Source organism: Croceicoccus sp. BE223, from assembly GCF_031457155.1.
Classification (GTDB): Bacteria; Pseudomonadota; Alphaproteobacteria; order Sphingomonadales; family Sphingomonadaceae; genus Croceicoccus.
The window spans coordinates 1-54,763 of the sequence record NZ_JAVDWB010000008.1 but is presented as its reverse complement, the minus strand read 5'-3'; the positions used below and the strand labels follow the sequence as shown (position 1 = coordinate 54,763).

Annotated in this window: 58 protein-coding genes, 1 tRNA gene and 2 pseudogenes (1 of these 61 cut by a window edge); 28 read left to right on the top strand and 33 right to left on the bottom strand. The window is 65.3% G+C overall.

The annotated features are described in order from the left end of the window. Window positions 1-1,141, bottom strand: partial view of a TonB-dependent receptor gene (locus J2X37_RS14765; protein ID WP_310022732.1) — the beginning only. The gene continues 1,322 nt to the left of window position 1, outside the view; the window shows 1,141 of its 2,463 coding nt (coding positions 1-1,141); the start codon lies at window positions 1,139-1,141; its stop codon lies beyond the left edge, outside the window. Between the two features lie 362 nt (window positions 1,142-1,503). Here J2X37_RS14765 and J2X37_RS14760 point away from each other — a divergent pair, with 362 nt between their 5' ends. Continuing rightward, window positions 1,504-2,910, top strand: a complete 1,407-nt coding sequence (locus J2X37_RS14760; protein ID WP_310022729.1) for an FAD-dependent oxidoreductase — start codon at window positions 1,504-1,506, stop codon at window positions 2,908-2,910. Next, window positions 2,907-4,607 carry an FAD-dependent oxidoreductase gene (locus J2X37_RS14755; RefSeq protein WP_310022726.1) on the top strand — a complete coding sequence of 567 codons (1,701 nt, stop codon included), beginning with the start codon at window positions 2,907-2,909 and terminating at the stop codon, window positions 4,605-4,607. The genes J2X37_RS14760 and J2X37_RS14755 overlap by 4 nt, the downstream gene beginning before the upstream one ends. A gap of 15 nt (window positions 4,608-4,622) precedes the next feature. Here the strand turns inward: J2X37_RS14755 and J2X37_RS14750 are convergent, their stop codons facing one another. The 3 genes from J2X37_RS14750 to J2X37_RS14740 are packed head-to-tail and all read right to left on the bottom strand — an operon-like array spanning window position 4,623 to window position 6,920. Then, window positions 4,623-6,113 carry an AMP-binding protein gene (locus J2X37_RS14750; RefSeq protein WP_310022723.1) on the bottom strand — a complete coding sequence of 497 codons (1,491 nt, stop codon included), beginning with the start codon at window positions 6,111-6,113 and terminating at the stop codon, window positions 4,623-4,625. Next, window positions 6,085-6,486, bottom strand: coding sequence for a MaoC family dehydratase (locus J2X37_RS14745; RefSeq protein WP_310022719.1), 402 nt, complete (start codon window positions 6,484-6,486; stop codon window positions 6,085-6,087). Before J2X37_RS14745 ends, J2X37_RS14750 begins: the two co-directional genes overlap by 29 nt. Next, window positions 6,483-6,920, bottom strand: a complete 438-nt coding sequence (locus J2X37_RS14740; RefSeq protein WP_310022716.1) for a hypothetical protein — start codon at window positions 6,918-6,920, stop codon at window positions 6,483-6,485. The genes J2X37_RS14745 and J2X37_RS14740 overlap by 4 nt, the downstream gene beginning before the upstream one ends. A gap of 117 nt (window positions 6,921-7,037) precedes the next feature. On the opposite strand from J2X37_RS14740, the gene J2X37_RS14735 reads away from it, so the two are divergent. Beyond that, the gene (locus J2X37_RS14735) at window positions 7,038-7,772 is read left to right on the top strand and encodes a TetR/AcrR family transcriptional regulator (protein WP_310022713.1); all 735 of its coding nucleotides are present in this window, start codon (window positions 7,038-7,040) and stop codon (window positions 7,770-7,772) included. 36 nt (window positions 7,773-7,808) lie between these two features. Here the strand turns inward: J2X37_RS14735 and dinB are convergent, their stop codons facing one another. Further along, entirely contained in the window at window positions 7,809-8,930 is a 1,122-nt protein-coding gene (gene dinB, locus J2X37_RS14730; RefSeq protein ID WP_310022710.1) for a DNA polymerase IV, read from the bottom strand. Window positions 8,931-9,037: 107 nt separating this feature from the next. Between dinB and J2X37_RS14725 the strand changes: the two genes are divergently transcribed. Further along, window positions 9,038-10,282, top strand: coding sequence for a multidrug effflux MFS transporter (locus tag J2X37_RS14725; RefSeq protein ID WP_310022707.1), 1,245 nt, complete (start codon window positions 9,038-9,040; stop codon window positions 10,280-10,282). Window positions 10,283-10,297: 15 nt separating this feature from the next. On the opposite strand, the gene J2X37_RS14720 is transcribed toward J2X37_RS14725, so the two are convergent. Continuing rightward, on the bottom strand, window positions 10,298-11,707 hold the full coding sequence (locus tag J2X37_RS14720) for a short-chain fatty acyl-CoA regulator family protein (protein ID WP_310022704.1): 1,410 nt from the start codon (window positions 11,705-11,707) through the stop codon (window positions 10,298-10,300). 182 nt (window positions 11,708-11,889) lie between these two features. On the opposite strand from J2X37_RS14720, the gene J2X37_RS14715 reads away from it, so the two are divergent. Together J2X37_RS14715 and J2X37_RS14710 are read left to right on the top strand one after the other, a co-directional pair. After that, entirely contained in the window at window positions 11,890-13,488 is a 1,599-nt protein-coding gene (locus tag J2X37_RS14715; protein ID WP_310022701.1) for an isocitrate lyase, read from the top strand. A gap of 56 nt (window positions 13,489-13,544) precedes the next feature. Then, a complete protein-coding gene (locus J2X37_RS14710; protein WP_310022699.1) occupies window positions 13,545-13,724 on the top strand; it encodes a hypothetical protein in 180 nt (59 codons plus the stop codon). Between the two features lie 110 nt (window positions 13,725-13,834). Here J2X37_RS14710 and J2X37_RS14705 read toward each other — a convergent pair whose 3' ends face one another. The 9 genes from J2X37_RS14705 to leuC all read right to left on the bottom strand — a co-directional run bounded on the left by J2X37_RS14705 (window position 13,835) and on the right by leuC (window position 19,054). Next, window positions 13,835-14,617: an NUDIX domain-containing protein gene (locus J2X37_RS14705; RefSeq protein ID WP_310022697.1), complete on the bottom strand. Its 783-nt coding sequence runs from the start codon at window positions 14,615-14,617 to the stop codon at window positions 13,835-13,837. A 215-nt stretch (window positions 14,618-14,832) separates the two neighbouring features. Beyond that, window positions 14,833-15,165, bottom strand: coding sequence for a Grx4 family monothiol glutaredoxin (grxD, locus tag J2X37_RS14700; protein ID WP_310022695.1), 333 nt, complete (start codon window positions 15,163-15,165; stop codon window positions 14,833-14,835). A gap of 33 nt (window positions 15,166-15,198) precedes the next feature. Continuing rightward, window positions 15,199-15,432 (bottom strand): BolA family transcriptional regulator, encoded by a 234-nt coding sequence (locus J2X37_RS14695; protein WP_310022693.1) that lies wholly within the window; start codon window positions 15,430-15,432, stop codon window positions 15,199-15,201. An 85-nt stretch (window positions 15,433-15,517) separates the two neighbouring features. Then, window positions 15,518-15,835, bottom strand: a complete 318-nt coding sequence (locus J2X37_RS14690) for a DUF1476 domain-containing protein (protein WP_310022690.1) — start codon at window positions 15,833-15,835, stop codon at window positions 15,518-15,520. A 29-nt stretch (window positions 15,836-15,864) separates the two neighbouring features. Beyond that, window positions 15,865-16,461 (bottom strand): 3-isopropylmalate dehydratase small subunit, encoded by a 597-nt coding sequence (gene leuD, locus J2X37_RS14685; RefSeq protein ID WP_310022688.1) that lies wholly within the window; start codon window positions 16,459-16,461, stop codon window positions 15,865-15,867. A gap of 77 nt (window positions 16,462-16,538) precedes the next feature. Continuing rightward, window positions 16,539-16,694, bottom strand: coding sequence for an LPXTG cell wall anchor domain-containing protein (locus J2X37_RS14680; protein ID WP_310022685.1), 156 nt, complete (start codon window positions 16,692-16,694; stop codon window positions 16,539-16,541). A 5-nt stretch (window positions 16,695-16,699) separates the two neighbouring features. Continuing rightward, window positions 16,700-17,221 (bottom strand): DNA-deoxyinosine glycosylase, encoded by a 522-nt coding sequence (locus J2X37_RS14675; protein ID WP_310022875.1) that lies wholly within the window; start codon window positions 17,219-17,221, stop codon window positions 16,700-16,702. Beyond that, complete coding sequence (locus tag J2X37_RS14670; protein WP_310022683.1) at window positions 17,218-17,625, bottom strand: GFA family protein; 408 nt, start codon at window positions 17,623-17,625, stop codon at window positions 17,218-17,220. The genes J2X37_RS14675 and J2X37_RS14670 overlap by 4 nt, the downstream gene beginning before the upstream one ends. Before the next feature lies 1 nt (window position 17,626). Then, window positions 17,627-19,054, bottom strand: a complete 1,428-nt coding sequence (gene leuC, locus J2X37_RS14665) for a 3-isopropylmalate dehydratase large subunit (protein ID WP_310022681.1) — start codon at window positions 19,052-19,054, stop codon at window positions 17,627-17,629. A 126-nt stretch (window positions 19,055-19,180) separates the two neighbouring features. Here leuC and J2X37_RS14660 point away from each other — a divergent pair, with 126 nt between their 5' ends. Next, window positions 19,181-19,729 carry a sterol desaturase family protein gene (locus J2X37_RS14660; RefSeq protein ID WP_310022679.1) on the top strand — a complete coding sequence of 183 codons (549 nt, stop codon included), beginning with the start codon at window positions 19,181-19,183 and terminating at the stop codon, window positions 19,727-19,729. Between the two features lie 42 nt (window positions 19,730-19,771). On the opposite strand, the gene J2X37_RS14655 is transcribed toward J2X37_RS14660, so the two are convergent. From J2X37_RS14655 to J2X37_RS14615, 9 genes are all read right to left on the bottom strand, one after another. Then, a complete protein-coding gene (locus J2X37_RS14655; RefSeq protein ID WP_310022677.1) occupies window positions 19,772-19,993 on the bottom strand; it encodes a hypothetical protein in 222 nt (73 codons plus the stop codon). 217 nt (window positions 19,994-20,210) lie between these two features. Continuing rightward, window positions 20,211-20,633: a SufE family protein gene (locus J2X37_RS14650; protein WP_310022675.1), complete on the bottom strand. Its 423-nt coding sequence runs from the start codon at window positions 20,631-20,633 to the stop codon at window positions 20,211-20,213. Between the two features lie 57 nt (window positions 20,634-20,690). Further along, a complete protein-coding gene (locus J2X37_RS14645; protein WP_310022673.1) occupies window positions 20,691-20,948 on the bottom strand; it encodes a hypothetical protein in 258 nt (85 codons plus the stop codon). Between the two features lie 41 nt (window positions 20,949-20,989). After that, window positions 20,990-21,250, bottom strand: a complete 261-nt coding sequence (locus J2X37_RS14640; protein WP_310022671.1) for a hypothetical protein — start codon at window positions 21,248-21,250, stop codon at window positions 20,990-20,992. 11 nt (window positions 21,251-21,261) lie between these two features. Next, on the bottom strand, window positions 21,262-21,576 hold the full coding sequence (locus tag J2X37_RS14635; protein ID WP_310022669.1) for a hypothetical protein: 315 nt from the start codon (window positions 21,574-21,576) through the stop codon (window positions 21,262-21,264). 28 nt (window positions 21,577-21,604) lie between these two features. Next, window positions 21,605-21,979, bottom strand: coding sequence for an envelope stress response membrane protein PspC (gene pspC / locus J2X37_RS14630; RefSeq protein ID WP_310022667.1), 375 nt, complete (start codon window positions 21,977-21,979; stop codon window positions 21,605-21,607). Then, window positions 21,976-22,266: an envelope stress response membrane protein PspB gene (pspB, locus tag J2X37_RS14625; protein ID WP_310022665.1), complete on the bottom strand. Its 291-nt coding sequence runs from the start codon at window positions 22,264-22,266 to the stop codon at window positions 21,976-21,978. The genes pspC and pspB overlap by 4 nt, the downstream gene beginning before the upstream one ends. 3 nt (window positions 22,267-22,269) lie before the next feature. Then, window positions 22,270-23,199: a phage shock protein PspA gene (pspA, locus tag J2X37_RS14620; RefSeq protein WP_310022663.1), complete on the bottom strand. Its 930-nt coding sequence runs from the start codon at window positions 23,197-23,199 to the stop codon at window positions 22,270-22,272. Next, window positions 23,196-23,354, bottom strand: coding sequence for a hypothetical protein (locus J2X37_RS14615; protein WP_310022662.1), 159 nt, complete (start codon window positions 23,352-23,354; stop codon window positions 23,196-23,198). The genes pspA and J2X37_RS14615 overlap by 4 nt, the downstream gene beginning before the upstream one ends. Before the next feature lie 151 nt (window positions 23,355-23,505). Here J2X37_RS14615 and pspF point away from each other — a divergent pair, with 151 nt between their 5' ends. From pspF to J2X37_RS14585, 6 genes are all read left to right on the top strand, one after another. Next, window positions 23,506-24,531: a phage shock protein operon transcriptional activator gene (gene pspF / locus J2X37_RS14610; RefSeq protein WP_310022660.1), complete on the top strand. Its 1,026-nt coding sequence runs from the start codon at window positions 23,506-23,508 to the stop codon at window positions 24,529-24,531. 155 nt (window positions 24,532-24,686) lie between these two features. After that, entirely contained in the window at window positions 24,687-25,262 is a 576-nt protein-coding gene (gene rimP / locus J2X37_RS14605; protein WP_310022659.1) for a ribosome maturation protein RimP, read from the top strand. 2 nt (window positions 25,263-25,264) lie between these two features. Continuing rightward, entirely contained in the window at window positions 25,265-26,941 is a 1,677-nt protein-coding gene (gene nusA / locus J2X37_RS14600) for a transcription termination factor NusA (RefSeq protein WP_310022655.1), read from the top strand. After that, entirely contained in the window at window positions 26,922-27,701 is a 780-nt protein-coding gene (locus tag J2X37_RS14595; RefSeq protein ID WP_310022652.1) for a DUF448 domain-containing protein, read from the top strand. The genes nusA and J2X37_RS14595 overlap by 20 nt, the downstream gene beginning before the upstream one ends. A 100-nt stretch (window positions 27,702-27,801) precedes the next feature. Further along, complete coding sequence (infB, locus tag J2X37_RS14590; protein WP_310022649.1) at window positions 27,802-30,411, top strand: translation initiation factor IF-2; 2,610 nt, start codon at window positions 27,802-27,804, stop codon at window positions 30,409-30,411. 90 nt (window positions 30,412-30,501) lie between these two features. Next, on the top strand, window positions 30,502-31,038 hold the full coding sequence (locus J2X37_RS14585; protein WP_310022646.1) for a DUF1697 domain-containing protein: 537 nt from the start codon (window positions 30,502-30,504) through the stop codon (window positions 31,036-31,038). Window positions 31,039-31,078: 40 nt separating this feature from the next. Here the strand turns inward: J2X37_RS14585 and J2X37_RS14580 are convergent, their stop codons facing one another. Next, window positions 31,079-31,480 (bottom strand): RcnB family protein, encoded by a 402-nt coding sequence (locus J2X37_RS14580; protein ID WP_310022644.1) that lies wholly within the window; start codon window positions 31,478-31,480, stop codon window positions 31,079-31,081. A gap of 319 nt (window positions 31,481-31,799) precedes the next feature. Here J2X37_RS14580 and rbfA point away from each other — a divergent pair, with 319 nt between their 5' ends. From rbfA to J2X37_RS14550, 6 genes are all read left to right on the top strand, one after another. Beyond that, a complete protein-coding gene (gene rbfA / locus J2X37_RS14575) occupies window positions 31,800-32,204 on the top strand; it encodes a 30S ribosome-binding factor RbfA (RefSeq protein ID WP_310022642.1) in 405 nt (134 codons plus the stop codon). 65 nt (window positions 32,205-32,269) lie between these two features. Continuing rightward, window positions 32,270-32,953, top strand: a complete 684-nt coding sequence (locus J2X37_RS14570; protein WP_310022640.1) for a site-2 protease family protein — start codon at window positions 32,270-32,272, stop codon at window positions 32,951-32,953. A 5-nt stretch (window positions 32,954-32,958) separates the two neighbouring features. Next, window positions 32,959-33,843 carry a tRNA pseudouridine(55) synthase TruB gene (gene truB, locus J2X37_RS14565; protein ID WP_310022638.1) on the top strand — a complete coding sequence of 295 codons (885 nt, stop codon included), beginning with the start codon at window positions 32,959-32,961 and terminating at the stop codon, window positions 33,841-33,843. Window positions 33,844-33,867: 24 nt separating this feature from the next. Beyond that, window positions 33,868-34,137, top strand: coding sequence for a 30S ribosomal protein S15 (gene rpsO, locus J2X37_RS14560; protein WP_310022635.1), 270 nt, complete (start codon window positions 33,868-33,870; stop codon window positions 34,135-34,137). Window positions 34,138-34,347: 210 nt separating this feature from the next. After that, a complete protein-coding gene (gene pnp, locus J2X37_RS14555) occupies window positions 34,348-36,660 on the top strand; it encodes a polyribonucleotide nucleotidyltransferase (RefSeq protein ID WP_310022633.1) in 2,313 nt (770 codons plus the stop codon). Between the two features lie 238 nt (window positions 36,661-36,898). Then, window positions 36,899-37,930 carry a DUF4118 domain-containing protein gene (locus tag J2X37_RS14550; RefSeq protein ID WP_310022631.1) on the top strand — a complete coding sequence of 344 codons (1,032 nt, stop codon included), beginning with the start codon at window positions 36,899-36,901 and terminating at the stop codon, window positions 37,928-37,930. Window positions 37,931-37,998: 68 nt separating this feature from the next. On the opposite strand, the gene J2X37_RS14545 is transcribed toward J2X37_RS14550, so the two are convergent. After that, a complete protein-coding gene (locus tag J2X37_RS14545; protein ID WP_310022629.1) occupies window positions 37,999-38,688 on the bottom strand; it encodes a GcrA family cell cycle regulator in 690 nt (229 codons plus the stop codon). A gap of 110 nt (window positions 38,689-38,798) precedes the next feature. On the opposite strand from J2X37_RS14545, the gene J2X37_RS14540 reads away from it, so the two are divergent. After that, window positions 38,799-39,653, top strand: coding sequence for an ABC transporter permease (locus J2X37_RS14540; protein WP_310022627.1), 855 nt, complete (start codon window positions 38,799-38,801; stop codon window positions 39,651-39,653). 34 nt (window positions 39,654-39,687) lie between these two features. Here the strand turns inward: J2X37_RS14540 and hspQ are convergent, their stop codons facing one another. Further along, on the bottom strand, window positions 39,688-40,116 hold the full coding sequence (hspQ, locus tag J2X37_RS14535; protein WP_310022625.1) for a heat shock protein HspQ: 429 nt from the start codon (window positions 40,114-40,116) through the stop codon (window positions 39,688-39,690). Between the two features lie 168 nt (window positions 40,117-40,284). On the opposite strand from hspQ, the gene J2X37_RS14530 reads away from it, so the two are divergent. From J2X37_RS14530 to J2X37_RS14515, 5 genes and pseudogenes are all read left to right on the top strand, one after another. Continuing rightward, window positions 40,285-40,374, top strand: a tRNA-Ser gene (locus tag J2X37_RS14530). Window positions 40,375-40,452: 78 nt separating this feature from the next. Next, window positions 40,453-41,676: a phage integrase central domain-containing protein gene (locus J2X37_RS14525; RefSeq protein WP_310022623.1), complete on the top strand. Its 1,224-nt coding sequence runs from the start codon at window positions 40,453-40,455 to the stop codon at window positions 41,674-41,676. Window positions 41,677-41,841: 165 nt separating this feature from the next. Next, complete coding sequence (locus J2X37_RS16565; RefSeq protein WP_404979633.1) at window positions 41,842-42,024, top strand: helix-turn-helix domain-containing protein; 183 nt, start codon at window positions 41,842-41,844, stop codon at window positions 42,022-42,024. Window positions 42,025-42,209: 185 nt separating this feature from the next. Continuing rightward, window positions 42,210-42,408 (top strand): annotated as a pseudogene (locus J2X37_RS14520) (integrase core domain-containing protein); the annotation flags it as partial. Window positions 42,409-42,540: 132 nt separating this feature from the next. Next, window positions 42,541-43,455: a formylglycine-generating enzyme family protein gene (locus tag J2X37_RS14515; protein WP_310022873.1), complete on the top strand. Its 915-nt coding sequence runs from the start codon at window positions 42,541-42,543 to the stop codon at window positions 43,453-43,455. 351 nt (window positions 43,456-43,806) lie between these two features. On the opposite strand, the gene J2X37_RS14510 is transcribed toward J2X37_RS14515, so the two are convergent. The 4 genes from J2X37_RS14510 to J2X37_RS14495 all read right to left on the bottom strand — a co-directional run bounded on the left by J2X37_RS14510 (window position 43,807) and on the right by J2X37_RS14495 (window position 49,817). Next, on the bottom strand, window positions 43,807-46,248 hold the full coding sequence (locus J2X37_RS14510) for a TonB-dependent receptor domain-containing protein (RefSeq protein WP_310022621.1): 2,442 nt from the start codon (window positions 46,246-46,248) through the stop codon (window positions 43,807-43,809). Between the two features lie 50 nt (window positions 46,249-46,298). Then, window positions 46,299-47,960, bottom strand: coding sequence for a GMC family oxidoreductase N-terminal domain-containing protein (locus J2X37_RS14505; protein ID WP_310022619.1), 1,662 nt, complete (start codon window positions 47,958-47,960; stop codon window positions 46,299-46,301). 9 nt (window positions 47,961-47,969) lie between these two features. Beyond that, the gene (locus J2X37_RS14500; protein WP_310022617.1) at window positions 47,970-48,920 is read right to left on the bottom strand and encodes a cyclase family protein; all 951 of its coding nucleotides are present in this window, start codon (window positions 48,918-48,920) and stop codon (window positions 47,970-47,972) included. 288 nt (window positions 48,921-49,208) lie between these two features. Further along, a complete protein-coding gene (locus J2X37_RS14495; RefSeq protein ID WP_310022616.1) occupies window positions 49,209-49,817 on the bottom strand; it encodes a TetR family transcriptional regulator in 609 nt (202 codons plus the stop codon). A 243-nt stretch (window positions 49,818-50,060) separates the two neighbouring features. Between J2X37_RS14495 and J2X37_RS14490 the strand changes: the two genes are divergently transcribed. Then, on the top strand, window positions 50,061-51,287 hold the full coding sequence (locus tag J2X37_RS14490) for a cytochrome P450 (protein WP_310022613.1): 1,227 nt from the start codon (window positions 50,061-50,063) through the stop codon (window positions 51,285-51,287). An 80-nt stretch (window positions 51,288-51,367) separates the two neighbouring features. Beyond that, window positions 51,368-52,819, top strand: a complete 1,452-nt coding sequence (locus J2X37_RS14485) for an aldehyde dehydrogenase (RefSeq protein WP_310022611.1) — start codon at window positions 51,368-51,370, stop codon at window positions 52,817-52,819. A 55-nt stretch (window positions 52,820-52,874) separates the two neighbouring features. Here J2X37_RS14485 and J2X37_RS14480 read toward each other — a convergent pair whose 3' ends face one another. Continuing rightward, on the bottom strand, window positions 52,875-53,537 hold the full coding sequence (locus J2X37_RS14480) for an SDR family oxidoreductase (protein WP_310022871.1): 663 nt from the start codon (window positions 53,535-53,537) through the stop codon (window positions 52,875-52,877). Window positions 53,538-53,578: 41 nt separating this feature from the next. Continuing rightward, a complete protein-coding gene (locus J2X37_RS14475; RefSeq protein WP_310022609.1) occupies window positions 53,579-54,439 on the bottom strand; it encodes a CoA ester lyase in 861 nt (286 codons plus the stop codon). A 229-nt stretch (window positions 54,440-54,668) separates the two neighbouring features. Between J2X37_RS14475 and J2X37_RS14470 the strand changes: the two are divergent. Beyond that, window positions 54,669-54,763: pseudogene (locus J2X37_RS14470) on the top strand (electron transfer flavoprotein subunit beta/FixA family protein); the annotation flags it as partial.

Sequence of the window (54,763 nt, the reverse complement as noted above, 5' to 3'; positions counted from 1 at the left end):
GCTGGTTCTGGTAGTTGAGCACCGCGGTCAGCACCACGTCGCCAAGGTCGTAGTTGGTGTTGTTGGTCACCTGGAACGACTTGTAGGTCGCGCCGACCTTGCCGCCTTCGTAGGCGTAGGGGAACACCTCGCCGACTTCGGGCGGAGCGTCGTTGTGATAGACCTTCCATTTACGCTCGCACGGAACGCCCGGCATCAACGTCGAAAATCCGGTGGCGCAGGAAAAGACGATGTTGTTCCAGCCGGGATCGTTGGCGCGGTTGTAGCTCACCGATGCTTTGGTCACGCTGTTGAAATCGGAGCTCGGCTCGAACTTCAACGAGGCGCGTCCCGTGAATTCCTTTTCCTGAGGTGACTTGCGCGCGGAGGCCGGACCGACGGTGTCGAAAGTGTCGCCGGTGTCGAGATCGGTGAAGGTCAGCGGCTGGTCGGTCGCATAGTTGGTGGCGTAGCCGCCCCACATCTTCGCACCGCGAACGGCCAGGCGCGCCGACAGCGTATCGGTCAGCGGACCAGAGATGATCTGTTCGATGAAGGCCCGCTTGCCGCGGAATTCGTAACCGGCGCGGGTCGATCCCTCGAACTGGTCGGTCGGGTCGGCGGTGGTGATGGAGATCACGCCCGCCGTGGCGTTCTTGCCGAAGAACAGGGCCTGCGGCCCCTTCAGCACTTCGATCCGGGCGAGGTCGAAGAACCCTTCGTTGAGGATGCGGCCGTTGCCGTAGTAGACGCCGTCGACGATGATCGCGGTGGAGCTTTCGATGCCCAGCGCCGATGCCGGGGTGCCGATGCCGCGCAGCGTGATCTGCGCGCCCGAACCGGTGGTCGCCTTGCCGACCTGCAGGTTGGGGGTGGAAGCGGCGATCCGCTCGATGCTGGAGATGTCGTAGCGCTGGATCTGTTCCGGCGCGAAGGCGGTGACCGCGACCGGAATGTCCTGCGCCGATTCGGCCTTCTTGCGCGCGGTGACGATGATTTCGCTGAGGCCGCCTTCGCGCTGCGTCGGCGCGGAGTTGGTCGTGCTGTCCGTCTGCACCGCGGTCGGGTCCGTTTGCGCCATGGCGGGCGCGGCGAACGCGATCGCGGAGATTGACGCCGCGAGCGCGGCGCGATGCAAGACGGTTCTCTGATGGCGATTCATGTCCCTCTCCCTCAACCCGATATCGGCGTTATGTCGCCAATTTATAAGTCACTCTCACTTTTACCAGGTAGGATGAAGCGAGCGTCCTCACGGCACTTGGGCTGTCGGGCATGGATGCATCGACGCAGCCTGTGCCCTACCCCCAAGGCCGCTTCATTTCTGACTCTTTCACCAGTCCGATGCAAGCAAAACATGCACGCCTGACTTTTATTTTCTGGTGGCCTCGCTTATGAAGGGGCGAACCGTAAGGCAAACTATGTGGCGGCGCAGGTCTTTTGCTGCTGGAAAATGAGCAAAATTCATTAGTTTCGCGGATGGGTTGAGGACAGGCGGCGTCGACGCCGCGGGAAGGCCGGTGGCGGGTGAGCGATTACGATGCCGTGGTGATAGGCGCGGGTGGCGCAGGTCTCGCCGCGGCGCTGACCCTGACCGAATCGGGTGGGCGCGTCCTGCTGGTGGAGGCTGCCGAGAAGGTCGGCGGATCGACCGCGCTGTCGGGCGGTGTCTTCTATGCTGCGGGTACGTCCGTTCAGCGCGAGGCGGGGATCGAGGGCGACACGCCCGATGACATGTACCGCTACTACATGACCTTGAACCAGTACAAGCCCGAGCCCGCGCTGGTGCATCGCCTCTGCCACGAAGCCGCGCCTGCGTTCGAATGGCTGCGCGAGCTGGGCGTGACCTTTCGCACCGAAGATCTCTATGCGTCGGGCGTCGACAAGATCCGGCGCGGCCACCGGGCGGCGGGACACGGGGCCGAGATCGTCGAGGTGCTCGAGGGCCATCTTTCCACGCGGGGCGCGGATGTCGCGGTGTCGACGCGGGTCGATGGCTTCTTGATGGCGGATGGCGCATGCCGCGGCATCGTCGTCGGCGGCGATCCGGTCACTGCGGACGCCGTCATCGTCGCCACCGGCGGGTTTGGGGCCGATCCGGATATGCTGGCAGAGCTTTATCCCGATGCCGTGCTGCACGGCGACCGGCACTGGTACATCGGGTCACCGCATTGCCGGGGCGACGGGTTGACCCTCGCGCTCGACGCCGGCGGCGAACTGACGCCCCGCAATCGCGGCTTGCTGCTGCTGACGCCGGGCTTCGCGCGCGATCTGGAAAGCTACCTGCCGGGCTGGCTGATGATGGTGAACCGGCAAGGGCATCGCTTCGTCGACGAAACGATCGAATACTCGGTTCTCGCCACCGTGCTGCGCGAGCAGGACGGGCGCGAGTGCTGGGCGATCCTCGACGAGGATGCGCGGCTCGCCTCCGCCAGCACGGATTACCGGCCCGCACCCAACTGGCACGGCGACCGCTTGCTCGACCATGTCGCGGCGGGCACGCTTCTCACCGGCGCGACGCTAGAAGAACTGGCCGCTCGCTGCGCGCTGCCCGCCGATGCGGTGGTGACCGCTGCCGCACGCTATTCCGCGATGGCCGACGCGGGCGAAGACCGGGACTATTTCAAACCCGCGGCCATGCTGCACCCGGTTCGGCGAGGGCCTTTCTACGCGGCGAAGGTCAATGCCGCGATCGTCTGCTGGACCGGAGTGGGCATCCGCATCGATGCCGAAGCGCGCGTGCTGGCGCGCGACGGCAGGCCGATCCCAGGCCTGTTCGCGGCCGGGGAAACCACCGGCGGCATGCACGGGGATTGTTACGCCGCGGGCGGCGCCTCCATTGCCAACGCCATCGTCTTCGGCCGCATCGCGGGGCGCAATGCCGCCCTATCCGCTAGGCAGCGTGCCGGCCAGCCGGGAGAGATCGCACCATGAAAACGATCACCGTCGACCTTCTCGTCGCGGGCAGCGGCGCTGCCGGGCTGACCGCCGCCGTCACCGCGCGGCTGGCCGGGCTGGATGTCCTGGTGGTCGAAAAGGAAGCTGTCTTCGGCGGCACCACCGCCACGTCAGGCGGGGTTCTGTGGGTGCCGGGCAACCATCATTCGCCGGCGGTGCAGCAAACGACCGGGATTGCCGATTCGATCGACGATGCCCGCGCCTACCTGATCGAGGAGACGGGCAACCATATCGAGCGCGAGCGGGTCGAGACGTACCTCGACGTCGCGCCGCGCATGGTCCGCTTCCTCGAGGACGAAACCGAGGTGAAGTTCTACGGGATGGACTATCCCGATTACCATTCGGAAAGCGCGTACAGTTCCACCGTGCGTTCGATCGGCACCGTCGATTACGAGGCGCGGCGGATGGGCAAGGATCTCGCGCGGCTCAAGAATCAGCTGCCGCAGACGCTGTTCATGGGATTTGCCGTCGGTTCGGGGGTCGAGATGATCGCCTTCATGAAGGCGGGGCGGTCGATCAGGGCGGCCGGGTTCGTCGCCAAGAAGCTGGGCAAGCACTTCCTCGACATCGCGCGGTACGGCGAAGGGCAGCAGGTTGTGCGCGGGCGGGCGCTCGTCGCCCGGCTGGCACGCTCGCTGTTCGATCTCGGCACTCCGCTGTGGACGCAAAGTCCGTTGAGACACCTCGTCAGCCAAGACGGCCGGATCGTGGCGGCCGACGTCGAGACCGCCGACGGCCCTGTCCGCGTCGAAGTGCGCAGGGGCGTCGTTCTCGCCTGCGGCGGCTTTCCGCAGGATCCCGAACGCCGGGCGCAGGCCTTTCCCGCCCCGGCAGGCCATCGCGACCACCGCAACCCCGCCGCCCCGGGAAACACCGGCGACGGGACGCGGCTGGCCGAAAGCGTAGGCGGGACTTTCAGCAACGAGGTGTCCCACCCCGCGGCGTGGATGCCGGTCTCCGTCCTGCCCGAAAGCGAGGATTTCACCGGCGTCTGGCCGCACCTCGTCGATCGCCAGAAGCCCGGCTTCATCTCGGTCACCGCCGACGGCAAGCGGTTCTGCGACGAGAGCAGCGCCTATCACGATTATGTGCCCGAATTGATCAAGGCCTGCGCCGGCAAGGACAAGGCCGAGGCGTGGCTGGTCGGCGACGCCGCGGCGGTCAGAAAGTGGGGCATCGGTCTCGCCCGGCCATTTCCGATTCCCCATGGCAATCTCGTTCGCAGCGGTTATTTGAAGCGGGCCGAAAGCCTGCGCGAACTGGCCACAGCATGCGGCATCGACCCTGCCGGGCTGGAGGCGACGGTCGCCCGCTTCAATGCCGGAGCGCGGGCGGGCGTCGATCCGGAATTCGGACGCGGCGACCGCGTCTACGACCGCTACCAGGGCGATCCCGAGCATGGCCCCAATCCCTGCCTCGGCCCGCTCGAGCAGGCGCCGTTCTACGCAGTGCGGATCGAAGCCGGGATCATCGGGACGTTCGCCGGCCTGATGACCGATAGCAACGCACAAGTCCTCCGGGCCGACGGGACACCAATCGAGGGCCTTTATGCGGTGGGCAACGATCAGAAGAGCGTCTTTGCCGGGGCCTATCCGGGGGCCGGGGCGACGCTCGGCCCGGCGATGACCTTCGGCTACATCGCCGGTCGCCACGCCGCGGGCCTGCCGGCCTGATCGGGGCGGGGCCGGTCAGGCGACCATGGCCTCCACCGCCTCGCGCATGATCTTGCCACTGGCGCTGCGCGGAAATTCGGCGTCGTTGACGAAGCGCACGCCGCGCGGCTGCTTGTAGCCGGCCAGGTTCGCACGGCACATCGCGATGACCGCCGCTTCGTCCAGCGTGTCGCAATTGCGGGCGATCACCGCGACCGGCACTTCGCCCCATTTGGCGTCGGGCCGGCGCACGACGATGGCGTCGATGACCCGCGGGTCCGCCAGCAGCACCCGCTCGATCTCGGCGGGGTAGATGTTCTCTCCACCCGACTTGATCAGGTACTTGGCCCGGCCGACGAAGTGGAAGCCGTCGTCCTCCTCGCGGAACAGATCGCCCATACGGTACCATCCGTCGCGGAAGGCATCGACGTTGGCCTCGGGATTGTTCCAGTAGCCGCTGAACAGCGTCGGGCTGCGCAGCCATGCCTCGCCCGGCTGGCCGCGCTCGACATCGTGCCCCTCGGCATCGCAGAGACGCAGGTCAGTCAGCATCGACAGATTCTTGGGATAGCGGCCCGGGGCGGTCCCCGGCGCGATCAGGTTGGCGGACAGGGGCGGCATCCCGGTTTCGGTCGCGCCGAAGCTGTCGAGATAGCTCGCGTCCAGCCTCGTGGTGATCGCCGCGATCGTCGCGGCAGGGACGAGATCGGGCATGCAGCCGACGACCTTCACGCCCCGGATCACGGGCGCGCGGCGCTCCAGTTCCTCCAGCACCGGCTCGATCGTGGCGGGGATCAGCAGCAGCCAGCCGATCCGGAACTCCTCCAGCGCGTCGACAATGGCGGCGGGGCTGAAGCTGGTGGTGACGATGACCGGGCCGCCGCCCATCAGCGTCGCGAGGCTGTGCTCGGTGCCGCCCATGTGGAACATCGGCGCCCAGGCGACATATCCGTCGCTGCCGTCCAGCCCCACGTCGATGCGCAGCACGCAGGCTCGCCACACTTCGGCGCGCTGGCCGATCAGCGCCGCCTTCGGGAGGCCGGTCGTGCCGCTGGTATAGATGATGAGCAGGCCGTCGTCGCCGGTCCCGACATGGGGCGAGGGGCCGGCGGCGGGCACCTCCTCGATCGCGCAGACCGGCACGGCCCCGGCGGCGGCATCGGCCATCGCGCGGTGCTGATCGCTGGCGACGACCAGGCGCGGAGAGACGAGTCGGATGCAGTGCTGCAATTCGGGCAGAGCCAGCCGCCAGTTCTGGCAGGCGGCGATGGCCCCGATCCGCGCGCAGGCAAGGTGGAGGGCGAGATATTCCCAGCGGTTCTCCGACAGGATGGCCACCCGATCGCCGCGCTTCACGCCGCGGGCATGAAGCCCCGCGGCAAACCGGTCGACCTTGTCCAGCAGCTCGGCATAGCGCAGCCGCAACGCGCCTTGGGCAATGGCCAGCGCATCGGGCGCGACCCGCGCGCGGACGGCGAAAAGGTCGTAGACGGCGGGCTCACCCGGCGTCGGCAGCGCTCCGGTCATCGTCTCGCATCCTCAGTTCCACTTCGGCCATCAGCACGCTTCTGCCGGGCCCATTGTCCTCTTGCGCGACGCGCAGGTCCAGCCGCGCGGTTTCGCCCTCTATCTCCACCGTCGCGATTGCCGTGTCGCCGGACATGACGTTGCCCAGGAATGCGGCGTCGAGCGAAGCCGGGGTTGCGCCGGGTGCCGCGTCTTCGAGCGCGGTCAGCAGGTAGGCAAGGTTGGCAGGGCCGGGGTTGACCGTGCGCGGCCCGAAGCCCAGCGCCTCCGCCGTGGCGGGGTCGAGATGGATCGGGTTGTCATCACCGAGGATCGCGCACCATTCGCGCATGGCGGCGGTGTCGATGCCGGCGAAGCTGCGGCTGGTGCTCATGCCGGCACCGGCACGATCGTCGTTGTCTCGACCCGCGCGCAGCATCCGGCATCGTCGCTGATCGCGAAGGCGAGAATGAGGTGATCCGCCGCGCCGAACCGTCGGCTGCGTTTTCGGGCCAATCCGGCAAGGCTCGCCTCGATCGCATAGGTTCGGCCGATCGCCAGCGGGCGGTCCCATTCCACCCGGCAGCGGCCCAGCACCGGTCCGGTCTCGAAACCGAGCCCGCACGCCTCGAACAGGGCGCGCACCGGCACGCCCGCCCCGCCGAGCGCGACGGCGAGGGCAAATCCGGCGTGCGCCTCGCCCCCTTTTGCCGGGCCCGCCCCGGCGAGGCGGCGCAGCCGCGCGTCGGCGGCGGCGTCGATCAGGTAGCGGCCGCGGGACAGGACCGTTCCGATCGCGGGAGGAGATCTGTCGGGGAAGGGGTTCAATTCACCGTCCGTTGCGCTAGCTTGCCGCTATCCGGTGCAATGTCTCGCGCCGCAGGTCAACAAAATAAGTGGCGCTCGTTTATTTCGCGCCAGCCGTGAAGCCGCGATGGAGGGGCCATGCCCGAAGCAGTCAATACCGAGGATGGTGAAACCGGCCAGCCGCGCGTCGCTTGGCGACGGCGCAAGAGCGCGCGGCCGCAGGAAATCGTCGATGCCGCGACACGGCTGCTCGAGGAGGAGGGAACCGCCAACCTCTCGATGGCGCAGATCGCGCGCCGGGCCGGCGTTTCCGAAGCGACGCTCTACAAGTACTACGACAGCAAGCAGGCGCTGCTCGGCGAGGTGTTCGTGCAGTGGGCCCGGCCCTTCGTCAGCCGCCTGGCCGAGGAACTGCCCTCGATCACCGGTCTTCATTCCCAGCTTTCGCTGGTCGCCCTGCGTTTCCTCAAGGGCATGGAAGACACGCCGCGGCTGCACCTCATCTACTACCGCGAGATCCGCTGGACCGATTATCGAGGCTCCTCGCTGCACCGGCTCAATCACGATTTCGCGCGCGCTATCGTCGACGCGGTGGAGGCGGCGATCGCGCGGGGCGAGGTCCGGGCCGATGTCGTTCCAGCCATGGTGCGCGACGCGATCTTCGGCGGGCTGGAGCATATCGCGATGCGCACGATCTTTGCCGGGCGGACCATCGACGCGGCGGGCGAAGTGTCGCGCTACATCGATTTCGTCATGCACGGCATCGCCGCCCCTACAGTCGAGGGCGGCCAGGATGCGGCGGGAGAGGCGGCGCGGCTTAAGGCGCAGATCGACCGGCTCGAAGGGTTGCTGGGCGGGATGGGCAAGCCCTAATCAGTCGTCCTTACCCCGGCTCTCGGGGCGGCTGGGCTAGAGCAGGGGCAACTCGCCCGCTTCTTCGCGCCGAGGCGAGGCTCCGCCGTCGAGCTTCGAGAGCGTCAGCCCCATCAGCCGGATCGGGCGCGACAGCGGCAGCACGTCCTCGAGCAGGGCATGGCCAAGCCGCGCGAACTCGGCCTTGTCGGCCACCGGTCGATTCAGGGTCGTCGCCCGGCTCATCAGCGTGAAATCGTTGTATTTCAGTTTCATCGTCACGGTCCGGCCGATCGCCTGCGCATGCTCGATCCGGTCCCACACGATATCGACGATGCGGTCCATCGCCTCGCGCAAGTCGTCGGGGCGGGAGATGTCCTCGTGGAAGGTGCGTTCCCCGCCGACCGACTTGCGGACCCGGTGGGCGCGCACCTGGCGCAAGTCGATCCCACGCGCGGCGCGATAGAGGTATTCGGCGAAGCTGCCGAAATGGGCGCGCAGGAACGGCAGGTCCCTGGCGGCAAGGTCGGCCCCGGTTTCAATTCCCAGCCGCGCCATCTTCTCCGCGCCCTTGGGCCCCACGCCGTGGAAACGCTTGATCGGCAGGCCGGCCACGAAGGCGGCGCCTTCACCCGGACGAATCACGCACAGGCCGTCGGGCTTGTTCTGGTCGCTGGCCAGCTTGGCGAGGAACTTGTTGTAGGAAACCCCCGCGCTCGCGGTCAGCCGGGTTTCCTCTTGGATCCGGCGGCGGATGTCCTGCGCGATGCGCGTGGCGCTGCCCATCCCGCGCAGGTCCTCGGTCACGTCGAGATAGGCCTCGTCCAGCGACAGCGGCTCGACCAGCGGGGTATAGTCGCGGAAGATCGCGCGGATCTGCTGGCTCACCTCGCGGTAGACGTCGAAGCGCGACTTGCGAAAGACGAGGTCCGGGCAGAGCCGCTGGGCCGTGACCGACGGCATGGCGGAGCGGACGCCGAAGCGCCGCGCCTCGTAGCTGGCGGCGGCCACGACCCCGCGGCCCGACGAACCGCCGACCGCCACCGGCTTGCCGCGCAGCGAGGGATCGTCGCGCTGTTCGACGCTCGCGAAGAAGGCGTCCATGTCGACATGGATGATCTTGCGAAGGCCCTGCGCCTCGCCATCCTCGTCGTCGAACTCTTCGTCGCTGCTGCTCACGAGCGCCTGTCTATCGCAAAGCGCGGGATTCTGTGAGTCTGGCCGCTGGTCGAAAAAGGGAACGAATGGTTATTGTGCACTGCGGCAGATAGGCGCAAGGGAAACCAATGTTGCGTCTTCCCAAGCCTCCCGCCGAACTCAGCCGCACCGAATTCACCGTCCTCCTGGCGCTGGTCATGGCGCTCCAGGCGCTGGGGATCGATGCGATGCTGCCGGCGCTGGGCGACATCGCCCGCGATCTGAACGTCACTGACCCCAACGACCGGCAACTCGTCGTCGGCACTTACCTGATGGGCATGGGGCTGGGCGCGCTGATCTTCGGCTTCCTGGCCGATCGCTTCGGGCGCAAGCCGGTGATCCTGGGCGGCATCGGGACCTATTGCCTGTTCGATTTCGGCTGCATCATCATCAACGACTTCAATGCGCTGCTGGCGTTTCGCTTCGCCAACGGCATGGTCGCGTCTGCGGGCAGCGTGGTCGCCAACGCCATCGTGCGGGACCGGTTCGAAGGTGACGAGATGGCCCGCGTCGTTTCGCTCATCGCGGTGGTCTTCATGGTCGTGCCGGTCCTTGCGCCCACGATCGGGCAGGCGATCCTGCTGGTTGCCGGCTGGCGCTCGATTTTCGGCCTGATGTTCGGGGTCGGCGTGGTGATGTTCCTGTGGGTCCTGTTTCGGCTTCCGGAATCGATGGCCGACCATCATCGCCAGCCGATTTCGGTCAAGCGCATCGCCCACAACTTCAGGCAGGTGATGATCAATCGCGACGCCTTCGGCTATATCTTCGGCGCAACGCTCGTGTTCGGCGGGCTCTACGGCTACATCAACTGTGCCGAACAGCTGGTCGGCGAGCACTTCGCGCTGGGCGAGAAGTTTGCCTACGTCTTCGGCGGCATGGCGATCTTCATGGCCCTCGCCAATTTCGTCAATTCGCGCATCGTCGAACGCTTCGGCGCGCGGCGGGTCAGCCATACCGCGCTGCTGGTCTTCGTGCTGACCGGCGCGCTGCAGTGGCTGGCAGCGACGTTCGCGCCGGACAACTTCTGGCTCTTCGCCCCGCTGATGACCGTGAACCTCGCCCTGATCGGTTTCCTCGGCGCGAACACCAGCTCGATCGCGTTGCAGCCCTTCCAGCATTTTGCGGGTTCGGCGTCCTCGTTGCAGACGACGGTGAGGGTGGGCGGCGGCGCGGTGCTGGGCGCGATCATCGGTGCCGCCTACGACGGGACGGCGCGGCCGCTGGGCATGGCTCTGTTCCTCAGCTCGCTGCTCGGCCTTCTCATGATCGCCTACAGCGAGCGGTGGAAGCTGTTCCGCCGCCGCAAGGCCGAAGTGCCGCAAGTCGCCGACTGACCCGGCAAACGGGCGCTAGTCTCCCGCGAAGGCGAAGGGCACGCCCGTATCGCGGTTGTCGTCGGGGCGCATCTCCCGTCCGATCGGCGGGGCGGAGCGGGCGATGCAATGCGGCCGGTGGCAGAGGCGGCAGGCGACGCCGATCGGGGTTGGCCGCGCGGCATCCATACCGTCTGCATAGACGATCCCGCCGGCATGTTCCGCCGCACAGGCCACCGCGACAGAGCGCGTGGCCCGCGGCGCATCCCACGAACCGCCGCCCTGCTCCACCGTGCGGGCGATCGAGAAGAATCGCTCGCCTTCGGGCAATTCCAGCCATTGCGGGCGGATCCGGCCCGGCGTCTCGAACGCGCCGTGGACGTTCCACAGCGGGCACGATCCCCCGGTCCGGGCAAAGGGAAAGCCCGCGCCGTCGAGCCGTTTCGACACGTTGCCGGCGCGGTCGACGCGCAGGAAGAAGAACGGCACCCCTTCCTCGCCCGGACGGCCCATCGTGGTCAGGCGATGGGTGATCTGTTCGAAGCTGGCGGCAAAGCGGCGGGATAGCGCCTCGATGTCGTGTCGGGTCTGGCGCGCGGCGCGCAGGAACGGGCGATAGGGCAGCAGCAGCGCCGCGGCCCAGTAGCCGAGCAGCGCCCGGCTGGCGAGCCTGCGGGCGTTCTCGCCCGAGAACCGCCCGCCGACGAGCTGCGCCTCGATCACGGCCCGCGCTTCGAGCAGCGCGATCTGCAGCGCGAGCTGGAAACGGCGGCCGGGGTGGTCGAGCCGGTTCGAGATCAGCACCTGTTCGCGATGCCGGTCGTGCCAGCGCAGCGAGCCGAGGATCAGTTCGGGATCGGTAAAACGCACCTTCTGCCCGTGCTTGCGGACCAGCCGCCCGACCAGCGCGTCGGTCCAGACCGATTCGTCGCGCGATCGATCGCCGGACAGGTCCTGCGCCACTTCGGCGGCATGATCGTCGAGCGCGGGGAAGCAGTTGCGCCGCGCCGCGAGGAAGGCGCGCGCTTCGCCCACCGCGTCGGTGCCCTGCGCGGCATCGCCGCCGGTCGCGGCCATCTCGCGCCGCTGGGCGTGGGCCATCTGCTCTTCGCTGAAGGCGGTGTGCAGGCGCAGGAACGCCTCGGCAAAGCCGGGGTAGCTGGTGGCAATGTCGGCGCTGTCGAGCGCGGGCAGGTCGATGTCGGAGAAGATCGGCTGCTTCAGCGTCGCCTGCAGCCTTTTGGCAAGGTCTTCGCTGTCGTCGTCGGCCAGCGTGGCGAGATCGATCCGGTAGGTGGTCGCCAGCTTGAGCAGCAGTTCGGCAGTGACGGGGCGCTGGTTGCGCTCCATCAGGGCGACGTAGCTGGGCGAGATCTCGAGATCCGCGGCGAGATTGGCCTGGGTCAAGCCAAGGTCGCGCCGGACCCGCTTGAGTCGGGGCCCCATGAACAATGCCTTGCGCGCCACGACGTCCTCCGTGCACCGATCCCTGTGGGGCACATTACAACATTACAAGGCTGATTTGTAAAGTTTGACAACAAGACACCGCAACGCATTCCGCAGCGCAGCATCGGCAGCCATAACCGATCCATCAGATCGACCCAATTTCGAATCGTGAGGGATTTGTCATGACCTACCAGCAGAACATCGCTTCGCTGCAGGATGCCATCGCCGCCAACGGCGCGCCGTGGAGCGCGATCGACGCCGAGAGCGCCGCCCGCATGCAGTTGCAGAACCGCTTCAAGACCGGCCTCGACATCGCGAAGTACACCGCGAAGATCATGCGCCGCGACATGGCGGCCTACGACGCGGATCCCGCCGCCTACACCCAGTCGCTGGGTTGCTGGCACGGCTTCATCGGGCAGCAGAAGCTGATCTCGATCAAGAAGCACTTCGGCACGACCAAGGGCAAGTACCTCTACCTGTCGGGCTGGATGATCGCAGCGCTGCGTTCCGAATTCGGCCCGCTGCCCGATCAGTCGATGCACGAGAAGACGAGCGTTCCGGCGCTGATCGAGGAGCTTTACACCTTCCTCAAGCAGGCCGACGCCCGCGAACTGGGCATGATGTTCCGCGATCTCGATGCGGCGCGCGAGCGCGGCGACGAGGTCGAGGCCAGGCGGCTGGAGAACGCGATCGACAATTTCGAAACGCATGTCGTTCCGATCATCGCCGACATCGACGCCGGCTTCGGCAACCCGGAGGCGACCTATCTTCTCGCCAAGAAGATGATCGAGGCGGGCGCCTGCGCCCTGCAGATCGAGAACCAGGTCTCCGACGAGAAGCAGTGCGGCCACCAGGACGGCAAGGTCACTGTCCCGCACGAGGACTTCCTGCAGAAGATCCGCGCCATCCGCTACGCCTTCCTCGAGATGGGTGTCGAGGACGGCATCATCGTCGCCCGCACCGACTCGCTCGGCGCAGGCCTCACCAAGCAGATCGCCTTCAGCAAGGAGCCGGGGGACCTCGGCGACCAGTACAACGCGTTCCTCGACTGCGACGAGGTCGATGCCGCCAACCTGGGCAACGGCGACGTCCTGATCAGCCGCGACGGCAAGCTGCTGCGTCCCAAGCGCTTGCCTTCGAACCTGTTCCAGTTCCGTTCGGGAACGGGCGAGGATCGCTGCGTGCTCGACTGCATCACCTCGCTGCAGAACGGCGCGGACCTGTTGTGGATCGAAACCGAGAAGCCGCACATCGGCCAGATCGGCGGCATGGTCGACCGCATCCGCGAAGTCATTCCGAACGCGAAGCTGGTCTACAACAACTCGCCCAGCTTCAACTGGACGCTGAACTTCCGCCAGCAGGTCTTCGATGCCTGGGCCGAAGCGGGCAAGGACGTGTCGGGCTATGACCGGGCGAAGCTGATGAGCGTCGATTACGACGGTTCGGAACTGGCCGCCGAGGCCGACGAGCGCATCCGCACCTTCCAGCGCGATGCAGCGGCCCAGGCGGGGATCTTCCACCACCTGATCACGCTGCCGACGTACCACACCGCGGCGCTTAGCACCGACAATCTCGCCAAGCGCTATTTCGGCGACGACGGCATGCTGGGCTACGTCAAGAACGTCCAGCGCGAGGAAATCCGCCAGGGTATCGCCTGCGTGAAGCACCAGAACATGTCAGGCAGCGACATCGGTGACGACCACAAGGAATACTTTGCCGGCGAAGCCGCGTTGAAGGCCGGCGGCGCTGCCAATACGATGAACCAGTTCGCCGCAGCCTGATGGTAGCACAATAGACAGGCCGTCCACGGGCGGCGATGGATTAAAGGAGCACGGACATGAGCACCGAAGACGAAACCCGCCCGAACGAACCGGCCCAGCGGCCCCGCGCGATCTTCAGCAACGCGGACTTCCCGATGCTGAAGACGGCGGTTGCCCACTATGCCCGGACCTGCGAGGACCCGGCGGAAGCGACCCGTTACGCCAACCTGCTGCATCGCCTCGGCCGCGCCGGCTGAAGGACAAGGCAGGACGAAATACCACTCGCGGCCCGCTTGAGGGAGAGGGTCGCGACAACTTGAACGCGCGGGGACCGTCATGGTCTCCGCGCTTTTTTTCGCGCTTGGGTTCAGTCTTTCCCGGCACCCTCGCCGCGAAGAGCGGTCTCGAGCGGCTCGGCATAGCCGTCGTAGCCGCCCCCGTCGCTCACCGTGAGCCAGCGCTGACCGTCCCGCTCCATCACCTTGCCGGTGACGGGGGCCACGCCGCGCCTCAGGCTGTCTTCGCGCGCCGCGTCGAACGACCCGAGCCGGGCGATGCGGGTGATGTTGGCCCTGGTCGGGAACATCAGGCGCAAGGCGCCTTCATCGCCCATGGCCAGCAACCGGGGCGCCGATGCCCAGAACTGGGCTGCCGTTTCGCTGCCGTCGGCCGAAAGCGACACCGCGCCGGTGCCGATGTCGGTCAGCAGGAAGCGGGTGTCGAAACGCCGCACGACCCGTTCGGGCGGGTACCAGCGAGCGAAGGGGACCAGTCGTTCGAGATCGAGCGCCAGGTCGTACGCGCGCAGGCATTCGCCGAACGTCTCGCCCGCATGCAGCGCGGCGCGTAGCCGTTCCGCGACCGATAATTCCACCCGCCCGGTCACGCCGAGCAGCAGGCCGGTTTCCTCGAGCGTTTCGCGGATGCAGGCGACGCGCGCGGCGTTCCAGTCGGGATCGCCGGGCAGATCGCGCGCGAGGTGGTGGTCGCCCGGATCGACCCGTCCGCCGGGGAAGACCGTGGCGCCGCCGCCAAAGACGAGCCTGTCCGATCGGCGCACCATCAGCAGTTCGGGTGCATCAGGCCCGCGCCGGAAGACGATCAGGCTGGCGGCGGGCATGGCCGAGGCGAGGGACGTATCGTCAGCCACGGCCCGTCCCAAAGGAAACCGCGGTGTCGGCATTCCTGACACTCGTCGCGCGGTCTGCATGCACGATCGCGCATAAAGTACTGATTTTTAGAAATAAATCGGGATTGGCACGCATCGTGCTATGGCTCTCATATCACCCGAACGCATCCGCCCGATCGCGGGGCTGTCGTCCTGGTCTCCGACAGTCCCGCCAAACGGCACCGGAGGCGGCAGTGTTACTGCTCCGCCTTGGCGACCTGCTTTTCGGCCATGAGCTGTTGCAGTTCGCCGGCCTCGAACATCTCCATCATGATGTCGCTGCCGCCCACGAACTCGCCCTTCACGTAGAGCTGGGGGATGGTCGGCCAGTCGGAGAACGCCTTGATCCCCTGGCGCACTTCCATGTCCTGAAGGACGTCCACCGAACCGAAGGCGACGCCGAGGTGGTCGAGGATCGCCACCGCCTTGCTGGAGAAGCCGCATTGCGGAAAAAGCGGCGTGCCCTTCATGAAGAGCACGACGTCGTCAGCCTTGATGATTTCGGCGATGCGGTCGTTTACGTCGGCCATGCGATCAAATCCCGGTAATTCCAATGTCGGTTCTCAATTGGGAACCGCGGTCGTCAGTTGCAAGGCGTGGAGCTGGCCGCCCATGCGGCCGCCGAGCGCGTCGTACACCGCCTTGTGCTGGGCGACGCGGCTCTTGCCGGCAAAGCTGGCGGAGGTGACGCGCGCGGCGTAATGATCGCCGTCGCCGGCCAGGTCGGTGATCTCGACCACTGCATCGGGAATCGCGGCGCGGATCATCGCCTCGATCTCGTCGGCCTGCATCGCCATCGCATCATGCCCCTTGTGCGGCCCGTGGATCGGGGCCGGTGTCGGAAATATTGACAGTCGCGAACCTGGCGGTCCGGCGCCGCATTCAGCCCATCAGCTGGCGGCGTGCCTCGACCTCCTTTTCATCCATCGCCGCGCGGACCGTGGCGTCGTCGATCTCGATGCCCGCGGCGGTCATGTCGCCCAGCACCTTGCGGATCACGTCCTCGTCGCCCGATTCCTCGAAGTCCGCCTGAACCACCGCCTTGCGATAGGCCTCGGTCTCGGCCTCGGACAGGCCCATCCTGGCCGCAGCCCATTCGCCGAGCAGGCGGTTGCGGCGGGCATGGATGCGGAACCGGGTGTCCTCGTCCATGGCGAACTTGGCTTCTTCGGCACGCTCGCGATCATTGAAGTTGGTCATGGCGCAAAAGATCCTTTCGCTGAAATGGGTCAGGCGGCGCGGCGGCCGGACAGGAACGGCAGGTCGGCTTCGGCCTTCGCTTCGTAGCCCGCGATCTCGGCATCGCGCGCCAGGGTCAGGCCGATCTCGTCGAGACCTTCCAGCAGGCAGTGCTTGCGGAAAGGGTCGATCTCGAAAGCGAAGCGATCCTGGAACGGGGTCGTCACCGACTGCTGTTCGAGGTCGATGGCGATATCCTCGCTCTCCGCCACTTCGAGCAGGCGGTCAACCTGTTCCTGCGGCAGCACGACGGTCAGGATGCCGTTCTTGAAGGCATTGCCGGAAAAGATGTCGGAAAAGCTCGGCGCGATCACCGCCCTGACGCCCATGTCGAGCAGCGCCCAGGCCGCGTGTTCGCGGCTCGACCCGCAGCCGAAGTTGTCGCCCGCGATCAGGATCGGCGCGCCCTTGTAGCGTTCGGAATCGAAGATGTTGGCGGGATCCTTGCGGATCGCCTCGAACGCGCCCTCGCCCAGTCCTTCGCGGCTGATCGTCTTCAGCCAGTGGGAGGGGATGATGACGTCGGTGTCGACGTTCTTGGCGCCAAAGGGGATGGCGCGGCCTTCGATTTCGCGGATCGGTTCCATGCCTTTCGCCTAGATCACGCGCGCCCCGGCCTCAACGATTAAAATTCGCATCTGCAGAATGAACGCCCGGCTCGCCGTCAGTCGGTTTCCGGCGGCTCGACCGGGGGCTTGCGCCTGGCCGCGGCGCGTTCCTTGCGGCGGGAGGCATAGAGCAGGGCGGCGGCCAGCGCGGCGGATCCGATCGCGGCCCCGGCCATCGCGGCCTTTCCGGTCCAGTCCTTTTCGTCGCTCATTCTCGTCACTCCGTTGCGGCGTTGCTGCGGGCCTGATCCAGATAGGGCCGCAGCGCAAGCCAGCGACGTGTCTTTTCCGCAAGGGGCATGGCGGCATGGGCCGGGCTGCTCGAGGGCAGGTCGAGCAGGTCGAGACCCGTGTCCGGCCCCAGCACCCGCCGCCCGATCCGCGCCGAGGTCGCGCCGTTGAAAGCGATGGCCGACAGGCGCGGCGCCTGTCCGATGACGGCGGCGATGTCGTTGTCCTCCACCTCGCGCAGCGCGCTGTCGAGGCTGCCTTGCCGCCGCCCCGAACGGACGGTGTCCCACAGGCCGACGCCCGAAGCGAGCAGGGCCGCAAGCCGTGCCTCGTAATCCAGTGGAACGAGGTCGGCGCCGATGGCCGCACCGATCAGGTGCCAGAACATGTTGCGGGGATGCGCGTAGTAGCGTCCGGCGGCCAGCGAGGCCTCGCCCGGCAGGCTGCCGAGCACGAGGACGCGGGTGCGATGGTCGATGACCGGGGCGAAGGAGGCTTTGCGGTTCAGAAGGCCTTGCCGTCGCCCATGACGCCTTCGCCGGTCCGCGCGATCGGCGAATCCTCGTCGTCGGATCCCTTGCCCAGCCCGTCGGACCATACGGCCTTGATGCCTTCGAGTTCGGACAGCGGGAAGAGCCGCATGTTCACGCCCATCCGGTCCTGGTCGTTCGGGCCATGGGGAGTCCAGCAGACCGCCGCGCCGCAGCCGGGGCAGAAATGGGTGGTCAGCCAGCGTTCGATGTCGGTTCGACCGAAGCTTGCCGTCTTGCCGGTGATCGACACTTCGGCGGCGGCGAAATAGCCCCAGCCGCCGCCGATCGGGCGACACAGGCTGCAATTGCAGAAATTGACGTAATCGGGCTTGCGCGTCAGCGTGACGTGGACCTGTCCGCAGGCGCAATGCCCTTTCACGTCACAACTCGCGAACGTCGGTCAGCCGCCCGGTCACCGCCGCCGCCGCCGCCATCGCGGGGCTGACGAGGTGGGTGCGCGCACCCGGCCCCTGCCGGCCGACGAAGTTGCGGTTGCTGGTCGACGCGCAGCGCTCGCCTGCGGGCACCTTGTCCGGGTTCATGCCGAGGCAGGCTGAACAGCCCGGCTCGCGCCATTCGAGACCGGCGTCGATGAACACCTTGTCCAGTCCCTCGTCCTCGGCCTGCTGCTTGACGATGCCCGAACCCGGCACGACGATCGCCCATGTGACGCTGTCGGCCTTCTTGCGCCCGCGCAGCACGGCGGCGGCGGCGCGCAAGTCCTCGATCCGGCTGTTGGTGCACGAACCGATGAACACGTTCTGCACCGGGATGTCGGCCATGCGGGTTCCCGGGGTCAGGCCCATGTAGTCGAGGCTGGCCTTCGCCGCCCGCTGTTTCGACGGGTCGGCGAAGCTGGCCGGATCGGGCACCACGCCGCCGATGGCGACGGTATCCTCGGGGCTTGTGCCCCAAGTGACGGTGGGTTCGATCTCGGCGGCGTCGATGCGCACCGACTTGTCGAACTTCGCGCCCGGGTCGGTGTGCAGCGTCCGCCACCAGGCGAGCGCCTTGTCCCAGTCCTCGCCCCTGGGCGCCATCGGGCGGCCTTTGACGTAGGCGAAGGTCTTTTCGTCCGGCGCGATAAGCCCGGCGCGCGCGCCGCCCTCGATCGCCATGTTGCAGACGGTGATCCGCCCCTCGATGCTCATGTCCTCGAACGTGGAGCCGCGAAATTCGATGACGTGGCCGGTGCCGCCGGCGGTGCCGATCAGACCGATTACGTGCAGCACCACGTCCTTCGGCGTCACGCCGGGGCCGAGCGGCCCTTCGACGCGCACTTCCATCGTCTTCGACTGCTTGAGCAGCAGCGTCTGGGTGGCGAGCACGTGCTCCACCTCGCTGGTGCCGATGCCGAAGGCCAGCGCGCCGAGGCCGCCATGCGCGGCGGTGTGCGAATCGCCGCAGACGATCGTGGCGCCGGGCAGCGAGAAGCCCTGTTCCGGGCCGACGACGTGAACGATGCCCTGGTCCCGGTCGGCATCGCCGATGTAGCGGATGCCGAATTCGGGGGCGTTGCGTTCCAATGCGGCAAGCTGCTGTGCGCTCTGCTCGTCGGCGATGGGAATGCGGTTGCCGCTCGCGTCGCGGCGGGCGGTCGTCGGCAGGTTGTGATCCGGCACCGCGAGCGTCAGGTCGGGACGACGCACCTTGCGACCGGCAGCGCGCAGGCTGTCGAAGGCCTGCGGGCTCGTCACCTCGTGGACGAGGTGGCGGTCGATGTAGATGAGGCAGGTGCCGTCGTCACGCCGTTCGACGACGTGGGCGTCCCAGATCTTCTCGTAGAGAGTGCGCGGTTCGTTGGCCATGATGGGGCGCATTTGCGCGCGGGCTGGCGGAATTGCAAGCATCGAAGGCGCGGTGATCCGGCGGGTGATCGCGGTTCGGAAAGGGCCGATTGCAACACCCGGGAAACCGGACTAATCGCAGGAGGCATGCTGCTCGTCGAAAAGATCCTGGTGGTGCTGGCCGCGGTCGCCGCGATGGAATTCATCGCCTGGGCATCGCACAAGTACATCATGCACGGCTTCGGCTGGGGGTGGCACCGCGATCATCACCAGCGGCACGACGGTTTCTTCGAGAAGAACGATCTCTACGCCCTGGTCGGCGCGGCGATGAGCATCTCGATGTTCGCGGTCGGCTCGCCGCTGGTGCTGGGCGCCAATGCGTGGGAGCCGGCGACCTGGATCGGGATCGGCATTCTCGTCTATGGCGTGATCTACACGCTGATCCATGACGGCCTCGTCCACCAGCGCTGGTTCCGTTACGTGCCGCGCCGCGGCTACCTGAAGCGGGTGGTGCAGGCGCACAACCTTCATCACGTAACGCACGGGCGGCACGGCGGGGTCAGCTTCGGTTTCGTGATCGCGCGCCATCCCGACAAGCTGAAGCAGGAACTGATGCGGCAGAAGCGGCGCGGAGAGGCGGACCTGCGTCGTTCGCGCCAGCTCAACGCTGAAGAAAGCCGCCCTGGCGCACACTGAACTGCAGGCGCGCGCGGGGCCAGTCCGCATGGTCCCGATCGCCTAGTGGGTCGTTTCCTCGATCAGGTAATCGTAGATGCGCGGGTCGAACCGCCGGCTTCCGTCATCGCCCAAGGAACGATAAGGGAAGGCATGCGCCTCGATCTGGCGGGCATAGCCCATCGCTTCGCGGCGATGGGCGCTGCGGGCTGAACGCGTCGGCGCGCTCTGCGCCTTGAGCAGTTCGACCTGTTCCTGCAGCAGCAGGCTGTTGAAGTCTTCCATAACGCCGCTCTCCTCCGGCAGTCATGATGCGCGAATGCTGGCCCGGTGAAGGGCCGTTGGCTTGCTTTTCATTCGCGTGACCAAAGGGATTTAGCAGAAACCGGCGCGACTGTCGCCCGGTTTCACGCTCGTTTCCGCTCGCAAGGCCCTCGGCTGGGCCGCTGATAACGCTCACAAGTTATTGTGCGGCGCGGAAAATTTCTGCGACGCGCCGGTTTCAGCCCCCTGCCGCGATGCGTGCGGCGGTTTCGCGAATCAGCGCGATCATGTTGGGCACGCCCTGGGTCCGGTTGGACGAAAGCTGGTTCCTGAGATCGAAGGGTTCGAGCAGCGCCGCGATGTCGGTTCCGGCGACTTCGGCGGGTGGCCGGTCCTGAACGGCGGCGATGACCAGCGCGACGATCCCCTTGGTGATCGCGGCGTTGCTGTCGGCCAGGAAATGCAGCCGGTCGCCGCCATCGCCCTGCTGCCGGGTGGGATAGACCCAGACCGAGGCCGAGCAGCCCCTGACCTGCGTGGCGTCGGTCTTCAGCGCGTCGGGCATCGGGTCCAGTTCGCGGCCCAGTTCGATCAGCAGGCGATAGCGTTCGTCGCCGTCCAGGAACTCGTACTCTTCGGCAATGTCGTCGATGGTGCGCATGGCCAGCGCGCTAGCGGGGCGCGCGCCCGCGATCAAGCGTTGGGCCTGCCGATCGGGTCAGAGGTCGACGCCCGCGGCGATTGCCTCGAGCTGGCGGACGCGTTCCTTGAGGTCGGCCAGCTCGATCCGGGCGGCACGGTGTACGTCGGCCGGCGCGCTGTCCGCGCCCGCCGTTGCCGGGCGCCGTTCCAGCTCGCGCAGCTTCAGCGTCAGCCAGCCCTGCCAGCCGCGCAGCGCCGCCATGGTGACCATGCCGGTCGCGGCCAGGGACGCGGCGGCGATGGTCAGCGTTTCGTAGGGAAGGTAGTCAGGCATGGAGTGACTCCTTTCGGCGTGGATTGCGGGGCCGCGACCGGTCAGTCGCGCAGGCTCTCGATCTCGTCGGCGAGCGATGCCGCGCCGACCCGCTTGCGATCGTCGTAGGCGATGCGTTCGAGCACCTTGATGCGCTCCTTCAATTCGGCGACTTCGTCCGCGAGCTGCCGCTCCCGCTCGGTGCGCCGTGTGGCCTCGCCGTCATCGTCCCGGCGGGCGAGGCGCGAGTCACGCCGTTCGCGGACCATCTGGGTGAAGAAGACGATCGCGACGATCGTGACGATGGCGGTCCAGAAGCTCATGGCAGGGTTCCTCAGTGCGCGATCTTGTCGCCGGTGCGCTCGCCGGCGCGTTCGCCCGGCACCGGGGCGCCGAGGCGGCGTTCGCTGTCCTCGTAGCGCAGCGCCTCGATCTGGGTCGCGAGATCGTAGCCGCTGGCGGTGACGATCCGTTCGAGCACGCGGACGCGCTCTTCCAGCTGGCCGGTGTGCTGCGCGTATTGCGCCGCCTTTTCGGCCGTCGCGTTGAGGTGCAGCTCGGCCATCTTCGCGCGGTGCTTGGTCCACACGATGAACGAGACCATCGCAAAGGGCGCCAGCGGGATCAGGAAGGGCAGGAAATCGAACATCGGTCAGTCCCCCAAGTGCGTCAGTCGGTCAGCGCAACCGCTCGATCTCGTCGGACAGGGCGCGATTGTTGCTGACGTAGTATTCCTCGACACGGGCGAGGCGGCGGTCGATGTCCCTGAAGCGCGAGCGCACTTCGCGGGCGGAACGGGCGGGAGACTGGCGCACGCCCTGCCAGAACTTCTCCTCCTGCTTGTCGGCATAGAGTTCGGCAGGCTTGGGCGGAGCCATGATGCCGATGGCGAGGTAGACCAGGATCGGCCAGCCCATCGACACCATCGCCACGGCAAAGCCGACGCGGATCCACAGCGGGTCGATCCCGGTGTAGTCGGCAATGCCGGAGCAGACGCCCATGAACTTGCCGTCCGCCTTGTTGCGGTAGAAGCGGGTGCGGGGCGTGTTCATCGTGCGGTCCTTTCCTTGAGCCGGCGCTCGATCTCGGCGAGCGAGGCGTTGTCCTCGGCATTGTCGGCGATCAGGCGCGGCTTTTCGAAGTCGAGGCTGTCGGCGGAAACCAGGCGCTCCACCGTGTCCATCCGGGCGTCGAGCCGGCGGGCCAGCTGGTAGAGTTCCTCCAGCATCTGTTCGTCACCGTCGGTCAGCTTCGGCGCCGACTTCCACTTCGTGACATAGTGCAGGATCAGCCACGGCAGGCCGATCAACACGCACAGGATGGCCAGTGTTTCTTCCATGGATCAGTCCTCCTTGGCATCGCCCTTCAGGGCGCGCTTCATGTTTTCCAGTTCGGCATCGATGCCTTCGTCGCCGTTGAGGGCGTCGATCTGTTCGGCAAGGCTCAGCTCGCCCTTGGCCTGGCGCAGGCTGATCGCCTCGGCGCGGCCCTCGGCATAGTCGGCCTGGCGCTCAAGCTCGTCGAAGCGGGCCATCGCCTCGTCGACCCGCTCGGTCGTCAGCAGCGAGCGCAGCTTGTAGCGGTTCTCGGCGCTTTCGAGGCGGGCGGCGATGTGGCTCTGGCGGCTGCGCGCTTCGCGAAGCCGGCCCTGCAGTTTCGAGATGTCCGCCTCGTACGTGCGCAGGCTTTCGTCGAGCATGTCGATCTCGGCTTTCAGCTTGGCGGCGAGATCGCCGGCCTTGCGCTTTTCGAGCAGGGCGGCACGGGCGAGATCCTCGCGGTCCTTCGACAGCGCCAGTTCGGCCTTCTCGCTCCAGTCGGACTGGAGCTTTTCCAGGCGAAGCTGGTGGCGCTGCATTTCCTTCTGGTCGGCGATGGTGCGGGCAGCGCTGGCGCGGACCTCGACGAGCGTCTCCTCCATCTCGACGATGATCATGCGGATCATCTTGTGCGGGTCCTCCGCCTTTTCGATCAGGTCGGCGAAGTTGGCGGCGATGATGTCGCGGGTGCGGGAAAAGATGCCCATCAATGGCGCTCCATACTGGCTGAGTTCCTTCAGGCGGTCGGCATGGCGACCGCTGGGACGCCCGTCCGTGGTTCGATTGTCCGTGAATTGGGGGCGGACCGCATCGGCGCGGGGGTCGCGCAGGCGGGCGACTTCGGCGTCGATCCGCGATCCCTCGCCGTGGCTGGTCGTGCCGCGATGGACGACGCGGGCGCTGCGGCGGCGCGCCTCGTCCCGCTCGGGCTCGAGATCGAAGGGATCGGTCATGCGAGCGATCCTTCGACGATCATCAGGGGCGCGGCATAGCGCGGCGCCTCGTGCAGCTGCTGGCTCAACGCAAAGACGTTGAGCGCCAGCATCGCGGCCAGGCTGGCCACCGAGGACCATGCCAGCGGGCTCTGCTTCATCAGGCGGTCGAACATCTCATCATCCTCCAGTCGGGTTTGTTCACGGAAGAGCAAGGGGCGTGCCAGTTTCAAAAAATCCCTTTATAACAATGGCATAGACAGTTATTGCGCCTTTCGTTTCTCGAACATATTGCCGGAACTTGGGAAAATGCACTAAAACTTGGGAATGGAGCGCGAGAACCAGTTCGTCGGCCAGTCGCAGTCGATCCTCGACGCGGTCGAACGCGCCAGCCGCGCCGCCGCCCTGTCGCGCCCGGTGCTGGTCATCGGAGAGCGCGGGACCGGCAAGGAGCTGATCGCCGAACGCCTCCACCGCCTGTCCGACCGCTGGGGCGAGCCGCTGGTGGTGATGAACTGCGCGGCCCTGCCCGAAACCCTGATCGAGGCCGAGCTGTTCGGGCACGAAGCCGGGGCCTTCACCGGCGCGACCAAGGCGCGGGAAGGCCGTTTCGAGGAAGCCGATCGCGGCACGCTGTTCCTCGACGAGCTGGGCACGCTTTCGATGGCGGCGCAGGAGCGCCTCTTGCGCGCGGTCGAGTACGGGGAAGTGACGCGCATCGGTTCTTCCCGCCCGCGCCGGGTCGACGTGCGCATCGTCGCCGCGACCAACGAGGATCTTCCCGCCATGGCCGAGGCCGGCAAGTTCCGGCCCGACCTGCTCGACAGGCTGAGCTTCGAGGTCATCACCTTGCCGCCGCTGCGCGCCCGCGACGGCGACGTCATCGTGCTGGCCGATTTCTTCGGGCGGCGCATGGCGGCCGAACTGCAATGGCCCGAATGGCCCGGCTTTTCCGAAGACGTGATGGACGCGCTGGAGGCGCACGAATGGCCGGGCAACGTGCGCGAACTGCGCAACGCGGTCGAACGGGCGGTCTACCGCTGGGACATGTGGGACCTGCCGATCGGCGAGATCGTGTTCGATCCCTTCGAAAGCCCCTGGGCGCCGAGGGCGGCCCAGACGCGCCCGGCCCGCCCCGCGCCGGCCTCCGCCGCGTCTGCCGCCCCGGCGCGCGGCTTCGACTTTGCCGCCGTCACCGACTTGCGCCTTGCGGTGGACAGCCACGAAAAGGCCATCGTCGAGGCCGCGCTCGATCGCAACCGCTGGAACCAGCGCAAGACCGCGGACGCGCTCGGCCTGTCATACGACCAGTTGCGTCACTGCATGAAGAAGCACGCGATTGCCGCAGGCTGAGGCGGAGCGGCCCGCCGCAAACGCACTTGTAAATCGCGTGCGATGCGCCTAATTGGCGACTCATCCCGACATTGTCGCAAGCAAGGCCGGGCCGGAGCGGACACGCCCCGGCACGATTTTCCGCATGCATTGTCCGGGCAGACACTGGAGCCTGAATGACCGATATCGCCCGCGCGACCGAACTGATAGAAGCCGAAGCCGCCGCTTTGGGCTTTGACCTGGTGCGCGTGAAGCTGTTCGGGCAGGACGACGAGCGCACGCTGCAGGTCATGGCCGAGAACCCGGCTACCGGACAGCTGGTGATCGAACAGTGCATGGCCCTGTCGCGCCGCATCTCCGACGCGCTGGACAAGCGCGAGGAAGCGGGCGACGACCTGATCGAGGGCGCCTACCGCCTCGAGGTCAGCAGCCCCGGCATCGACCGGCCGCTGACCCGCGCGAAGGACTTCGCCAACTGGGCCGGGCACGAGGTTCGCGTGAACCTCGGCAAGGACGCGGAGGCGCCGACCGGCAACCGCCGCACCTTCCACGGCGACCTGCTGGGCATCGAGAATGACATGGTCGCGATCGACGACCGCAAGAACGGCCGGGTCGAAGTGCCCTTCGCCGCCATCCATTCGGCCAAGCTCGTCCTCACCGACAGGCTGATCAAGGCCACCGTCCCGCTCGACACCACGGGCGCGGACGAAATCATCGAAACAGAAGACGATCTTCAGGAACAGGAAGACTGACAATGGCCAGCCCGATTTCCGCAAATCGCGCCGAACTGCTCGCCATCGCCAATTCGGTGGCGAACGAGAAGATGATCGACAAGTCGATCGTCATCGAGGCGATGGAAGAGGCGATCCAGAAGTCCGCCCGCAACCGTTACGGCGCGGAAAACGACATCCGCGCCAAGCTGGACCCCAATACCGGCGACCTGCGCCTGTGGCGCGTGGTCGAGGTGGTCGAAGAGGTCGAGGACTACTTCAAGCAGGTCTCGGTCGAGCAGGCGCAGAAGCTGCAGGCGGGCGCGGTCGTCGGCGACTACATCGTCGATCCGCTGCCGCCGGTAGACCTCGGCCGTATCGACGCGCAGTCGGCCAAGCAGGTGATCTTCCAGAAGGTCCGCGACGCCGAGCGTGAGCGCCAGTACGAGGAATTCAAGGACCGCGCCGGTGAGATCATCACCGGCGTGATCAAGTCGGTCGAATTCGGCCACGTCATCGTCAACCTCGGCCGGGCCGAGGGCATCATCCGCCGCGACCAGCAGATCCCGCGCGAAGTCGCCCGCGTCGGCGAGCGTGTCCGCGCCTGGATCATGAAGGTCGAACGGTCGAACCGCGGCCCGCAGATCTTCCTGAGCCGCGCCCACCCCGAATTCATGAAGAAGCTGTTCGCGCAGGAAGTGCCCGAGATCTACGACGGCATCATCCAGATCAAGGCCGCCGCCCGCGATCCGGGCAGCCGCGCCAAGATCGGCGTGATCAGCCACGATTCGAGCATCGACCCCGTCGGGGCCTGCGTCGGCATGAAGGGCAGCCGCGTTCAGGCCGTTGTGCAGGAACTGCAGGGCGAGAAGATCGACATCATCCCGTGGAGCGAAGACACCGCGACCTTCATCGTCAACGCGCTGCAGCCGGCCACGGTCAGCCGCGTCGTACTGGACGAGGAAGAGGGCCGCATCGAGGTCGTCGTGCCCGATGACCAGCTTTCGCTCGCCATCGGTCGCCGCGGCCAGAACGTGCGCCTCGCCTCGCAGCTGACCGATAGCCAGATCGACATCATGACGGAGCAGGAATCGAGCGAGAAGCGGCAGAAGGAATTCGCCGAGCGTTCGAAGATGTTCGAGGAAGAGCTCGACGTCGACGAAACCCTGTCGCAGCTGCTGGTGGCCGAAGGCTTCACCGAACTGGACGAGGTTGCCTATGTCGAGATGGACGAACTCGCCGGGATCGAAGGCTTCGACGAGGAACTCGCCGAGGAATTGCAGAGCCGCGCGATCGAGGCGCTGGAGCGGCGCGAATCCGCGTTCCGCGAACAGCGCCGCGAACTCGGCGTCGAGGATGCGCTCGCCGAGATCCCGCACCTGACCGAGGAAATGCTGGTCGTGCTGGGCAAGGGCGGCATCAAGACGCTCGACGATCTTGCCGATCTCGCCACCGACGAACTGATCGCCAAGAAGCGCGAGGCGCCGCGTCGCCGCAACCCCACCGACGGCCCGCCGCTGAAGCGCAACGTGCGCGAAGGCGACAAGGGCGGCGTGCTGGGCGAATTCGGCCTGTCCGAAGAGCAGGGCAACGAGATCATCATGGCCGCCCGCGCCCACTGGTTCGAAGACGAGGACGTAGCCGCGGACGTAGCCGGGGACGAGGTCGCGCAGACCGCTCCCGCAGCCGAGGAGGCCGCCGATGCGGAATCCTCGCAATGATACGCCGGTAAGCCCGGTTACCGCTGATCCGGCCACCCTCGAAGGGGCCGACAGCTTCGACGATGGCTCGGCGCGCGCTGCAAAGCGTGCTCCGGAGCGTCGTTGCGTGCTTTCGGGCCGCACTGCCCCTCGTGAACAACTGCTGCGTCTGGCCGTCGGGCCGGAAGGGCAGGTCCTGCCCGACGCCCATGCCAAGGCGCCCGGACGCGGCGCGTGGCTCGGTTCGACTCGTGCGGAACTTGAAGCTGCGGTCGCGAAGGGCCATCTGAAGGGTGCGCTGGCACGCGGCTTCCGGACCAATTCGTTGCGCGTGCCGGACAACCTTGCCGATCTGGCTCAGGCCGCGCTGACCCGCGCGTTAACCGACCGGCTCGGCATCGAATGGCGATCGGGCAACCTGATCGCGGGTTCGGACCGCATCGCCGAACAGGCCCGTTCCGGCAAGGTTGCGTGGCTCGGCCACGCCGCCGATGCCAGCGAGGACGGGTCGCGCCGGCTGGACCAGGCCTGGCGAGTCGGCGAGGATGCCGAAGGCACGGGGATGGCGGGTTTGCGCTTGCCACTGGACCGCGCCGCCCTGTCTGTGGCATTGGGCCGCGACAATGTCGTTCACCTCGCGGTGACCGACCGTGCCGCCGCGGCGCGCATTTCGGCGCAGCTGGCACGATTGATGCACTTTCTCGGCCCTGACCGGCCCGCGGAACCGACTGCGGGCCAGGGACATGGCACGGATCCGCCCCTGACCGGAACGGCCGCCTAGCGCGACCGAGGCCCGAGGCACCGCCCCAGCACCGCGTGCTTTGCCGCACGCCACGCTGCCGGGGACGAGACGACGAATTTTTGAAGGACGTTTTGACCGTATGAGCGATACCGACGACACCCCCCGGACCCGCAAGCCGCTTGGACTCAAGCGCTCTGTGGAGGCGGGCGAGGTCAAACAGACCTTCAGCCACGGCCGCACCAACAAGGTCGCGGTCGAGGTCAAGCGTCGCCGCAAGATCCTGAAGCCGGGCGAGACCGCCGCGCCCGCCCCGGCTGCCGAACCCGCGCCGCCGCCGGCGGCCAAGGTCGCGCCACCGCCGGTGCCGACTCCCGCGCCTCGCCCCGCTGCCAGCCAGGAGACTCGCCAGGAACTGCAGGCCCGCCTGCTGCGCGAGGCCGAGGAAGCACGCCTTGCCGCGCTGGAGGAAGCGAACCGCCGCGAGGAAGAGCAGCGCCTGCGCGCCTTCGAGGAAGAGAAGCGCCGCGCCGAGGAAAATCGCAAGGCCGCCGAGCAGGAGGCCGAACAGGCCGACGCCGCCCCGGCCGAAGTGCCCGCGGCGAGCGTTGCCGAGCCGCAGCCCGCGCCCCAGGCGTCCGCCCCGCAGGCGCCCGAGGAGGCCGAACCGGCCGCCGGCGAGGGTGCGGCTGACGAGAGCGGTGACGAGGAAGCGCCCGCGCCGCGTCGCTTCACCCCGGTCAAGCGCCCCGAAGTCAAGCGCACGGCTCCGGCCGCGGCGGAAAAGAAGCCCGCCCGCGCCGCCGACAAGCGTGCCCCCGCCGACGATCGCGCCGGCGACAAGGGCGCGCTGGATCGCCGAAAGGGCAAGCTGACCGTCACCAAGGCGCTGAACGAGGACGAGGGCCGCCGCGCCCGCAGCCTTGCCGCGCTGAAGCGTGCCCGCGAGAAGGAACGCCGCATCCACGGCGGCAGCGGTTCGCGCGCGCCGCGCGAAAAGCAGGTCCGCGACGTGATCGTCCCCGAGGCGATCACCGTGCAGGAACTCGCCCAGCGCATGGCCGAGAAGGGCGCCGACCTGGTGAAGGCGCTGTTCAAGATGGGCATGATGGTCACCGTCAACCAGACGATCGACCAGGACACCGCCGAACTGCTGGTCGAGGAGTTCGGCCACAACATCCAGCGCGTGTCGGACAGCGACGTCGACATCGACACGACCGAGGATGTCGATGCCGAGGAAACGCTGCAGCCGCGTCCGCCGGTGGTCACCATCATGGGCCACGTCGACCATGGCAAGACCAGCCTGCTCGACGCGCTGCGCGGCACCGACGTGACCCGCGGCGAAGCGGGCGGCATCACGCAGCACATCGGCGCCTACCAGGTGACGACGAAGGACAAGCAGAAGATCACCTTCCTCGACACCCCGGGCCACGAAGCCTTCACCGAGATGCGCGCGCGCGGTGCCAACGTCACCGACATCGTGATCCTGGTGGTCGCCGCCGACGACGGGCTGATGCCGCAGACGATCGAGGCGATCAACCACACCAAGGCCGCCGGCGTGCCGATGATCGTTGCGATCAACAAGGTCGACAAGCCCGAGGCCAATCCGCAGAAGATCCGCGAACGCCTGCTCGAGCACGAGATCGTGGTCGAGGCGATGAGCGGCGATGTCATGGACGTCGAGGTTTCGGCCAAGGCCAAGACCGGTCTCGACAAGCTGATCGACGCCATCATGCTCCAGGCCGAAATCCTCGAGCTGAAGGCCAACCCCGACCGCCAGGCCGAGGCGACCGTGATCGAGGCCAAGCTCGACAAGGGCAAGGGCCCGCTCGCCACCGTGCTGGTGACGCGCGGCACGCTGAAGCGGGGCGACATCTTCGTCGTCGGCACCGAGAGCGGCCGCGTCCGCGCGCTGCACGACGACATGGGCCGCCAGATCAAGGAAGCCGGGCCGTCGATGCCGGTCGAGGTTCTGGGCCTGGGCGGCGTGCCGCATGCGGGCGACCAGATGTCCGTGGTCGAGAACGAGCAGCGCGCGCGCGAGGTTTCCGCCTATCGTTCGGAAAAGGCGAACGAGAAGCGCACCACGTCGGCGCCGGCCAGCTTCGAGAACATGTTCTCGGCGCTGAAGAGCAGCGTCATCGAATACCCCGTCGTCATCAAGGGCGACGTGCAAGGTTCGGTCGAGGCGATCAATTCGGCGCTGGCCAAGATCTCGAACGACGAGATCAAGGTCCGCGTGCTCCATTCGGGCGTGGGTGCGATCACCGAGAGCGACGTGACGCTGGCCGCGGCCAGCGGCGCGCCGATCATCGGCTTCAACGTCCGCCCGAACGCCAAGGCGCGCGAGCAGATGGAGAAGAACAAGGTCCGGCTGATGTATCACGACGTGATCTATCACCTGACCGAGGAGATCACGAAGGAACTGGCCGGCGAGCTGGGTCCGGAAAAGATCGAGCACGTCCTTGGCCGTGCCGAGGTCAAGCAGGTCTTCCCGGCCGGCAAGAAGGACAAGGCGGCGGGTCTGCTCGTCGTCGAGGGCACGATCCGCAAGGGTCTGTTTGCCCGTCTCACCCGCAACGACGTCATCGTTTCGGCCACGACCATCCAGTCGCTGCGCCGCTTCAAGGACGACGTCGACGAGGTCCGCGCGGGTCTCGAATGCGGCGTGGTGCTGGCCGACACGAACGACATCAAGCCGGGCGACCAGCTCGAGGTCTTCGAGGTCGAGGAACGCGAACGCGTTCTCTGATCGCTGGCCGCTTCCTGTCGACTACTGGCGGGGCGCCGGGCATTTGTCCGGCGCCCCGCTTGCGTTGCACACCGTTGAAAGGGTGAGACGATGCCCCGCTACTGCGCCTTCTTCGCCAGCATGAACGTGGGCGGCAACCGTCTGAAGATGACCGACTTGCGCGATGCGCTGGAGCGGGAGGAGCTCGAGGATGTCGAGACCGTCGTCGCCAGCGGCAACGTGCTGTTCTCGTTCGACGAGCGTCCTTCGGAAGGGCTTTCGGAAATGCTGGCCTGGATCGTCAGGGACCGGTTCGGCTTCGACACGTTCGCCGCCGTACGCAACGCGGACGAGATACGCGCAGCGTTCGAGAACAATCCGTTCTTCGGCAACGGCGAGGACCGGCTGGTGCACACCCTCTTCCTCGACGCGCCTGCCGATCCCGCGAAGTTCGCGGCGATGCTTGCCGCCTACGAGGGCCGGGGGCCGGAGCGCATCGCGCTGGGCGAGGGGGAGCTTTACGTCGATTACGTCGAATGCGTCGGTCCGTCGCGGCTGACCGGGGCGTTTCTGGAGCGCAGGCTGGAACGGCGGTCCACCGCGCGCAACATGACTTCGTTGCGGCGCATTTATGAGAAGATGACCTGATCCAAGAAGGGCGACCCGCCAGGGCCGCCCTTTCCTGTTCCTAGCGATAGAACGCGTTCGACACGATGGCCGAGACGATGCCGCTGGTGATGCCGATCAGCAGCGCATCGTCATCGGCCCGCACCCAGCGATAGCCGCGCGGCGGGGCGTAGAGGCTGTGCCGGTAATCGGTGTAGTAGACCGGGCGATAGTAGCGGACATAACGCCGGTCGAACCGCTCACCGCGCCGCCAGTCACGTGCGTAAAGGCGGCGGCGATCGGCGCGGTAGTGGTCGCGCCGGTCGCGATAGGAATAGCGGTCGTAACGACCGTGGTGCCGATCGTGCTTGTCGTGCCAGCGGTCGTGCTTGCGCTCGTAACGGTCGCGCGCTTCGGCGGGTTCGGCCATGACGGCCGGGGTGAGCATGGTGGCCGCGATGGCCATGGCGATCAGTTTCTTCATCGGTTCGTGTCCCAAGAGGTCTTGCAGGGCAGCGCGCGGCGACAAGACGTGCAACGCGCCGGACAGGTCGCTGACGGATTGTGTCAGACGGTCGCAGCGATCGCATCGGTTTATCGGTCGGTCGAACCCGCGGTGCGACAGGCCGAAGCCCCTGAATCGACTGTTCATTTGGGCTTAATCGGGCGAAGGCCTCGCGCGGCGAAACGCGCGTTCGAGCACGCCCCGGTCACGCATTCCGGCGAGCCGATCGTCCGGCCGCTGCGGCGTTTGCCCCATGCGGTTGCAAATCATCGCGACTGCGCCCAAATCGGGCGCAATCATGAGCCGCCCGAATGCCACGCCCGAAGACCGCTCCGTCCGCCTGCTCAAGGTGGGCGAACGCGTGCGGCACGTCCTGTCCGAGATCCTGACCCGGCAACAGGTGCACGACGACACGCTATCGGGTACGACCGTCAGCGTCACCGAGGTGCGCATGACGCCCGACCTGCGGCAGGCCAAGGTCTACGTGAAGCCGCTGCTTGGGGCCGACGAGGCCAAGGTGCTGAAGGCGCTGCAGGTCAACACCGCGTTCTTCCAGCGCGAGGTGGCCAAACGCCTCGGCCTCAAGAACGCGGCGAAGATCCAGTTCCGCGCCGACGAGACCTTTGACGAGGCGAGCCGCATCGACCGCCTGCTCGACGATCCGCGCGTGCGCCGCGACATCGCCGAGGAAGACGGCGAGTGACTTGGCGGCGAGTGGCCGGGGCCGGGGCGCTGGCGGCCTGACCCGCCAGTCCCTATCTCCATCCCATGTCCGATACCCTCATCCTCGCCGCGATCCTGATCCCGGTGCTCGTCGTTTCCATCGTCTTCCACGAAGTCGCGCATGGCTGGATGGCGCTGGTGCTGGGCGACACCACCGCAAAGGAGCGCCGGCGGCTGACGCTCAATCCCGTCCGCCATGTCGATCCCGTCGGCACGATCGTCGTGCCGGGGACGCTGGCGCTGGTCGGCGGGCCGGTGTTCGGCTGGGCCAAGCCGGTGCCGGTCAACAAGTGGCGGCTGAACAATCCGCGTTTCGGCATGATGGCGGTGGCGGCGGCGGGTCCGGCGACGAACATCGTGCTCGCGCTGATCGCGACGATCGTGCTGGGCTTCGTGGCGCGCGGTCTGACCGTGCCGCCGACCGGGGCGCTCGAATGGCTGATCCTCGGCCTGAATTACGCCGTGCTCGTCAATCTCTTCCTTGCGCTGTTCAACATGCTGCCGATCCCGCCCTTCGACGGGTCGCATATCTTGGAGGGGCTGCTGCCGCGCCGCTGGGCCGCCGCCTACGACAAGCTGCGCCCGCTGGGCATGCTGCTCTTCGTCGCGCTGATCGCGGTGACCTGGCTGTTTCCGGAATCCGGCGTGATCGAGCGGGTCGTCTTGCCGCCGGTCGAATGGCTGCGCGGCCACATGATGCAGCTTGCCCTCGCCATCGCCGGGGGCTGACGCGCGTGCCGCACGGCTGGATCATCCTCGACAAGCCGCTGGAACTCGGCTCGACCCAGGCGGTCGCGGCGGTGAAGCGCAACTTGCGCCAGGCCGGTTTCGGCAAGGTGAAGGTCGGCCACGGCGGCACGCTCGACCCGCTGGCGACCGGCGTGCTGCCGATCGCGGTGGGAGAGGCGACGAAGCTGGCCGGCCGCATGCTCGACGCCAGCAAGACTTATGCTTTCACGCTCGCCTTCGGGACCGAGACGACGACGCTGGACGCCGAAGGAGAGGCCTGCGCGACAAGCGAGGTGCGGCCGACCGGCGCCCAGATCGCCGCCATCCTGCCTGCCTTTACGGGTTCGATCGAGCAGGTGCCGCCCGCCTATTCGGCGGTGAAGGTCGACGGCCAGCGCGCCTACGACCTCGCCCGGGCCGGGGAGGCGGTGACGCTGGCCACCCGTGCGGTGACGATCCACGCGCTCGACATCGTCGAAACGACACCCGATTCGGTGACGCTGCTGGCAAATGTTAGCAAGGGTACCTATATACGCTCTCTCGCAAGGGACCTGGCGCACGCGCTGGGCAGTGTCGGCCACGTCACCATGCTGCGGCGGGTGAAGGCCGGGCCATTCGTGATCGAAACGGCGATTTCGCTGGACAAGTTGAACGAATTGGGCAAGGGCGCGCCCCTTGAAGATATCATCCTGCCGTTGGAGGCGGGGCTGGACGACATCCCGGCTCTCTCCCTCTCTCCGGACGCGGCAGGGGCGGTCCGACAGGGCCGCAAGCTGTCCGGATTGCCTCATGCCGATGGCACCTACTGGGGACGAGAGGGCGAAAAGCCCGTGGCCCTGATGGAAATCACCGGCGGCGAGGCGCGGGTCCTTCGGGGCTTCAACCTTTGAGACACGATGTCGCGGAGTAATGACATGACGGTAGCTGCCGAACGCAAGCAGGAAATCATCCAGGACAACGCCCGCCAGTCTAACGACACGGGCAGCCCGGAAGTCCAGGTCGCGATCCTCACCGAACGGATCCGCAACCTGACCGAGCATTTCAAGGAACACCACAAGGACAATCACTCGCGGCGTGGACTGCTGGTGATGGTCAACAAGCGGCGCTCGCTGCTGGCGTACCTCAAGAAGAAGGACGTCGCACGGTACAACGCCCTGATCCAGAAGCTCGGCCTGCGCAAGTAAGCTGAAACCGGAAGGCGGCCCCATGATGGGCCGCTTTTCATTTAGGGCCTATCGCAGCAATCGATGGGCCTGACAAAAAGGCGGCCAGCCCGGCAATTCGGCCGGGCGAGCCATGGGGCACGATGAACAGCCCCGCACCGGACCGGGACGGCACCCCCGGCAAAGCAGGCCCCGCGACGCAATCTGGCGCGCGGGTCACAAGGAAAACCTATGTTCGACGTAAAGACCGTATCGATGGAGTGGGGCGGAAAGACCCTCACCCTGGAAACCGGCCGCATTGCCCGTCAGGCTGACGGCGCGGTCCTCGCCACGTATGGCGAAACCGTTGTTCTGTGCGCGGTCACCGCCGCCAAGAACGTCAAGGAAGGGCAGGATTTCTTCCCGCTCACCGTCCACTACCAGGAAAAGTTCTTCGCCGCCGGGCGCATCCCGGGCGGCTTCTTCAAGCGTGAGCGCGGCGCGACGGAAAAGGAGACGCTAGTCTCCCGCCTGATCGATCGGCCGGTCCGTCCGCTGTTCCCCGAAGGCTTCTACAACGAGATCAACGTGATCGCGCAGGTGCTGTCGTTCGACGGCGAGTGCGAGCCCGACGTTCTCGCGATGATCGCCGCTTCGGCTGCGCTGACTATCTCGGGCGTGCCCTTCATGGGCCCGATCGGCGCCGTGCGCGTCGGTTATGAGGATGGCGAATACCTCCTCAACCCCAAGCAGGACGCGGCTGCCGCTGGCGCACTCGACCTGGTCGTCGCCGCCACTGGCAATGCGGTGATGATGGTCGAATCGCAGGCCCGCGAGCTGACCGAGGACGTCATGCTGGGTGCGGTGATGTTCGCGCACGAAGAGTGCAAGAAGGTCGCCAACCTGATCATCGACCTGGCCGAGAAGGCCGCCAAGGACCCCTGGGAAGTCGCCGTCAGCGACAACTCGGCGATCAAGGCGAAGCTCAAGGACCTGATCGGTGCCGACATCGCCGCCGCCTACAAGCTGACCGACAAGTCGGCCCGCTCGAACGCGCTCAACGCGGCGCGTGACAAGGCCAAGGAAGCCTTCGCCAGCGAAGACGCGCAGACCCAGATGGTCGCGATCAAGACCGTCAAGAAGGTCGAGGCCGACATCGTGCGCGGCGCGATCCTCAAGGACGGCACCCGCATCGACGGTCGCACGACCACGCAGGTCCGCCCGATCGAGGCGATGGTCGGCCTGCTGCCGCGCACCCACGGTTCGGCGCTGTTCACCCGCGGCGAGACGCAGTCGATCTGCACCACGACGCTGGGCACCAAGGACAGCGAGCAGATGATCGACGGGCTGGAGGGCCTCTCCTACTCGAACTTCATGCTACACTACAACTTCCCGCCCTACTCGGTCGGCGAAGTGGGCCGCTTCGGTGCGCCGTCGCGCCGCGACACCGGCCACGGCAAGCTGGCCTGGCGCGCGCTGCAGGCGGTGCTGCCCAGCAAGGAAGAGTTCCCCTACACGATCCGCGTCGTCTCGGACATCACCGAGTCGAATGGTTCTTCCTCGATGGCTACTGTCTGCGGCGGCGCGCTGTCGATGATGGACGCGGGCGTGCCGATCACGCGCCCGGTTTCGGGCATCGCGATGGGCCTCATTCTCGAAGGTGACGAGTTCACCGTGCTGTCCGACATCCTCGGCGACGAGGATCACCTCGGCGACATGGACTTCAAGGTCGCGGGCACCGAAGTCGGCATCACCACGATGCAGATGGACATCAAGGTCGCCGGCATCACCAAGGAAATCTTCGAGGCCGCGCTGAACCAGGCCCGCGACGGTCGCGCCCACATCCTGAGCGAGATGACCAAGGCGCTGGGTTCGGCCCGTACCGAGCTTTCGGCGCACGCCCCGCGCATCGAGACGATCCAGATCGACAAGTCGAAGATCCGCGACGTCATCGGCACCGGCGGCAAGGTCATCCGCGAGATCGTCGCGGAAACCGGCGCCAAGGTGGACATCGACGATGAGGGGATCATCAAGATCTCGTCGAGCGACCTGTCGCAGATCGAGGCCGCCAAGAAGTGGATCCTCGGCATCGTCGAGGAAGCCGAGGTCGGCAAGATCTACACCGGCAAGGTCGTCAACATCGTCGACTTCGGAGCTTTCGTGAACTTCATGGGCGGCAAGGACGGGCTCGTCCACGTCTCCGAAATGAAGAACGAGCGCGTCGAGAAGCCGACCGACGTCGTGTCGGAAGGCCAGGAAGTGAAGGTCAAGGTTCTCGAGATCGATCCGCGCGGCAAGGTTCGCCTGTCGATGCGCGTCGTCGACCAGGAAACCGGCGAAGAGCTGGAAGACACCCGTCCGCCGCGCGAACCCCGCGAACCGCGCGGCGATCGCGGTGACCGTGGCGACCGCCGTGGCCCGAGGAGCGATCGTGGTGGCCGCGGTGGCGATCGCGGCCCGCGTGGTGGCGATCGTGGTCCGCGTCGTGATCGCGACGACCGCGGCGGCGAGGGCAAGGAAGGGGGCAACCCCGATCACATGCCCGCGTTCCTCAAGGACGACTGATCGTGCCGGGGGATCCGCGGCAAGCCGGGGATCCTGATGCCAACAGCCAGGCAAAGGGCCGCCGGACCAATCCGGCGGCCCTTTCTTGCGTGTCGTTTCCGCCGAGGGCGGGAACGTCCGGGCATCTTCGGGGTTCGTCGAATGATGCGCGTTTCTTTTCGCAAGCCCCTTTCGACGCGCCGGATTTTCGCCATCTATGCAGCTGGACGGCGGGACGGAAGGGTGGCGGTGAAATCGCATGAATGACGATCGGCGCTCGGCGCGCCAGCGTATCGCCGCAGGGATAGACCGCTTTCCCGTCGCCACCGACCGTCCGTGGATCGGCTATGGCTTCGCGATTGCCATAATCGCGTTTGCCTGGGCCTTGCGGACCTGGGTCCATCCCTTTTTGCCATCCGGCTTTCCCTACGTCACCTTCTTCCCGGCTGTGGTCGCCTCGGCTTTCCTCTTCGGATTGAGACCGGGACTGTTGGCGGCCGTGTTGGGGTTCTTCCTTTCGCGCTGGTTCTTCGTGCAGCCGCTCCACTCGTTCTCGATGGAGGGAGGCGCGGGGGTGGCAATGGCGTTCTACGTCTTTGTCGTCGGCGTCGACATCGTGTTGATCCACTGGATGCAGTCGGCGCATCGCCGGCTGGACGCGGAGCGCCGCCGCAGCAGCGCGCTGGCCGAGAACCGCGAACTGCTGTTTCGCGAATTGCAGCACCGGGTCGGTAACAACCTGCAGATGGTGGGCTCGATGCTGTCGCTGCAGAAGCGCCGCCTGACAGACCCCGCGGCCATCGCCGCCGTCGAGGAAGCCTCGCAGCGGCTGGGCACGGTCGGGCGGGTACAGCGACAGATCTACGATCCGGGCGGGGCGCATCTCGACCTTCCCGCGTTTCTCGAACAGGTCCTGCTCGATGCGATTGCCGCCTCGGCGCGCAACGACGTGACCTTCGAACTGGCCGACATCGCGCCGATCACTCTCGATCCCGATGCTGCCATCCCCACCGCCCTGATCGTGACCGAGGCGGTGTCGAACGCGATCGAACACGGTTTCGGCTTCGAAAGAGGCGGCCACATCCGGGTCGAGGCCGATCAAGCGGATGGCAGGATGACCATCGTCGTCGAAGACGACGGCAAGGGGCTGGCCGAGGACTTCACGCCCGGCGACAGTCTCGGCCTGCGCATCGCGCAGAGCCTCGCCAGCGGGCTAGGTGGCCATTTCGCATTGGAACCGAAGGACCGGGGCGCGCGGGCAACGCTGGTCATGACGCCGTCCGCGGCATGACGTAGATCAGGCGGGCATGAAAAAGGCCGCCGGATCGCTCCGACGGCCTTTTCCGTACAATCGGTCGATCAGCGTACCCGCGGGCCGCCGAAGGGCAGCGGCGGAGGGGGCCGGCGCGCACCGCGCGGAAGCTGCGCCTGGTAGGCCCGGCCGCAGTGTTCGACGCAATAGGGGAACCCGGGGTTCACCTTCTCGCCGCAGAAGTGGAAGTCCGGCTCGCCCGGGTGGCCCATCGGCCAGCGGCAGATGCGGTCGTTGAGGTCGAGCAGCGAGGTCTTGTCCGCGATTTCCGGGCTCGGCTTGGCCGGCACAAGGCGGCGCGGCGGCGCGGGCGGGATCGGCGGCTGCTGGTCGCCCGGTCCCTGGCGAAGGAAGCCGCCCGGGCCGACCGAAACGATGCGCGGCTGGTTGCTCGGCGGCGGCGTCGGCTGCGCCTGCGCGGCAGGAGCGGGATCGGCGGTGCGCGGCGGCATGGCGAGCGCAGGCTTGGGCGGCGCGGCGCTTGCGGGCTTCGCCTCGACCTTCGGCTTCGGCTTGGGCGCGGCGGGTGCAGGGGTCGATGCCGCTGCAGCGGGCGCGGGCTTCTTCTCCGGCTTTTCCTTCACCGGAGAGGGACGCGCCTTCAGGCCAAGGCGATGCGCCTTGCCGATCACGGCATTGCGGCTGACGCCGCCCAGTTCATCGGCGATCTGGCTGGCAGTCGAACCGCTTTCCCACATCTTGGTCAGCTTCTCGATCCGCTCGTCGGTCCAGCTCATGCACACTCCATCAAAATTGCGGCCCCGCGAAAATGGCGCCGGTCCCGTCATTCCCGACGGGTCTGTTCACTTGCCATCGCGGGAGGCTGCCGGTAACCGACGGACCACCCATGAACGATACTGCCCCAAGCTCGCCAGACAAGATCGTCTTCAGTCCGCCGGGTCAGCCCGTCATGGGCCGGGTCAACCGGCTGGGGCTGTGGACTCTCTATATGAAAGAGGTGCGCCGCTTCTTCAAGGTGCAGATGCAGACTGTCTGGGCTCCGGCCATCACGACCCTGTTGTTTCTGGTCATTTTCACGCTCGCAATGGGGCGCGGCGACCGCGAGATCCTCGGCGTCAACTTCGCGACCTTTGTCGCGCCGGGCCTGATCGTGATGGGCATGATGCAGAACGCCTTCGCCAACGGCAGCTTCTCGCTGCTGGGCGGCAAGATCCAAGGCACGATCATCGACTACCTGATGCCGCCGCTCAGCAACCTCGAACTGCTCGTCGGCCTTGTCGCGGCGGCGGTTACGCGCGCGATCCTCGTCGGTCTGGCCGTGGCGCTGGCCATGGCGCTCTACCCCGGAGTGGATCTCACGCTGCGCCATCCATGGGCGGTAGTCTGGTTCGGCCTGATGGGCTCGGTCATGCTGTCGCTTCTGGGCGTGCTGACGTCGATCTGGGCCGAGAAGTTCGATCACAACGCGGCGATCACCAACTTCATCGTCGCGCCGCTCTCTCTCCTGTCGGGAACGTTCTACGTGATCGACAACCTCGCGCCGGTGTTCCAGACGATCAGCCGTGCCAACCCGTTCTTCTACGTGATATCGGGCTTCCGCTTCGGTTTTCTGGGTCAGAGCGACATCGGCGATACCAACATGGCGGTCATGCACGGCGCCATCGGCCTCGGCGTGCTCAACGCCGCGCTTGCGATCGCGACCTATCTGGTGCTGCGCTCGGGCTGGAAGCTGCGTAGCTGAAGTCGTCCACCCGACTTGCCGTCGGTGCGGGCGGTCAGTGCTTCAGGCTGCGATGGAGGGCATAGTGCCCGTCGGCGAAGTCGCCGAACACCATGTCGATCGATGGATGCTCGACCGGCCCGCCATCGCCATCCTCGATCAGGTTTTGCTGGCTGACATACGCGACATAGCAGGAATCGTCGTTCTCGGCGAAAAGGTGGTAGAACGGCTGCTCGCGCGCGGGGCGAGAGGCTTGCGGGATCGATTCGTACCATTCCTCGCTGTTGGCGAAGACCGGATCGATGTCGAAGATCACCCCGCGAAAGTCGTGAAGCCGGTGCCGCACGACATCGCCGATCGCAAAACGCGCCTCCGCCACCGATGGCGCCGAAACGGCGCGGCCCGACCGCGGCGAAAAGTAGGTGGCGCGATCGCCTGCCGGGGCGGCATCTTCGCCGGGTTGCGTGCGGAAGAATCCGTTCATGCCATCAATATAGTTTTGGTGCAGATGCGAAACAACCACGCACCCGCGCGCTTTGAACAGCGATGTGCGCGCCGCGTCGTTTTGGCCCTTGGCAAGCCGCGCCGCATCGGCTAACCGCCCGGCTTCGTTCGACCCGGTGACGAAAGTCCCACGCGAACCTCGATGAGCGGAGAGGTGGCAGAGAGGTCGAATGCGCCGCACTCGAAATGCGGTGTACGGGCAACCGTACCGTGGGTTCGAATCCCACCCTCTCCGCCAATCGCCTGTTTCAGCTTGTGCCCTCCTGATCCATAAATCCTTGCTAATAGGATAAATCTTCCGGGATGACGTTCCTAGATGTACCTTGCTGACCCCGTGCATCCGCGTTATGGTGTGGGTAAGAATGTGGGTAATTATTCATTGAGGCGCCTTAGCGCCCTGACCGTGAAATCGGCCAGGCAACCGGGTCGCTACGGCGATGGTGACGGTTTGTATCTGGTGGTGGGTAAAGGCGGGGCCAAAAGCTGGATCGTTCGGGTCCAGAAAAATGGTCGACGGCGGGATGTTGGCCTGGGTAGCGCGACCAAGGTGCCCTTGAAATTAGCACGTGAGCGTGCCGCTCTCGTACGCTCTCAGGTTGAAGCCGGATTAGATCCGGTATTGGAGCGTAACAAGCGGGGCGGGGTTCCTACCTTTCGGGAAGCTGCGATGCAGGTGCACGGTGAGCACAAGAAAGGCTGGAAGAACGGCAAGCACCAGGCTCAATGGCTGGCAACGCTGGAGGCGTATGCTTTTCCCGCATTTGGCGGCGTTGCGGTTTCGGAAATAGAGGCGCCTACCGTGCGTGACGCCCTCAGCGCTATCTGGCTCACTAAGCCTGAAACCGCGCGTCGGCTGCGGCAGCGAATAAACACGATTATCGACTGGGCAGTGGCCAAGGGCTTCCGTGAACAGAGCTTGGCGCTTCCTGTAATTGACAAGTCGCTTCCGAAGCAAAGAAGTCGCGTGAAACATCATGCTGCGATGCCTTACAAAGACTTGCCAGGCTTTATGGCGCAATTACGAGCGCGAGAGACCATGGGGCGCTTCGCACTCGAGGCCGTGATCCTGACTGCGGCCCGCTCAGGGGAAGTCAGATTGGCGACTTGGGAAGAAGTTGACCTGACCAAGCGCACTTGGACAATACCAGCGTCCCATATGAAAGCGGGTCGCGAACATGTGGTTCCTTTATCCAACTCTGCGGCTGCTCTATTTCAAATGCTGCAGCGCCACGCTCGGGGCGACAAATCGCTGATTTTCCCTGGTTCGATCAAAGGCAAGCCGCTTAGCGACATGACCCTCACGAAGGTTCTGCGCGACATGGGCAGGTCGGAGACCGTCCATGGTTTCAGATCAACATTTCGCGACTGGGCGGCAGAGCAGACAAGTTTTCCTGGCGAACTAGCGGAGGTAGCTCTGGCGCATGTTAACTCGGATAAGACTGAAGCAGCGTACCTTCGCTCGGATCGTCGAGTACAGCGTGCAAAACTGATGGAAGCGTGGTCTAATTATTGTGGAAAGCTATTTCGACCATCAAACTAAACTTTAAGATTCTATATTGCGTTTGACGAATAGGTTGCATAAATTGATCAACTAATAAAATCTTTAATTAGTTGAGTATTGACCAGATTTATGCATATGATGCATTATATGTGCTGCGAAGGGGTCAAGTTCTTTTCAGAAGGGGCGGCCAGCTAGGAGCGCATAGTGGATATCCCTCAGTTGTTAACGGTTTCGGATTTTGTAATGTTGTTTAGGATCAGTCGCACGACATTTTATCGTGAGGTCAATGCCGGACGTCTTCGCATCGTAAAGCTCGGCCGTTCGACGAGAATCTCGCGCGCCGATGCCGAGAAGTGGGTTGGCAATTTGCAAGACGCTTCGGCTTAAATTATAAATCGTTTTTCTGCCTAACGGCTTGCTCGTTTTCGCAGGCGGGCAGCCGCAATGCGCAGGTCTCCGCAGCCGTCGTGGCTTGAGATTTCCCGTGATGACACAATGACGATACCGCTGACTTCCCTTAGGCGTTGACGCTCTACGTCACGCCCGGCACCACATAGGAGGACGGCGACTACGCGCCTTTCAACGGCTCGATGCCCGACGAACCCATGAACGGGGAGATCTACTCACTGGCCTAGGCTCAAATCCTAATCGAAACGGCAACATTACAGCACCGTCAGGCCGCACAGCTCTTTTGTCTATCGTCCACCGGCTCGGGAGATAAAAACGTCACCCCAGCTGCACTCCGGTTCCCCTATGCTCCACCTAGGTCCCGATCGCTCCGGAGGCAATCTTGCACTGACAATTAGTGCGCGCCAATCAATGGGGGTTGGTCACTGGCAGACGTTCCGTTTTTCGAAAGTCGATATAATGACGCATTTGAAGCTGCGCCCCGCAATCGAAGGAATGATCCGGCTTGCTGGCGGGACTTTCACCATGGGTTCTGAAGCTTTTTATCCGGAGGAAAAGCCATTGCGCCGGGTTAAGGTCGATCCCTTCTGGATCGATGAAACGCCCGTGACAAATCGTCAGTTTGCGTCATTCGTCGCGGCGACGGGCCATGTTACCAACGCCGAGATCGCGCCCGACCCCCGGGATTATCCCGGGATGGATCCGACAATGGCGCAGCCAGGCTCGGTGGTTTTCACAAAGCCCGACGGCCCCGTTCCGCTCAACGACTGGACACAGTGGTGGCGTTTCTGTTTCGGTGCGGATTGGCGCCATCCGCTCGGCCCCGAAAGTTCGATCGACGGACTGGAGGATCACCCGGTCGTCCACGTCTGCTTTGCCGACGCGAAGGCCTACGCTGAATGGGCGGATAAAAGCCTGCCAACCGAGGCGGAATGGGAGTTTGCCGCGCGCGGCGGGCATGAAGGTCGTGAATACCAATGGGGCGACGAGTTGGCGCCGGGAGGCCGCATGCTGGCCAATTACTGGCAGGGGACGTTTCCCTATCAGAACACGAAGGAAGATGGTTGGGAACACACCAATCCTGTCCGCACCTTTCCGGCCAACGACTACGGCCTTCACGACATGATCGGCAACGTCTGGGAATGGACGCGGGACTGGTATGCGATGCCGAAAGCGGCCCGAAAGAAGAAACCCGACGCCTGTTGCACCATCGCTAATCCCCGCGGTGCGACCATGCGGGAAAGCTTCGATCCGAGCTTGGCTCACCTCAAGGTTGGCCGTCGGGTTACCAAAGGCGGCTCGCATCTGTGCGCAGAAAATTATTGCCAGCGCTATCGCCCGGCCGCGCGCCAGGGCCAGCCGGTCGACACTTCGACAAACCACATCGGGTTCCGCTGTGTCGTCAGATAATTGGTGCCGTTCGGAGGAATGGTCGCAATGGGCCTACCTGATGGATCGCAGATCGAGCGCACATTTCGGTCTGGCCTTTGAACGCGATATCTGAGTAGCCGCTGGCCGAATGGTGATCGCCAGAACTGGTTCAAATCTAATTTCCGCGCTTGATGGCCAACCGAAAGAGCTGGTCCTCTCCCACATCTGGCGCGACATGGCGCCGGTGATCAGCAGCTTTCGAAAGTGTAAGGCTAGATGGGCCTCAGTTGAACGTGACTGAAGACAGGCCCGCGGAGCGAACCCGCAACCCCGCTCTGAGTTTGCGGCGATGCCGAGGGGCGGGCCGGAAGGCTCGCCCCCCCCGAATCATCAGAACTTCGCGCGCACCGCACCGCCGATGAGGCGTTGCGCATCGAACGAGACGCCTTGGCAGAATGATCGGCCGATGATGGTGGCGATGAGCTTGCTGTTGCAATAGCTTGTGTTGAACATGTTGCGCACGAACAGTGAAAAATCGAGGTTCTCGTCCGCTGTGACGATGCCAACCGACGTATCGAATATGCCATAGCCCTTCTGCGTCAGTTCGGGATCATGGTCGAGCGTATACCAAACCTTGCTCTGATAGTTGTAGCGCGGACGGAAGTAGAATTGCGCGCCCGCAGCATTGATGTCGGTGTGGAAGTCTGCACCGACATTGAACTTCACCTTGGGCGCATTCAGCCCCGGCTTGCCGTCGATGACTTGGATGCTGCCGACGCAGCCTTCTTGTGCGGTCTGCTGATAGTAGCAGGTGGTCGAAAAGTTGTCGAACTCGCTGTCGAGATAGGAGAACGCGCCGTTCAGTTCCAGGCTGTCGCTGACATAGACCTCGCCCGACAGCTCGACGCCGCGGGTTTTCAGATTGCCGGCGTTCTGCACGCGGTTGCTGACCGTGCCGGGGATGAGCGATTGCGCCTGCAGATCCTTGACGAGCAGGTCGAAAACAGCTGCATTGAGGCGCAGGCGGTTGTCGAACAACTGGGCCTTCAGACCGACTTCGAAGTTCCGCGCGAATGAGGGCGCGAGCAGTGCGCCCTGGGGATTGGACGCCGTGCCAGCCGTGGCACGCGAGAGGTCTACGCCGGCGCCGACATAGCCGCGGCTTGCGGTGGCATATATACTGACATCGGGCTGGATCTCATAGCGCACGCCCGCGCGGCCCGACCATTCGGTGCTGGTTTTCGAGCCGGAGAATGACTTCGTCGAGTTCGGGCTCGAAATCGGCGAGTAGGTGTCGCAATCGAAGGTCACGCCGCACTGCACCGGGATGAACCAGGTGGCACTGTCGTAAGTGTACGACAATTTTTCGCGGCTGACGCGAATTCCCGCAAAAATGTCGAGCGCGTCAGTTGCGTGCAGGGTCGCGTCGAGGAAGCCGGCGACAGTCTTGTTGCTGTTCGTCGGCGTGGTCGCGGTATCCGAATAGTAGTAAGGATAGTCGGACGAGGGACCGGACGGCGTGTCTACGGCGGCCGCGCGACCAAGCGAACGCGCCGAGAGCAGCAGCGGGACGGCGTTGATCAGGCTTTCCTCGAAGTCCTGGTAGAACAGGCCGCCCACAATATCCACCATTGCGCCCGAGTATTCGAGACGGGTTTCGTGCGTCAGGTAATCCCAGTAGACCGGTCGGCGCGGGTTCTTCAGCGTGTTCGCGTTGGTGTTGATGCTGATGATGTCCCAGCCATAAGTTTCGCCGGCGCCGGCGATCGTGTTGTCGACATCCGGGTGCGAACGGCTGGTTACGTCGCGGTAGCCGGTTACCGAATAGAGCGACAAGCCGCCACCCAGGTCCCAGGTCAGTTCGCCTGAGATGCCATAGATGTCATTCGAAATGTTGCCGGTGTCGTTGCGGTTCATGGAAAACAGGTCGCCGAGCGCTGCGCCCAGAAGCGCGGTCTGGCGCGCGGTCACGTCGGGGATGAGGGGCTGCATGCCCGGCTGGATAGGGATCAGCACCGAGCTTGTCGCCGTGCGGCCACGATAGCGCGAAGCCTCGCCGGTCACCAAGAGTTGCACGTCCTGCGTTAAGTCTACCTCGAGCTTGCCGACGAGGCCGAAGACATTTTCCTCGCCATGGTCGACGCCGTTCAGGGCGTAGTTCTTCACGAAATTGGAGCGGTCCTTGACGTAGGTCGAGAGACGACCGCGAACGCTGTCGTTCAATGGTCCTGAAATGGCCATCCTCGTCAGCATTTCGGTGCCGCCCCGCTTGCCGAACATGATCGAGGCATCGGCCGAACCCTCGAAATCGTTGGTCGGCCTGGCGCGGACGACGTTGATGAGGCCGCCGGTCGCATTGCGGCCGAACAGGGTGCCCTGTGGGCCGTTGAGCACCTCGAGCCGCTCCACCGCGCCAAGCTCGCCAAAGAATTCGGCGTTGCGGGCAAGGGGGATGCCGTCGACGACAACCGAGACCGCGGGCTGCACGCCAACCTCCGAAACGTAAGTGCCGACACCGCGGATGTTGAAGCTGGTTGCCACCGGGCCGAAACCGCTGGTGAAGGTGATCGACGGTGCGATCTGACCGAGCAAAGAGGTGTCGGAAATGTTCGACCGGGCGATCTGGTCGCCACTGACGACGTTGATCGAAACCGGCACTTCCTGAAGCGACTGGCTGCGCTTTTGCGCGGTTACGACGATCTCACCGAGGCCGCCGGTTTCCTGCACGTCGGCATCGACATCGCTGTCCTGTGCGAAGGCGGATTGTGCGGCGAGGACGAATGCAAGCGAGGAGGTGCCGATCAGGCACTTCAGGGTCGCGAAGTCACTCATTTGAATGTCTCTCCAGTTGGAATGATTGTTTTGGGATTCGATCGTCTATCTCAGGCCGTCGTATTCCGGTCGGCCAGCAGGATGTCGCTTGCGCGCTCCCCTATCATCATCGCGGGAACGTTGGTGTTGCCCGAGACAAGCTGCGGCATGATCGAGCAGTCGGCGATCCGCAGGCCCTCGATTCCCCGGACCCGCAGGCGGTGATCGACGACGGAGTTCCCGTCTCCGCCCATGCGGCACGAACCGGCGAGGTGCTGGCCGGGGTGGCCGGTGCGCAGCAGGGCCGAATAGAGCACATCGTCGTCGGGGGATCCCTCGGGAAGTGTGAGGGGGCGTTCGATACATTTGGCAAGGGCCGGCTGCGCAGCGATCTCGGTTGCCCGCCGCACGGCCTTGAGGGTGACTTCACGATCCTTTGCGGTGGAAAGAAACTCGGGCCGGATGTCGGGCTTGTCATCGGGGCCGAGGCCGGTGATGTGTGTGCTGCCCCGCGATTCCGGACGCAGCTGGCAGGTCATCAGCGTGATGCCGGGGTTCGGATCGATCGCCAGCGTGTGCTTTTCGCCGACCTTCCTGGTGGTCGTGGCGATCAGCATGAACAGAATCTTGAAATCGGGCCGATCCAGCGCGGGATCGGTCTTCGCATAGGCGACCATCTGGCCGACCGATCCCGCCATCAGCCCCTTGCGGGTGAGCCCGTACTGCAAGGCGGTGCGGACCGCATTCAGCCCGCGTGACATCTGCGTGAACGCGAGCACGCCGGGGCGAAGCTGGTATTGCAGCGACGCGTTGTAGTGTTCCTGCAGATTCTCGCCCACATCGCGGCTCTCGTGGACCACCTCGATACCCAGTGCGCGCAGCCGTTCGCCCTGGCCCACACCCGATCGTTCCAGCAGCATTGGGCTGCCAACCGATCCGCCGCAGAGGACGATCTCGTACCGCGCGCGAACGCGGCGCAACTCGCCGCGGTGGCGATAGGACAGCGCCGAGACCTGCCGTCCCTCGAACTCGATCTGAAGAACCTCGGCATCAGTGCGCAGACACAGATTGGTTCGCTTGAGGGCGGGGCGAAGGTATGCCGCCGAGGACGACGCGCGGCGACCGTTCGCGACAGTGACCTGGATCGGGGTGACGCCTTCCTGGGAGGCGCCCCAAATATCGGGATTGGCGGGGATCCCGGCCTCGATACACGCCTGGCGCGCTGCATGCGAAATCGGCAGCAGTGGCCCCACGTCGCTGACTGCGACGGGGCCGGAACCGCCGCGATACTCGTCCTCGCCACGCAGGTTCGTCTCCATCCGGCGGAAGCAGGGCGACAGGTCGTCCCAGCCCCAGCCGATGCAGCCCATCTCGCGCCAGCCGTCGTAATCCTCCCGCTGGCCCCGGGCATAAATCATGCCGTTGATCGATGACGAGCCTCCCAGCACCCTGCCGCGCGGCAGGACGTGACGACGGCCGGTTACGGGATCGAGCGCACTTTCGTATCCCCAGTTGACCCTGGGATCTTCCATCGCCTTGGCAACACCGGCCGGTATCGAGATCAGCGCATTCGTCCGCGCTTGGCCCGGGTTTTTAAGGATACGGTCGTCTCCGCCCGCCTCGAGTAGGAGAACGGTGATGTCGGCGCGCGCCGAAAGCCGGGCGGCAAGCGCGCATCCCGCACTGCCGGCACCCACGATCACGTAATCGAAGCTTTCGATTTCGGCCTGCATCGCCCGCCCCTAGACGATCGCGAAGGGGCGCGAGGGCGAGCCCTGTGCGCCGACGAAGGGGATGGGCGTGCACGAGAACGCGAACTGCCACGCTTCGCGCTTGGCCAGCGGTTCGAGATTCACGTTGACGATGACGTAGACGCCGCGGCGGCACAGGAACGTGGCGTGAACTACAGTCAGCGCATCGCTAATAGGCGGCACCGGCTCCATCGCAACGGCATCGGCCCCGACTACGACCACGTCCTTGTCGCAGAGCCATTCGGCGGTGGCGGGTTCGATGCCAGGCGCGCCGGAAATGTACTTCTCTCGGTCGGTGAAATAGTAGCTGCCCCTTCCGGTGCGCCAGAACAGGGCCGAACCGGGCGCAATCGCTCCCTCGTCCAAGCCTTGCCTGTCGAGCGCGTCGAGCAGGTCCTGCCTGGTGATGATCTCGCTGATGTCGAGCGGGCGGCCCCGCAGGCCCGCGACATCGATTACGATGCCGGTGGTGAAGATCGGGTCGACCTTCTCTACCCCCAGCTTGCGAAAGCCCCACGGGCCGCCGATCTCCGCATGGCTGTGCCCGTTGTAATAGTGGACGGTGTTGTTATCGCCTACGTTGCCAAGCTGCTGTCCGACATGGACCAGGGCGTTGAAATGCGTGCTCATGCCGGTGATATTCCCGGCGATTACCTCGTCGTTGTACATGAACTTGCCGCTGCCGACGGGGCCGCCCGAGGGTCCACCCGCCGATGCGAGATGGAAGTCGCGGTGATGGAAGTCGGGTTTGCCCGATTCGAATGGGAAGCCCATTTCAACGACATCACCGGTCTTGATCCGGCGTGCCGCGGACAGAGCCTGCTGCTGACCGATGAGATTCAGCGCACCGCGTTCGTCCTCCGCGCCCCAGCGCGATGGCCACCAGGGACCCGCGTCGGGACGCTTCGCAGGCGCATTCGCGCTCTTGTATTCAAAGCTCATTGCCCAAGCATCCTCGTGCTGGCGCGCACATGCCGGAGCATGCAAGTCGCGGTCACATTTGTTTGCGGAGACCCGTGCCGTTCGCTCAACGCGATGGTTGGCAAGGCATTTCCTTTCCCAGTGGCGCCCGGTCGAACGGGTCGTCTCATTGGCCGTGATTCCTAGGGCCATGGCGCCGAAACCGGAAGGGCAGCAGCCCCCTTACCTACCTACTCGTAAGTTAAATGAGCAGCCGATGGGGCCGGGTGTGAGGGACCTGTAATTGGCTATATCTCGCGAGAATCGCGATTACGCGGCATAGCCCTGTGATACAGCGACCAAACGCTCGACAGCATTCCGCACGGCCTGGCGGCTGATGGCGTCTTTCTCCGCGGTCCTGGACAGATCGAGCGCATAACTCATCGCGATCGAGCACACGATCGCTAACAGCTGTTCTGCGGGGATCGCCACACTGATGCGGCCTGCTTCCTGTGCGACGCGGATTTTCTCGATCTTCGTGCGCTCGGTGGTGTACAGGCCCGTGCGGGGTGGAGCGGTCACGAACTGGTCATATTCCAGCTTGCTCCAGAGCCTCAGCCTCAGGCACATGCTCTCGTTAGTCCTATGCGGATCGTGCAGCCTGTCAAAGATCTCGACCGCATAGCCGGGCAGGTCGTGGGCATCGAGCGGAATGCGCTCGATCGGGCTGTTGAGCTCGGCGTCCAGAACGGCGTTGAAGAGCCCTTCCTTGCAACCGAAGTGGAAGTAGATCATTGGTTTGCTGATATCGGCGGTCTCGGCGATGCGTTCGATCCGTGCACCGCTGAAGCCATAACTAGCGAACTCGACCGTCGCCGTCTCCAATATGCGCCGACGGGTCTCGGCGGTGTTCCGGGTGCGCGATTTCAAGCTCATCATCTCGCTTTCATCCTCCGGTGCTCGGACGATCCGCCCCGCAGCAGTCGCATTTGCGGTTTCTACGCGCGCGAAGGCGAAATTTCACGGACGCGATCGCTGGGCTTGAGGACTATGCTTCCCTATAGGACGGCAGTGCGCACGCATCGCATTAGGGTTCTGTTCGCCCGAATTGGCTCCAAATCCTAGTCCTTCACCCCGGCTCAGATGCTTAATCAGCACAAAAGGTAAGAGTGGAGAAAACCGATGGCATCATCGCTGGACGAGCGGGTCCGTGTGACCGAGTCCGAATTCTATTTCGACGATCCGCACAAGACTTACCGCGAGATGCGCGAGCAGGCCCCGGTCTACTGGCACAAGGGTGGACAATTCTGGATCCTGACCGCGTTTGAAGACATCGAATACGTGTCGAAGAACGCGGACCTGTTTTCGGTCGCTTCGGGCGTTCTGCTTACCGACGTGCTTAAGGAGCACGACTACCTTTCGAAGATGTTTCCCGACGGAGTCGAGAATGTCTCGGTCCTCGATCCGCCGCGCCACACGCAAGTGCGTCGCCTTATGAATTATGCGTTCGGGCGGAACCGCATCGAATCGTATCGCCCGCGCATCCGCGAACTGGTCACCGAATGCCTCGACCGCATCGCTGCCAAGGGCGAGGCTGAGGTCGTGCGCGATCTGTCCATTCCGGTCACCGCCAATGTCATCAAGGCCTTCATCAATTGCGAAGACCTAACGGTGAAGCAGGTGGTGGAGTGGAGCGACGATGTCTTCCGCATGGGCAGCGATATCACCATGGAGGAATTGCAGGAAACGGTCGCGAAGATCCAGCCGATGGTGGAATATTTCGTCGCCAAGGTGGAAAGCGCGCGGGTGAGAGACGAGGGCGACTTCCTCTCCCACCTCGTCAACTCCCAGCTTGACGGCGCCAACCTCTCGACCCTGATGGCCGAGGTCTACCTTCAGACCGTGATGGTCGCTGGCAACGAGACGACGCGCAACGGTTTCACTGCTGCGATCCGCCTGTTCAGCGAATACCCCGAGCAGTACGGTCTTTTGCGCGAAAGGCCCGAACTGGTGAAAAGTGCGGTTGAGGAAATCCTGCGTTTCCACAACCCGACGATCGGGTTCCTGCGCACTGCGACGCAGGATACCATCCTGCATGGCCAGGCGATCAAGAAGGGAGACCGGGTCTACCTCGTCTATGGCGCGGCAAATCGCGATCCCGCGATTTTCGAGGATCCGGACAAGTTCGACATCACCCGCTTCGTCGATCCGCACAAGACGCACCTGACGTTCGGGCGTGGTCCGCACATCTGCATCGGTATGGCACTTGCCCGACTGGAGATGCAGACGATGATCGAGGAACTGCTGCCGCGCTTCTCGGGCTTCGAACTCACCAGCGATCCGGTCCGGCCGGACACCTTGCTTGGTAACGGCTACCTCTCGCTGCCCACGCGCTTCATCCCGGCCTGAGCCGGGATACCATCAAGGCGGTTCGGGGAGCCCGGCTCTTCGTCCGCTGCCAATAGCAGCCTGCTCAGAAGGATTACCCGATGGCATCCGCACTCCATCACTATAAACTCTATATCAACGGCGAATTTCGGGACGCGGAAGGCGGACGAACCTTCCGCAGCGCCAACCCCTACACCGGCGAGGACTGGGCCGAATTGGCCGAAGCCCAGACCAGCGATGTCGAGGCGGCCATCGATGCCGCCCGCGACGCTTTCGAGAACAGTTGGTGGCGGCATGATCCCAAGGGCCGCGCCAAGTGCATGCTGAAACTGGCGGATCTGGTCGAGCAAAACCGCGATCACATCGGGGTCATCGGATCGCGCGACAATGGCAAGCTGGTGCGTGAGATGACCGCGATGGCGAACATCCTGCCCGGCTTCTTCCGCTATTTTGGAGAGATCGCGGATCATATCTTCGGCAAAGTCATCCGCGCCACCGATCCGGCCGTATTCGGATACACGCTGCGCGAACCCTATGGCGTGGTCGCCCTGCAGACGCCTTGGAATTCGCCTCTGGTGATCTTTGCCCAAGGCGGCGCACCGGCGCTGGCGGCGGGCAATACGATCGTGCTCAAACCCTCGGAGTTCGCTTCGTGCGAGACTGCCGAACTGGCGAAACTGATCGACCAGTGCGGATTTCCGCCGGGCGTCATCAACATCGTCACTGGCATGGGGCCGGTTGTCGGCGCGGCTCTTTGCAGCAGCCGCAAGGTGGACAAGATCGCCTTCACCGGATCGCCCGAAGCCGGGCGCATGGTAGGCGAACAGGCAGCCCGCGCGCTGACTCCTACGGTCATGGAACTGGGCGGCAAGTCCGCCAACATGATTTTTGCCGATGCCAACCTGGAAGAGGCAATCAAGGGTGTCTTCGGCGGCTTTACCGCATCGGCGGGACAAAGCTGCGTCTGCGGTTCGCGCGCGCTGGTGCACGCCGACGTCTACGATACGGTCGTGGCCCGGCTGGCCGAAATGGCAGGCAAGCTCAAGCTGGGCGATCCGTCCGATCCGGCCACCGATGTCGGACCGTTCGCGGTGGCGGCGCAGCTCGACAAGGTCAGCAACTTCGTCGAAGTCGCGAAGAAGGAAGGCGCGCGCCTGGTGGCAGGCGGGGAAAAGCCGGCGGACCTGAAGGGCTGGTTCTATCCGCCCACGATTTTCGCCGATGTCGACGAGAACATGACCATTGCGCAGGAAGAAGTGTTCGGACCGGTCCTGTCGGTCATCAAGTTCCATGACGAGGAAGAGGCCATCCGCATCGCCAACAACTCGGTCTATGCGCTGGGGGCGGGGATCTGGACGAGCGACCTTGGCCGGGCCCACCGCGTCGCGGCACGCGTGCGCGCCGGAACGGTATGGGTGAACCAGTATCGTCGGGGCGATGCGGCTTTCCCGTTCGGCGGCTATGGCGACAGCGGTTTCGGGCGGCAGAGCGGCCAGGACTCGATCTACGAATTCACCACGATCAAGTGCGTGCAGATCAACACCGCGATCTGACGCTGCGCTGATGGAGGGGCGGGGCCGACGAAGCAGTCGGCCCCGCCTTTTCCTGTCAGACGCGGCCGGTGACGGGCAGGCTGGCGCCGGTGATGGCGCTGGCCGCATCGCTCAGCAGGAAGGCGATCGATTCGGCCAGTTCCGACGGTTTCACCCACTTGGACGCATCGGCATCACCCATGTCGGCGCGATTGGCGGGGGTGTCGATGATCGACGGCAGCACCGCGTTCACGCGAATACCCTTGTCCTTGCATTCCTCGGCCAGCGCCTCAGTCAGCCGCGCGACGCCGGATTTCGAGGCGGTATAGGCGCCCATGCCCGCGGCCGCCTTGCTCGTCGCGGCCGCACCCACGTTGACGATCGCGCTGCCTGGCGCAAGGTGCGGAATGACCGCGCGCGATGCGTTGAGCGTGGTGAGGACGTTCATGCGGAACAGATTCATCCAGCTCGCGGCAGACCCGTCGAGCACAGTTTCCCAGACGAAGCCACCTGCGATGTTGGCAAGGCCGCCGATCGGGCCTTTCGCGGCGATGGCGGCGACGGCCTCCGCTACGGCGTTTTCGTCGGTCAGGTCCGTCCCGCCGACGAACTCCCCCTCACCCGAACCGGAGGCGGCAAGATCCAATCCAACGGTTGCAAAGCCACGCTTCTGCAGCAATCCGACTACGCTGCTGCCAAGAATGCCCGCGGCACCCGTTACGATTATTCTACGGCTCACAAAAAATCCTTTGCTGGTTGAATGACGTAGCGTCGGCCTGTTCAGAAATCCTTCGTCGATTCCGCGCGCGCCAGCACCGTCTTGGCCCACCCGGCGACGGGGGCATCGACCATCCGGTCGCCGACCACAGTCACGCCCTTGCCTTCCGCTTGCGCGATCTCCCACGCATGAAACACCGCTCGCGCCTGCTCGATTTCCTCGGGCGTCGGAGCGAAAGCGGCATTGAGCGTTTCGGCTTGGAGCGGGTGGATGCAAAGGCCGCCGTGGCAACCGTAGGACCGCGCCTTGAGGGCAGCATCGCGCGTCGCGTCGATCTCGCGGAACGCGGCGATGGAGAGCGGAATGGCATAGGCCGCCTTGCTGTTCGCGTGGGCGGCCAGCGCGATGGTCCGAACCGGGAGATCGAGCACGGGCGGCAGCGGCTTGACGCCCATGCTCAGCGAGAAGTCTTCAGTTCCCAAGGCAATAGCCGACACGCGCGGGGCGGCGGCAATCTCGTTGGCGGCGACGACGCCCCGTGCGCTTTCCAGCAGAGCGATCAAAGTGGGCATCGCGGCACGGTCGGGCGCGCGAAGCATAGACAGGACACGGCCGACACGGGTGATATCGTTGGAACACTCGACTTTCGGGACCATGATCGCATCGACGCCGCTGGCAACTGCCGCGGCAATGTCCGCATCGCCGTCCGGGCCGGAATTGATCCGCACCACGGCGTATTTCCCGCCTTCTCGAATGGGCGCGACCGTCCGGGCAAGTGCGGCCCGCGCACCGACCTTGGCCGGCTGGGCCACGGCATCCTCAAGATCGACGATGACCGCATCGGCTGCCGTCGTGGCGGCCTTGGCGATGCGTTCGGGATTATCGCCCGGGGCGAAGAGGAGGGAGCGCAGGGTCCGGTTCATGCCTTGCATTTAGGCGCTGACCCCGTAGGCGAAATGATGTTGTTTCCGCTTTTGAGGGCATTGATGCCCAAAAGGCCTAAGGCCTGGACTGTCCGCGCTGCATCGGGGCTTCCTAAATGGCGGTTTTCCCATAGTTCCCGTTCTTCGCACTCGCGCCTAGTTTGGAAGCGAATGACGCCTGCGGTGGAGACGCGCGGGTTTTTCCTCGCGGATCTGAAAGGTTGGAAGCATGAAAGCGCTGGTACCCGTGAAGCGGGTGATCGACTACAACGTGAAGCCGCGGGTGAAGGCGGACGGCACGGGTGTCGATCTCTCGAACGTGAA

Excerpts from the sequence above, each read along its gene's own strand:
- rimP (WP_310022659.1), top strand. The coding sequence starts at position 24,687 with ATGACCGATATCGCCCGCGCGACCGAACTGATAGAAGCCGAAGCCGCC.
- J2X37_RS14645 (WP_310022673.1), bottom strand. The coding sequence starts at position 20,948 with ATGCCTGACTACCTTCCCTACGAAACGCTGACCATCGCCGCCGCGTCC.
- rpsO (WP_310022635.1), top strand. The coding sequence starts at position 33,868 with ATGACGGTAGCTGCCGAACGCAAGCAGGAAATCATCCAGGACAACGCC.
- pspB (WP_310022665.1), bottom strand. The coding sequence starts at position 22,266 with ATGGAAGAAACACTGGCCATCCTGTGCGTGTTGATCGGCCTGCCGTGG.
- J2X37_RS14545 (WP_310022629.1), bottom strand. The coding sequence starts at position 38,688 with ATGAGCTGGACCGACGAGCGGATCGAGAAGCTGACCAAGATGTGGGAA.
- J2X37_RS14680 (WP_310022685.1), bottom strand. The coding sequence starts at position 16,694 with ATGAGCGACGAAAAGGACTGGACCGGAAAGGCCGCGATGGCCGGGGCC.
- J2X37_RS14475 (WP_310022609.1), bottom strand. The coding sequence starts at position 54,439 with ATGAACCGGACCCTGCGCTCCCTCCTCTTCGCCCCGGGCGATAATCCC.
- J2X37_RS14695 (WP_310022693.1), bottom strand. The coding sequence starts at position 15,432 with ATGGCGATGCAGGCCGACGAGATCGAGGCGATGATCCGCGCCGCGATT.
- J2X37_RS14490 (WP_310022613.1), top strand. The coding sequence starts at position 50,061 with ATGGCATCATCGCTGGACGAGCGGGTCCGTGTGACCGAGTCCGAATTC.
- J2X37_RS14550 (WP_310022631.1), top strand. The coding sequence starts at position 36,899 with ATGAATGACGATCGGCGCTCGGCGCGCCAGCGTATCGCCGCAGGGATA.
- J2X37_RS14725 (WP_310022707.1), top strand. The coding sequence starts at position 9,038 with ATGTTGCGTCTTCCCAAGCCTCCCGCCGAACTCAGCCGCACCGAATTC.
- J2X37_RS14655 (WP_310022677.1), bottom strand. The coding sequence starts at position 19,993 with ATGGAAGACTTCAACAGCCTGCTGCTGCAGGAACAGGTCGAACTGCTC.
- J2X37_RS14720 (WP_310022704.1), bottom strand. The coding sequence starts at position 11,707 with ATGGGGCCCCGACTCAAGCGGGTCCGGCGCGACCTTGGCTTGACCCAG.
- J2X37_RS14755 (WP_310022726.1), top strand. The coding sequence starts at position 2,907 with ATGAAAACGATCACCGTCGACCTTCTCGTCGCGGGCAGCGGCGCTGCC.
- leuC (WP_310022681.1), bottom strand. The coding sequence starts at position 19,054 with ATGGCCAACGAACCGCGCACTCTCTACGAGAAGATCTGGGACGCCCAC.
- J2X37_RS14750 (WP_310022723.1), bottom strand. The coding sequence starts at position 6,113 with ATGACCGGAGCGCTGCCGACGCCGGGTGAGCCCGCCGTCTACGACCTT.
- leuD (WP_310022688.1), bottom strand. The coding sequence starts at position 16,461 with ATGGAACCGATCCGCGAAATCGAAGGCCGCGCCATCCCCTTTGGCGCC.
- J2X37_RS14585 (WP_310022646.1), top strand. The coding sequence starts at position 30,502 with ATGCCCCGCTACTGCGCCTTCTTCGCCAGCATGAACGTGGGCGGCAAC.
- J2X37_RS14660 (WP_310022679.1), top strand. The coding sequence starts at position 19,181 with ATGCTGCTCGTCGAAAAGATCCTGGTGGTGCTGGCCGCGGTCGCCGCG.
- pspC (WP_310022667.1), bottom strand. The coding sequence starts at position 21,979 with ATGAACACGCCCCGCACCCGCTTCTACCGCAACAAGGCGGACGGCAAG.
- J2X37_RS14510 (WP_310022621.1), bottom strand. The coding sequence starts at position 46,248 with ATGAGTGACTTCGCGACCCTGAAGTGCCTGATCGGCACCTCCTCGCTT.
- J2X37_RS14615 (WP_310022662.1), bottom strand. The coding sequence starts at position 23,354 with ATGTTCGACCGCCTGATGAAGCAGAGCCCGCTGGCATGGTCCTCGGTG.
- J2X37_RS14640 (WP_310022671.1), bottom strand. The coding sequence starts at position 21,250 with ATGAGCTTCTGGACCGCCATCGTCACGATCGTCGCGATCGTCTTCTTC.
- pnp (WP_310022633.1), top strand. The coding sequence starts at position 34,348 with ATGTTCGACGTAAAGACCGTATCGATGGAGTGGGGCGGAAAGACCCTC.
- hspQ (WP_310022625.1), bottom strand. The coding sequence starts at position 40,116 with ATGAACGGATTCTTCCGCACGCAACCCGGCGAAGATGCCGCCCCGGCA.
- J2X37_RS14650 (WP_310022675.1), bottom strand. The coding sequence starts at position 20,633 with ATGCGCACCATCGACGACATTGCCGAAGAGTACGAGTTCCTGGACGGC.
- J2X37_RS14570 (WP_310022640.1), top strand. The coding sequence starts at position 32,270 with ATGTCCGATACCCTCATCCTCGCCGCGATCCTGATCCCGGTGCTCGTC.
- J2X37_RS14635 (WP_310022669.1), bottom strand. The coding sequence starts at position 21,576 with ATGTTCGATTTCCTGCCCTTCCTGATCCCGCTGGCGCCCTTTGCGATG.
- J2X37_RS14500 (WP_310022617.1), bottom strand. The coding sequence starts at position 48,920 with ATGAGCTTTGAATACAAGAGCGCGAATGCGCCTGCGAAGCGTCCCGAC.
- pspA (WP_310022663.1), bottom strand. The coding sequence starts at position 23,199 with ATGACCGATCCCTTCGATCTCGAGCCCGAGCGGGACGAGGCGCGCCGC.
- J2X37_RS14595 (WP_310022652.1), top strand. The coding sequence starts at position 26,922 with ATGCGGAATCCTCGCAATGATACGCCGGTAAGCCCGGTTACCGCTGAT.
- J2X37_RS14580 (WP_310022644.1), bottom strand. The coding sequence starts at position 31,480 with ATGAAGAAACTGATCGCCATGGCCATCGCGGCCACCATGCTCACCCCG.
- J2X37_RS14525 (WP_310022623.1), top strand. The coding sequence starts at position 40,453 with ATGTACCTTGCTGACCCCGTGCATCCGCGTTATGGTGTGGGTAAGAAT.
- grxD (WP_310022695.1), bottom strand. The coding sequence starts at position 15,165 with ATGGCCGACGTAAACGACCGCATCGCCGAAATCATCAAGGCTGACGAC.
- infB (WP_310022649.1), top strand. The coding sequence starts at position 27,802 with ATGAGCGATACCGACGACACCCCCCGGACCCGCAAGCCGCTTGGACTC.
- nusA (WP_310022655.1), top strand. The coding sequence starts at position 25,265 with ATGGCCAGCCCGATTTCCGCAAATCGCGCCGAACTGCTCGCCATCGCC.
- J2X37_RS14495 (WP_310022616.1), bottom strand. The coding sequence starts at position 49,817 with ATGATGAGCTTGAAATCGCGCACCCGGAACACCGCCGAGACCCGTCGG.
- J2X37_RS14745 (WP_310022719.1), bottom strand. The coding sequence starts at position 6,486 with ATGAGCACCAGCCGCAGCTTCGCCGGCATCGACACCGCCGCCATGCGC.
- J2X37_RS14485 (WP_310022611.1), top strand. The coding sequence starts at position 51,368 with ATGGCATCCGCACTCCATCACTATAAACTCTATATCAACGGCGAATTT.
- J2X37_RS14735 (WP_310022713.1), top strand. The coding sequence starts at position 7,038 with ATGCCCGAAGCAGTCAATACCGAGGATGGTGAAACCGGCCAGCCGCGC.
- J2X37_RS14540 (WP_310022627.1), top strand. The coding sequence starts at position 38,799 with ATGAACGATACTGCCCCAAGCTCGCCAGACAAGATCGTCTTCAGTCCG.
- J2X37_RS14505 (WP_310022619.1), bottom strand. The coding sequence starts at position 47,960 with ATGCAGGCCGAAATCGAAAGCTTCGATTACGTGATCGTGGGTGCCGGC.
- pspF (WP_310022660.1), top strand. The coding sequence starts at position 23,506 with ATGGAGCGCGAGAACCAGTTCGTCGGCCAGTCGCAGTCGATCCTCGAC.
- rbfA (WP_310022642.1), top strand. The coding sequence starts at position 31,800 with ATGAGCCGCCCGAATGCCACGCCCGAAGACCGCTCCGTCCGCCTGCTC.
- J2X37_RS14515 (WP_310022873.1), top strand. The coding sequence starts at position 42,541 with ATGATCCGGCTTGCTGGCGGGACTTTCACCATGGGTTCTGAAGCTTTT.
- J2X37_RS14715 (WP_310022701.1), top strand. The coding sequence starts at position 11,890 with ATGACCTACCAGCAGAACATCGCTTCGCTGCAGGATGCCATCGCCGCC.
- J2X37_RS14690 (WP_310022690.1), bottom strand. The coding sequence starts at position 15,835 with ATGACCAACTTCAATGATCGCGAGCGTGCCGAAGAAGCCAAGTTCGCC.
- J2X37_RS14710 (WP_310022699.1), top strand. The coding sequence starts at position 13,545 with ATGAGCACCGAAGACGAAACCCGCCCGAACGAACCGGCCCAGCGGCCC.